General features: G+C 71.1%; 48 protein-coding genes (2 of these 48 cut by a window edge). 17 read left to right on the top strand and 31 right to left on the bottom strand.

Annotated features, from left to right (window positions below):
* Positions 1 to 352, bottom strand: the 5' end (the start) of a protein-coding gene (gene hisD, locus AC07F0_RS14265) for a histidinol dehydrogenase (protein ID WP_478978443.1). It extends 974 nt beyond the left edge of the window; 352 of the gene's 1,326 nt are visible here — the first part of the coding sequence; the start codon lies at positions 350 to 352; its stop codon lies off the left edge, out of view.
* Positions 353 to 530: 178 nt separating this feature from the next.
* On the opposite strand from hisD, the gene AC07F0_RS14260 reads away from it, so the two are divergent.
* From AC07F0_RS14260 to ybaK, 4 genes are all read left to right on the top strand, one after another.
* Entirely contained in the window at positions 531 to 2,108 is a 1,578-nt protein-coding gene (locus AC07F0_RS14260; protein ID WP_436729932.1) for an oxidoreductase, read from the top strand.
* Between the two features lie 121 nt (positions 2,109 to 2,229).
* Positions 2,230 to 3,261 carry a hypothetical protein gene (locus tag AC07F0_RS14255; RefSeq protein WP_478979111.1) on the top strand — a complete coding sequence of 344 codons (1,032 nt, stop codon included), beginning with the start codon at positions 2,230 to 2,232 and terminating at the stop codon, positions 3,259 to 3,261.
* 11 nt (positions 3,262 to 3,272) lie between these two features.
* Positions 3,273 to 4,013: an LON peptidase substrate-binding domain-containing protein gene (locus AC07F0_RS14250; protein ID WP_436729930.1), complete on the top strand. Its 741-nt coding sequence runs from the start codon at positions 3,273 to 3,275 to the stop codon at positions 4,011 to 4,013.
* 11 nt (positions 4,014 to 4,024) lie between these two features.
* A complete protein-coding gene (ybaK, locus tag AC07F0_RS14245; protein WP_436729929.1) occupies positions 4,025 to 4,528 on the top strand; it encodes a Cys-tRNA(Pro) deacylase in 504 nt (167 codons plus the stop codon).
* A gap of 177 nt (positions 4,529 to 4,705) precedes the next feature.
* On the opposite strand, the gene AC07F0_RS14240 is transcribed toward ybaK, so the two are convergent.
* The 4 genes from AC07F0_RS14240 to AC07F0_RS14225 form a co-directional block, all read right to left on the bottom strand.
* Positions 4,706 to 5,428 (bottom strand): AAA family ATPase, encoded by a 723-nt coding sequence (locus AC07F0_RS14240; protein WP_478978440.1) that lies wholly within the window; start codon positions 5,426 to 5,428, stop codon positions 4,706 to 4,708.
* A gap of 56 nt (positions 5,429 to 5,484) precedes the next feature.
* Positions 5,485 to 6,306, bottom strand: coding sequence for an ABC transporter permease (locus tag AC07F0_RS14235; RefSeq protein WP_356923028.1), 822 nt, complete (start codon positions 6,304 to 6,306; stop codon positions 5,485 to 5,487).
* A 121-nt stretch (positions 6,307 to 6,427) separates the two neighbouring features.
* A complete protein-coding gene (locus AC07F0_RS14230) occupies positions 6,428 to 7,402 on the bottom strand; it encodes an ABC transporter ATP-binding protein (RefSeq protein ID WP_478979108.1) in 975 nt (324 codons plus the stop codon).
* A 123-nt stretch (positions 7,403 to 7,525) separates the two neighbouring features.
* A complete protein-coding gene (locus AC07F0_RS14225) occupies positions 7,526 to 8,737 on the bottom strand; it encodes an NYN domain-containing protein (RefSeq protein WP_478978437.1) in 1,212 nt (403 codons plus the stop codon).
* 222 nt (positions 8,738 to 8,959) lie between these two features.
* Here AC07F0_RS14225 and AC07F0_RS14220 point away from each other — a divergent pair, with 222 nt between their 5' ends.
* Complete coding sequence (locus AC07F0_RS14220) at positions 8,960 to 9,124, top strand: hypothetical protein (RefSeq protein ID WP_020277572.1); 165 nt, start codon at positions 8,960 to 8,962, stop codon at positions 9,122 to 9,124.
* Positions 9,125 to 9,228: 104 nt separating this feature from the next.
* On the opposite strand, the gene dnaE is transcribed toward AC07F0_RS14220, so the two are convergent.
* Positions 9,229 to 12,768 (bottom strand): DNA polymerase III subunit alpha, encoded by a 3,540-nt coding sequence (gene dnaE / locus AC07F0_RS14215; protein ID WP_478978434.1) that lies wholly within the window; start codon positions 12,766 to 12,768, stop codon positions 9,229 to 9,231.
* A 216-nt stretch (positions 12,769 to 12,984) separates the two neighbouring features.
* Between dnaE and AC07F0_RS14210 the strand changes: the two genes are divergently transcribed.
* The 4 genes from AC07F0_RS14210 to AC07F0_RS14195 all read left to right on the top strand — a co-directional run bounded on the left by AC07F0_RS14210 (position 12,985) and on the right by AC07F0_RS14195 (position 17,759).
* Complete coding sequence (locus AC07F0_RS14210; protein ID WP_436728060.1) at positions 12,985 to 14,310, top strand: DUF2252 domain-containing protein; 1,326 nt, start codon at positions 12,985 to 12,987, stop codon at positions 14,308 to 14,310.
* A gap of 92 nt (positions 14,311 to 14,402) precedes the next feature.
* On the top strand, positions 14,403 to 15,098 hold the full coding sequence (locus AC07F0_RS14205; protein ID WP_478978431.1) for a hypothetical protein: 696 nt from the start codon (positions 14,403 to 14,405) through the stop codon (positions 15,096 to 15,098).
* Positions 15,099 to 15,176: 78 nt separating this feature from the next.
* Positions 15,177 to 15,995, top strand: a complete 819-nt coding sequence (locus AC07F0_RS14200; protein ID WP_478978428.1) for a DsbA family protein — start codon at positions 15,177 to 15,179, stop codon at positions 15,993 to 15,995.
* 93 nt (positions 15,996 to 16,088) lie between these two features.
* Positions 16,089 to 17,759, top strand: coding sequence for an alkaline phosphatase D family protein (locus tag AC07F0_RS14195; protein ID WP_478978425.1), 1,671 nt, complete (start codon positions 16,089 to 16,091; stop codon positions 17,757 to 17,759).
* Positions 17,760 to 17,777: 18 nt separating this feature from the next.
* On the opposite strand, the gene AC07F0_RS14190 is transcribed toward AC07F0_RS14195, so the two are convergent.
* On the bottom strand, positions 17,778 to 18,347 hold the full coding sequence (locus tag AC07F0_RS14190; protein WP_436728056.1) for a dienelactone hydrolase family protein: 570 nt from the start codon (positions 18,345 to 18,347) through the stop codon (positions 17,778 to 17,780).
* Between the two features lie 107 nt (positions 18,348 to 18,454).
* Here AC07F0_RS14190 and AC07F0_RS14185 point away from each other — a divergent pair, with 107 nt between their 5' ends.
* Complete coding sequence (locus AC07F0_RS14185; RefSeq protein ID WP_478978422.1) at positions 18,455 to 19,579, top strand: mechanosensitive ion channel family protein; 1,125 nt, start codon at positions 18,455 to 18,457, stop codon at positions 19,577 to 19,579.
* Between the two features lie 158 nt (positions 19,580 to 19,737).
* Here AC07F0_RS14185 and AC07F0_RS14180 read toward each other — a convergent pair whose 3' ends face one another.
* The 5 genes from AC07F0_RS14180 to AC07F0_RS14160 form a co-directional block, all read right to left on the bottom strand.
* Entirely contained in the window at positions 19,738 to 21,324 is a 1,587-nt protein-coding gene (locus tag AC07F0_RS14180) for a Na+/H+ antiporter (protein WP_478978419.1), read from the bottom strand.
* Positions 21,325 to 21,440: 116 nt separating this feature from the next.
* A complete protein-coding gene (locus AC07F0_RS14175) occupies positions 21,441 to 21,920 on the bottom strand; it encodes a GNAT family N-acetyltransferase (RefSeq protein WP_478978416.1) in 480 nt (159 codons plus the stop codon).
* Positions 21,917 to 22,861, bottom strand: a complete 945-nt coding sequence (locus AC07F0_RS14170; RefSeq protein WP_478978413.1) for an RluA family pseudouridine synthase — start codon at positions 22,859 to 22,861, stop codon at positions 21,917 to 21,919. Before AC07F0_RS14170 ends, AC07F0_RS14175 begins: the two co-directional genes overlap by 4 nt.
* A 64-nt stretch (positions 22,862 to 22,925) precedes the next feature.
* Positions 22,926 to 23,546 (bottom strand): signal peptidase II, encoded by a 621-nt coding sequence (lspA, locus tag AC07F0_RS14165; protein WP_478978410.1) that lies wholly within the window; start codon positions 23,544 to 23,546, stop codon positions 22,926 to 22,928.
* An 88-nt stretch (positions 23,547 to 23,634) separates the two neighbouring features.
* A complete protein-coding gene (locus AC07F0_RS14160; RefSeq protein ID WP_478978407.1) occupies positions 23,635 to 25,044 on the bottom strand; it encodes a TraR/DksA family transcriptional regulator in 1,410 nt (469 codons plus the stop codon).
* A 624-nt stretch (positions 25,045 to 25,668) separates the two neighbouring features.
* Between AC07F0_RS14160 and ileS the strand changes: the two genes are divergently transcribed.
* Positions 25,669 to 28,821 (top strand): isoleucine--tRNA ligase, encoded by a 3,153-nt coding sequence (gene ileS, locus AC07F0_RS14155; protein ID WP_478978405.1) that lies wholly within the window; start codon positions 25,669 to 25,671, stop codon positions 28,819 to 28,821.
* A 198-nt stretch (positions 28,822 to 29,019) separates the two neighbouring features.
* Here the strand turns inward: ileS and AC07F0_RS14150 are convergent, their stop codons facing one another.
* From AC07F0_RS14150 to rsmH, 16 genes are all read right to left on the bottom strand, one after another.
* Positions 29,020 to 30,144: a DivIVA domain-containing protein gene (locus AC07F0_RS14150; RefSeq protein ID WP_436728048.1), complete on the bottom strand. Its 1,125-nt coding sequence runs from the start codon at positions 30,142 to 30,144 to the stop codon at positions 29,020 to 29,022.
* 53 nt (positions 30,145 to 30,197) lie between these two features.
* Positions 30,198 to 30,482 carry a YggT family protein gene (locus tag AC07F0_RS14145; protein ID WP_037674328.1) on the bottom strand — a complete coding sequence of 95 codons (285 nt, stop codon included), beginning with the start codon at positions 30,480 to 30,482 and terminating at the stop codon, positions 30,198 to 30,200.
* Positions 30,483 to 30,541: 59 nt separating this feature from the next.
* Positions 30,542 to 31,183 carry a cell division protein SepF gene (locus tag AC07F0_RS14140; RefSeq protein WP_436728047.1) on the bottom strand — a complete coding sequence of 214 codons (642 nt, stop codon included), beginning with the start codon at positions 31,181 to 31,183 and terminating at the stop codon, positions 30,542 to 30,544.
* Between the two features lie 129 nt (positions 31,184 to 31,312).
* Positions 31,313 to 32,032, bottom strand: a complete 720-nt coding sequence (locus tag AC07F0_RS14135; RefSeq protein ID WP_397620054.1) for a YggS family pyridoxal phosphate-dependent enzyme — start codon at positions 32,030 to 32,032, stop codon at positions 31,313 to 31,315.
* Positions 32,033 to 32,038: 6 nt separating this feature from the next.
* Complete coding sequence (pgeF, locus tag AC07F0_RS14130; protein WP_478978402.1) at positions 32,039 to 32,770, bottom strand: peptidoglycan editing factor PgeF; 732 nt, start codon at positions 32,768 to 32,770, stop codon at positions 32,039 to 32,041.
* 10 nt (positions 32,771 to 32,780) lie between these two features.
* Complete coding sequence (ftsZ, locus tag AC07F0_RS14125) at positions 32,781 to 33,974, bottom strand: cell division protein FtsZ (protein ID WP_478978399.1); 1,194 nt, start codon at positions 33,972 to 33,974, stop codon at positions 32,781 to 32,783.
* Between the two features lie 288 nt (positions 33,975 to 34,262).
* A complete protein-coding gene (locus tag AC07F0_RS14120; protein ID WP_478978396.1) occupies positions 34,263 to 35,057 on the bottom strand; it encodes a cell division protein FtsQ/DivIB in 795 nt (264 codons plus the stop codon).
* A 26-nt stretch (positions 35,058 to 35,083) separates the two neighbouring features.
* Positions 35,084 to 36,181, bottom strand: a complete 1,098-nt coding sequence (gene murG / locus AC07F0_RS14115) for an undecaprenyldiphospho-muramoylpentapeptide beta-N-acetylglucosaminyltransferase (protein ID WP_436728042.1) — start codon at positions 36,179 to 36,181, stop codon at positions 35,084 to 35,086.
* Positions 36,182 to 36,187: 6 nt separating this feature from the next.
* Complete coding sequence (ftsW, locus tag AC07F0_RS14110) at positions 36,188 to 37,552, bottom strand: putative lipid II flippase FtsW (protein WP_478978393.1); 1,365 nt, start codon at positions 37,550 to 37,552, stop codon at positions 36,188 to 36,190.
* A 135-nt stretch (positions 37,553 to 37,687) separates the two neighbouring features.
* A complete protein-coding gene (gene murD / locus AC07F0_RS14105) occupies positions 37,688 to 39,130 on the bottom strand; it encodes a UDP-N-acetylmuramoyl-L-alanine--D-glutamate ligase (protein WP_478978391.1) in 1,443 nt (480 codons plus the stop codon).
* A complete protein-coding gene (gene mraY, locus AC07F0_RS14100; protein WP_037670865.1) occupies positions 39,112 to 40,203 on the bottom strand; it encodes a phospho-N-acetylmuramoyl-pentapeptide-transferase in 1,092 nt (363 codons plus the stop codon). Before mraY ends, murD begins: the two co-directional genes overlap by 19 nt.
* Positions 40,203 to 41,609, bottom strand: coding sequence for a UDP-N-acetylmuramoyl-tripeptide--D-alanyl-D-alanine ligase (locus tag AC07F0_RS14095; protein WP_478978388.1), 1,407 nt, complete (start codon positions 41,607 to 41,609; stop codon positions 40,203 to 40,205). The genes mraY and AC07F0_RS14095 overlap by 1 nt, the downstream gene beginning before the upstream one ends.
* 28 nt (positions 41,610 to 41,637) lie before the next feature.
* On the bottom strand, positions 41,638 to 43,158 hold the full coding sequence (locus AC07F0_RS14090; protein ID WP_436728038.1) for a UDP-N-acetylmuramoyl-L-alanyl-D-glutamate--2,6-diaminopimelate ligase: 1,521 nt from the start codon (positions 43,156 to 43,158) through the stop codon (positions 41,638 to 41,640).
* Between the two features lie 223 nt (positions 43,159 to 43,381).
* Positions 43,382 to 45,358, bottom strand: a complete 1,977-nt coding sequence (locus AC07F0_RS14085; RefSeq protein WP_478978386.1) for a peptidoglycan D,D-transpeptidase FtsI family protein — start codon at positions 45,356 to 45,358, stop codon at positions 43,382 to 43,384.
* A 5-nt stretch (positions 45,359 to 45,363) separates the two neighbouring features.
* Positions 45,364 to 45,813: a cell division protein FtsL gene (ftsL, locus tag AC07F0_RS14080; protein WP_478978383.1), complete on the bottom strand. Its 450-nt coding sequence runs from the start codon at positions 45,811 to 45,813 to the stop codon at positions 45,364 to 45,366.
* Positions 45,814 to 45,844: 31 nt separating this feature from the next.
* The gene (gene rsmH / locus AC07F0_RS14075; protein WP_478978380.1) at positions 45,845 to 46,801 is read right to left on the bottom strand and encodes a 16S rRNA (cytosine(1402)-N(4))-methyltransferase RsmH; all 957 of its coding nucleotides are present in this window, start codon (positions 46,799 to 46,801) and stop codon (positions 45,845 to 45,847) included.
* A gap of 374 nt (positions 46,802 to 47,175) precedes the next feature.
* Between rsmH and AC07F0_RS14070 the strand changes: the two genes are divergently transcribed.
* From AC07F0_RS14070 to AC07F0_RS14055, 4 genes are all read left to right on the top strand, one after another.
* Positions 47,176 to 47,727, top strand: coding sequence for a beta-class carbonic anhydrase (locus AC07F0_RS14070; protein ID WP_478978377.1), 552 nt, complete (start codon positions 47,176 to 47,178; stop codon positions 47,725 to 47,727).
* Positions 47,728 to 48,005: 278 nt separating this feature from the next.
* Positions 48,006 to 49,046: an AAA family ATPase gene (locus tag AC07F0_RS14065; protein ID WP_356922994.1), complete on the top strand. Its 1,041-nt coding sequence runs from the start codon at positions 48,006 to 48,008 to the stop codon at positions 49,044 to 49,046.
* A complete protein-coding gene (locus tag AC07F0_RS14060; protein WP_478978374.1) occupies positions 49,046 to 50,407 on the top strand; it encodes a DUF58 domain-containing protein in 1,362 nt (453 codons plus the stop codon). The genes AC07F0_RS14065 and AC07F0_RS14060 overlap by 1 nt, the downstream gene beginning before the upstream one ends.
* Positions 50,407 to 52,800, top strand: coding sequence for a transglutaminase TgpA family protein (locus AC07F0_RS14055; protein WP_478978371.1), 2,394 nt, complete (start codon positions 50,407 to 50,409; stop codon positions 52,798 to 52,800). The genes AC07F0_RS14060 and AC07F0_RS14055 overlap by 1 nt, the downstream gene beginning before the upstream one ends.
* A gap of 112 nt (positions 52,801 to 52,912) precedes the next feature.
* On the opposite strand, the gene AC07F0_RS14050 is transcribed toward AC07F0_RS14055, so the two are convergent.
* From AC07F0_RS14050 to AC07F0_RS14040, 3 genes are all read right to left on the bottom strand, one after another.
* Entirely contained in the window at positions 52,913 to 53,314 is a 402-nt protein-coding gene (locus AC07F0_RS14050) for a DUF3040 domain-containing protein (protein ID WP_478978368.1), read from the bottom strand.
* 278 nt (positions 53,315 to 53,592) lie between these two features.
* Complete coding sequence (locus tag AC07F0_RS14045) at positions 53,593 to 54,399, bottom strand: methyltransferase (RefSeq protein WP_478978365.1); 807 nt, start codon at positions 54,397 to 54,399, stop codon at positions 53,593 to 53,595.
* A gap of 221 nt (positions 54,400 to 54,620) precedes the next feature.
* Positions 54,621 to 55,184 carry an SAV_6107 family HEPN domain-containing protein gene (locus AC07F0_RS14040; RefSeq protein WP_436728031.1) on the bottom strand — a complete coding sequence of 188 codons (564 nt, stop codon included), beginning with the start codon at positions 55,182 to 55,184 and terminating at the stop codon, positions 54,621 to 54,623.
* A gap of 190 nt (positions 55,185 to 55,374) precedes the next feature.
* Here AC07F0_RS14040 and AC07F0_RS14035 point away from each other — a divergent pair, with 190 nt between their 5' ends.
* Together AC07F0_RS14035 and AC07F0_RS14030 are read left to right on the top strand one after the other, a co-directional pair.
* On the top strand, positions 55,375 to 56,208 hold the full coding sequence (locus tag AC07F0_RS14035; RefSeq protein ID WP_478979105.1) for an ATP-binding cassette domain-containing protein: 834 nt from the start codon (positions 55,375 to 55,377) through the stop codon (positions 56,206 to 56,208).
* Positions 56,180 to 57,671, top strand: partial view of a YhgE/Pip family protein gene (locus AC07F0_RS14030; RefSeq protein WP_478978362.1) — the 5' portion only. 593 nt of this gene lie beyond the right edge of the window; 1,492 of the gene's 2,085 nt are visible here — the first part of the coding sequence; its start codon is at positions 56,180 to 56,182; the stop codon falls past the right edge of the window. Before AC07F0_RS14035 ends, AC07F0_RS14030 begins: the two co-directional genes overlap by 29 nt.

Below are 57,671 nucleotides of genomic sequence, written 5' to 3'. Positions count from 1 at the left end.
TCACGGAGCCGCCGGGCACCACCTGGGTGGTGTGCGTGCTGCGGCGCTGCTCGCGGTGGACGGTCCGGGCGCGCCGGATGGACTCCTCCAGGGCCGCGCGCACGGCCGGGTCCAGCTCCTGAAGCGCGCGTGTGAGCGCGGCGGCCGGCACCCGCACCTGGTCGAGCCTGACCCCGTCGAACCGCTCGGCGTACTCGATCAGCGCCGCGTCGCCCCGATGATGCACGTCCTCGCAGATCGGACGCACCTTCTCCAGTGCGGCCTGAACGTCGAACTCGGCTCGGGGCAGCAGGTCACGCAGGGCGGGGCCCTCGGGGAGGGCGTCGCCGCGCAGATCGATTCGGGAGATCACGTGCTCAATTCTCTCAGACCCGATTCCCGCGCCGTTCGCTCGTATCAATGGCTGATACAGACCGGCGCCGGACCCCGGAAGATCCCCTTCACGTTTCGCGTTCGGGGCGTCACTCAGCGGGCATGAACAGGTGTACGAAGCATCTGACCCGCGAGTAGCCGGGGAGGAAGGAAGAGACGTGACCGAGGGGGCCGGCGTGCGTGCCGGGGAGCTGCCCGACGACCTGACGGCGGCCGAGGCCGGAATGTGGCAGGCGTTCCGCAACGGCAGCGTGTACGACCTGAGCAGCGGCGACCCCGTGGTGGACGATCCGCACGGCGGCCACCCCTGGGGCGAGGAGCGGACCGTGCGGGCCCGGATCGTCTGCTGGCTGCTCCTGGACGGCCCGCCCGCCCTGGCCGGCCGGGTGTCCTCGCTGAAGCTGGCCGGCGTGCGGATCAGCGGCTCGCTGGACCTCGCGGGCGGCACGGTGGTGCCGTACGTCGAGATGCGCCAGTGCCGGTTCGAGCAGGACGTGCTGTTGCCGGAGGCCCGTTTCACGACCGTGCGGATGGTGGACTGCTCGGTGCCGCGGCTGGAGGCGGCCCGGGTGCAGACGGAGGGCGATCTGCATCTGCCGCGCTGCCGCTTCCACCGCGGTATCCGGCTCACGGACGCGCAGATCGGCACGGATCTGATGCTCAACCAGGCGATCGTGCACCGGGACCGCAGCGGCCGGTCGATCGCCGCGGACGGCCTGACGGTCGGCCAGGACTTACAGGCCGAGCTGCTGGAGTCGCACGGCGAGCTGAGCCTGCGCGCCGCCACCATCGGCGTGTCCCTGAGCCTGCGCGGCGCCCGCCTGGCCAACCCGTACGAGCGGCTCGCCTTCAACGCCCCGCAGCTGACCGTCGAGCGCAGCCTGTATCTGACCCCGGCGGGCGTCGGCGCCCAGGCGATGAGCGGTATGACCCCGGCGCGCGGGACGCGGATCCAGCGGTTCGCGTGCGAGGGCGGGATCCGGCTGGACGACGGGCGGTTCGGCGACGCGGTCGACTTCGAGCAGGCCCGGTTCACCCTCACCGACGACCAGGAGCTGTCATTGCGCCGGGTGCAGACGCCGGAGCTGCGGTTCCTCGGCGAGCGTCCCGCGCGCGGGCGGGTCGTGCTGTCGGGGGCGAAGATCGTCAACCTGATGGACCGGGCGGACGCCTGGCCCGGCCCGGGGCGGCTGCACATGGGCGGCTTCACCTACGAGAACCTGGTGCCGCGCGGGCCGTTCCCGCTGGCCGAGCGGCTGGACTGGGTGGCGGCGGCGACCGCCGAGTACAACCCGGAGCCCTACGAGCGGCTCGCGGCCGTGCTGCGGGCCGGCGGGGAGGACGAGGACGCCCGCGAGGTGCTGCTCGCCAAGCAGCGCCGGCACCGGGAGAGCCTGCCGCCGGCCGCCAAGCTGTGGGGCTACGCGCAGGACTGGACGGTCGCCTACGGGTACCGGCCGGGCCGGGCCGCGGTGTGGATGGCGGTGTTGTGGGCGGCGGGCTCGCTCGCCTTCGCCCAGGCCGGGCATCCGCCCCTCAAGCGCGGTGAGCATCCGGAGTGGAACCCCACGCTGTTCACGCTCGACCTGCTGCTGCCGGTGATCGACCTGGGCCAGGTGGGCTTCTGGCAGTTGCGCGGGGGCTGGCAGTGGCTGGCGACCGCCATGATCCTGCTGGGCTGGGTCCTGGCGACGACGGTGGCGGCGGGGGCGACGCGGTTGCTGCGGCGCAACTGATGATGGTGCTGTGACCAGTGTTGTTGAACTGTCACACCTTTACGTTCTCTTGACCTGGTGGCGTACAACTTTCCGCGAGTTCACCGAACGATCTGGCGCCGTCGTGAGCAGCGGACTTTCAATGGTCGGCACCATGGCCATGCAGCTTCCGTTCATCCGCCCGGGCCGGATGACAAGGACCGCTCCCCGCCCCGTCAGCAGGCCGCGCGCCGACGACGGGGTGGTGCTCGACGCGCCCGACGCCCGGCTCAGTCCGGCACTGGTCGCGGCCGCCCGCGGCGACCACTCAGCGGCCTCCGGGCTGCTCCGCGCGACCCGGGCGGCGGCCGAGTGGGAGCGGCGCGACCGGTACGTGACCCGGCTGGCCGCCTTCGCCCGCTCACGCCCCGACTGGCTGGACGCCTGGCTCGCCACGGCCCCCGAGGACCCGGACGCGCTGCTGCTCGGGGCCCAGCTGGCGGTGGACCGTGCCTGGCAGTCACCGGCCCGGGCCGAGGCGCTGCGCGAGGTGAGCCCGCTGATCACGGCCGCCGCCCGGGCCGACCACGGCGATCCCGTGCCCTGGCGGCTCGCGCTGGACCACGCGCGCGGCGCCCAGGCCGGACACAGCTACTTCGAGGAGCTGTGGGCGGCGGCCGTCCGCCGCGCCCCGCACCACTACGGCTGCCACGAATCGGCCCTGCGCTATCTGGCCGCCTCCTGGCACGGTTCGCACCGGGAGTGCTTCGACTTCGCCGACCGGGCCGCCCAGGACGCGCCCGCCGACGCGCTCGTCCAGGCGCTCCCGTTGCGGGCGGCCTTCGGCTACCTCACCGACGGCTGCGGGCCCGAGCTGCCGCGCGAACGGCTGGACGCCGCCGCCGACCGGGCGATCGCACTGTCGCCGCGACTGCCGGCCGCCGATCCCTGGCCGGCCCGGATGCGGAACCTGCTCGTCTTCGTCCTGGTGCGCCTGGAGCGCTGGCCGGACGCCCGGGAACAGCTGCTCCTCAACGGCCCGTACGCCACCTCGTTCCCCTGGGACCAGGTGTCGGACGACCCGCTCGGCCACTTCCTGCGGATACGCGACGACATACTGTCCGGAGCAGCCGGCCGGCCTGCCGGACATCCACGGAGTGAACGGGGCGGACGAGTCCGCTCCGGCGACCATTAGGCTTTTGCGTCGTGACCACCGTCCGGCTCCCCCTCTTCCCCCTGAACTCGGTGCTGTTCCCGGGGCTCGTGCTCCCGCTCAACGTCTTCGAGGAGCGGTATCGCGCCATGATGCGCGAACTGCTGAAGACGCCGGAGGACGAGCCGCGCCGTTTCGCCGTCGTGGCGATCCGCGACGGCCACGAGGTGGCCCCGAGCGCGCCCGGCATGCCCGACCCCACGTCGCTGCCCGAGCGGGGGCCCGCCGCCGGCTTCGGCACGGACCCGGCCAAGGCGTTCCACAAGGTGGGCTGCATCGCGGACGCGGCGACGATCCGGGAGCGGACCGACGGCTCCTTCGAGGTGCTGGCGACCGGCACGACACGGGTACGGCTGCTGTCGGTGGAGGCGTCGGGTCCGTTCCTGACGGCCGAGCTGGAGACATTGCCGGAGGAACCCGGCGACGAGGCGGCGCCGTTGGCCGAGGGGGTGCTGCGTTCCTTCCGCCAGTACCAGAAGCGGCTGGCGGGCGCGCGGGAACGGTCCCTGACGACCGGCGCCGACCTGCCCGACGAGCCGGGCGTGGTGTCGTACCTGGTGGCCGCGGCGATGATGCTGGACACCCCCACCAAGCAACGCCTGCTCCAGGCCCCCGACACGGCTTCCCGCCTGCGGGACGAGCTGAAACTCCTTCGCTCCGAGACGGCCATCATCCGTAATCTGCCGTCGTTGCCGGCGTCGGACCTGACGCGCGGCCCGACGAGTCTCAACTGAAGCGGACGTCAATGGCGAAGAAGTCGAAGAAGCAGCACCAGCCGGGCGGCACCCCCGCGACGGTCGCCCTCACGACGGCGGGCGTGGAGTTCACGGTCCACTCCTACGACCACGACCCCGCCCACCCCTCCTACGGCGAGGAGGCGGCCGAGGCGATGGGCGTCTCCCCGGACCGCGTCTTCAAGACCCTGGTGGCCGACATCGACGGCGCCCTGACGGTCGCGGTGGTCCCGGTGGCGGGCCAACTGGACCTGAAGGCCCTGGCAGCGGCGGTGGGCGGCAAACGCGCGACGATGGCCGACCCGGCCCTGGCGGAACGCACGACGGGCTACGTCCGGGGCGGCATCTCTCCCCTGGGCCAGCGCAAGAAGCTCCCGACGGTGCTGGACGCGTCGGCATCCGCGCACCCGACCATCTGCGTCTCGGCGGGCAGGAGGGGCCTTGAGGTGGAACTGTCCGCGGAGGACTTGGCGAAGCTGACGGAGGCGGTACTGGCTCCGATCGGACGCCCTTAGCCGCTTGGCTGCGGGCATTCGTACCTCCCCCAGTGCCTCAAGGGCCTGGAAGGTACCCCAGGGCGGCACGGGTGGGCGATGGGGGTACCCCCTGCTCGAGCGGAGCCGAGAGCTTGGGGGAGGCACCCCGCTCCGCCGGGCTGCGCACCCACCCGCCCTCAGCACCAACGCCGAGCACTACCCAACCGGCGGTGTCTGATACGGCCCGTCCGGAAACTCCGGCTCCGGATCCCGAGGCCCGAACAACGCCGTCAGCCCGAGGTGCAACACCAGCGCGGCAAGCGGCCAGGCCAGCAACGCCCCCTTCGCCCCCAACTTCAACGGCGCGGAGAACGTCACTCCCCGCCCCACGTCCCGCGCACGCGCGACCACATCCTCCGCGGGCCCGAGCCACACCCCGACCCGCCAGGCCAGCAACGACCCGAGCAGCCCCCCGACGGCGAGCCCCACCACCAGCGGCACACCCCCACGCCGCCGCAGCAGGAACACGACCAGGGCGCTGACGACCCCGAAGGCCAGCCCGAGCAACGAGAACGTGCCGTCGACCCCGACGGCCTGCTCCCCCTCGGTGTCCTTCAGGTAGACGATCCACTTCCCCTCGACCACGTCCCCGATCAGCGGCACGTGCGGCGCGAGCCACCACCACAGCACACCCAGCAGCACCCCGCCGAGCGCCACCGCCACGGCGACCGCGCCGGCCTCCCGCACTTCCGTCTTCATGCCGGGCCCGTCCTGCCCGTACCAGCCGTGCCCGGAGTACGCGGCGTGCTCGGCGTATTCGGCGTGCTGAGACCCGGGCGCCCGGGATCCGTGCCCCCCGGAGCCGGCGCCCGGCGGCGGCCACGCATCCTGTGCGGAACGTTCATGCGGCGGCGGTGGCGGATTCAGTGGTGCGGTCACCCTGCCATCGTGCCAGGCCCGCCTGTGCCCCGCGTCACCGGACGATCCCTCCCCGCTCACCGGACGGCCGCCCGGCGGTACGCCCAGGTCGCCACGGCCAGCGAGACGACGCCCACGAGCCCGCACACGGCGAGGTCGCCCAGGACGAAGGCCCAGTCGGGATGCGGCCCGAACGTCCGCGCGAAGGCCTCCACGCCGTACGTCGACGGCAGCAGGTCGCGCGTGAACCGCACGGCCTGAGGCATCCGCTCGGCCGGCAGCACGCCCAGCAGCAGCGCCGCCGACATGCCCAGCTGCCCGAGCAGCGTGGCCAGCTCCGGCCGGGGCGCGAGCAGCCCGAGCGCCGCCCCCAGCCCGGCGAGCGCGGCGCCCGCCAGCGGGATCACGGCCACCAGGACCCACAGATGGGCCAGCGGCAGCCCGAACAGCACACAGCCGAACACGGCCGTCACGACGGTCCCGGGCACGGTGAACGACGCGTACGCGCCCGCCGCGCCCAGCACCACCGCCGCCGGCGGCACCGGCAGCGTCGCGTAGTGGTCCAGCCCGCCGCTGGCCCGCAGCTGCCCGAAGTACTGCGCGAGCAGGTTCAGTGCGACGAAGGCCACCACCAGGACGGACGACCCGGCGACGACGGCCTGCGCCTCCGCCCCGTCGTCCACGACGCCGCGCATCAGGATCATGATCCCGATCGACTGGAACGTCGCCACGAACAGCAGCGGGATCCGCGCGACCCGCGCCCGGGACAGCTGCGCCCGGTACACGGCCGCCAGCGACGGCCACAGCCGCGCCCGGGGCCCGAGCTCGGCCGCGCACACGGCGGGCTCGTCCACGGCCAGGGCGCTGCCCGGCAGGACATCGGCGGGTACGACACTCACGTCGCGCTGCTCCCCTTCGTCGGGTCCACTGCGGCAGTCGCCCTGTTCGGTACGTATACGGCGGCCCACGCACTCAAGGCCGGCGTGTTGCGGGCCGTCATGTTCCGGGCACCGGTGTTCCTCACGCCTTCACCAGCCCCTGCTGCGCGGCACCGCCCAGGGCCAGGTACACGTCCTCCAGGCTCGGCGTGGCCAGCGTGAAGTCGTCCAGGGCGGCGAAGGCGGCCCCTCCGGTGACGGTGGCGACGACCGCCCGGGCCTCCTCGGGCCCGAGCCGGAGCGTCCACAGGCGGCCCGACTCCACGGCGCGGTTCCGCAGCGCGGCCACCTCGGGGACGTGCACCGGCGCCGTGTCGCGCCACACCAGGTCGACCCGCACCTCGCCGGCGACCTGCTCCTTGAGCCCGGAGGGGGTGTCGCAGGCGATCACACGCCCCCGGTCGAGGACGGCCACCCGGTCCAGCACGGTCTCGGCCTCGATGACGTTGTGGGTGACCAGCAGCACGGTCGTCCCGCGGTCGGCCCGCCGCCGGTCGACGGCGGACCACACGGCCCGTCGCGCCACCGGGTCCATGCCGGTGGTCGGCTCGTCGAGCACGAGCAGCGGCCGCTCCCCCACCAGCGCCGCGGCGAAGCACGCCAGGCGCCGCTGGCCCCCGGAGAGCTTCTTCAGCGGCCGCCCGGCGAGCGGCGCGAGCCCCAGCTCGTCGAGTACGTCGTCCCGCTCGGCCCGCGCCCGCCGTACGTGCAGGCCGCGCAGCCGCCCGGTGGTCTCGGCGGCGAGCGACACGGTCAGCTCGTCGAGGGCGGTGGACTCCTGACCGAGGTAGGCGAGGATCCGCGCGGCCCGTTCCGGGTGGCGCACGATGTCGTGCCCGAGGATCTCCACGCTGCCGCGGTCGGGCCGCATCAGCCCGGTGAGCTGCCGTACGAGGGTGGACTTGCCGGCGCCGTTCGGCCCGAGCAGGCCGAAGATCTCGCCGCGCCGGATGTCCAGCGTCACGTCGTCCGTGGCGCGGACCTCGGGTGTTCCGGGAGCGCCGCGCCGGCCGCGGACGGCCGGGTAGGTCTTGGTCAGCCCGCGCACCGCGCACACGACGTCACCATCGTGCCGAAATGCCTGTGCCGCGCGCTTACTCACAAGCAACGAGACTACGGGGTCGACTGCCCCGGCCCGCTCTCGGGTCGGTCCACAACGGGAAATCCGTCGGCAAAGTCCTCATTCGCCGACGGGCGCGTGCTCCACCCCCGTGCGCACGCCGATCTCCTTCCAGAAACCGGCCCGGATGGCGTACCGGTCCCGCTCGTCGATCTGGTCGTCCTTGTGGGCGAGCAGGCCGAAGCGGGCGGCGTAGCGCAGCAGCTCCCCATCGACGCGGTGCGGGATGCGCGGGTACATCCCGGACAGTTTCTGCAGGTGGCTCTGGTCGCCGAGGCGCTCGACCCAGCGCCGGGCGAAGACCTGCCCCACCTCGTAGGGGTCTCCGCCGACGGTGGTGATGTCCTCCTCGCGGTCGGCCCACCGCTGCTCGGCCGTGGTCAGCTGGGCGAGCGTCGGCATCGAGGCGGCCTCGGGGGGCTCGGCCGGGGGCCGGTCGACCCAGCCCTTGTCGGAGGACCAGCGGAGGGTGGCGGAGGCGGGCTGCTGGGCGGGCTGGGGGCCGGGGGCGCGCAGGGCGGCGAGGTCTTTGGGCGTGGGGACGCCTTTGGCGGCGGGCGCCCGTTCCTCCGCGCCGTTCTGCCCGGCGCCGGCCGCGGGGTGCTGCGGCTGCGGGGCCGGGCGCTCGGCCGCGGCGGCGAGCGCGGACTCGGGCAGCGGGGCGGAGAGGATCGCGGCGATCTCGGGCCGGGTCGCGGGCTGCGGGGCGCACACGCCGGTGTGCTCCTTGGCGCGGACGGCCTTGGTGATCCAGGCCCGGTCCAGGACGCGCCGCTCGTCGGCCTCGGCGACCAGGTCCTCGGACTGGTTGTAGTCGCCGTCGGCGGCCTGCACGGCCCACAGGTGGACGGCGACGCCGTGCTCCTTGGCGGCCATCATGCCGGGCAGCAGATCGCCGTCGCCGGTGACGAGGACGACGTCTGAGCAGGCGCGGTTGCGGGCCAGCTCGGTGAGCTCGGCGTGCATCGCGGCGTCCACGCCCTTCTGCGCCCAGCGGCCGTCGCTGCGGGTCAGCGCGCCCAGCCGGACGGTGACCCGGGGCATCACGCGCAGCCTGCGGTGCTCGGGCTGCGGGACGCGGTCGGGCGCGCCGTCGAACCAGTAGATCCGCAGCAGCGGCTGCTGCGTGTCCGACTCGGCGCGTTCACGCAGCCCCTGGATGAGGGCGGTGTGGTCGACGGTGATCCGGGATCGTGAGGGTTCCCCGGCGAGGAGACTCGCCGCCGCCCCCAGCAGATACCCCGCGTCCACCAGGACGATGCAGCGGTCCACACGACTCACCCTCTTCCCGGGAGGTTTGCTTCGGGCTTGCTTCGAGTCTGCCCGACGGCGCGGAGGTTAACGGCCGGAACTCGATCTTCGGCGTGGCGTTTCGCTCCGGCCCGCTCCGACTGCCCCTGTCACGCAGGGTAATTGTCCGACATGCGATCGTTGTCGGCCTGTGTGAATCTGGTCCCGGCCCTGGCCCCTAGATCCCCCACAGGAGGCATCACCATGGCCAAGAACAAGAACCGTGACCGTAAGCAGCAGCGTCCGACCGAGCGCGGGCAGCGGGCGGACCGCAGCCCCGCGGCCGAGGCTGAGCCTCAGCCCGAGGTCGAGCTGACCCCCGGCGACGTGGCGTCCCGCAAGCGGAAGCGCAGCTTCGGCCACAACTGACATCTGCGTAACGGGTTGTTGAGACCCACCCACCTGCGCGAGGGGCGTACCAGGTACCGGGTACGCCCCTCACGCGCGTCAAGAGCCCGCTCCCGAGCCCGGCGTCAGCCCGCCAGGCAGGACGGCCCGAGCAGCACCTTCAGATCGCCGAAGAGCGCCGGGTCCGGCTTCACCCGGTGCCGGTCCAGGCGCAGCACGGTCGTCTTGGTCGGCCCCTGGAGCTTGATCCGGACCTCGCTGTCGCCCTTGTGGTGGCTGAGGACCTCGCCGAGGCGGCTGACCAGCGGCGGGGTGACCCGCGTGGCCGGGATGGTCAGGACGACGGGCGCGTTGGTGCCCGCGTTCGACAGGTCGGGGACCTGCAGCTCCATCGCGACCAGCCGCGGCACGTCCTCGCGCTTGTCGAGGCGGCCCTTGACGAACACCACCGCGTCCTCGACGAGTTGGGTCGAGACGAGCTGGTACGTCGCCGGGAAGAACATGCACTCGATCGAGCCGGCGAGGTCCTCGACGGTGGCGATGGCCCAGGCGTTGCCCTGCTTGGTCATCTTGCGCTGGAGGCCGGAGATGATGCCGCCGATGGTGACGACCGCGCCGTCCGCGTGCTCCCCGCCGGTCAGCTGGGAGATGCCCGCGTCGGCCTTGTCGGACAGGATGTGCTCCAGGCCGAACAGCGGGTGGTCGGAGACGTACAGACCGAGCATCTCCCGCTCCTGGGCGAGCAGATAGGTCTTGTCCCACTCCTCGGTGGTGAACTCCACGTCGAGCCCGAAGCCCGGCTCGCTGCTGTCGGCCTCGCCCATGCCGCCGAAGAGGTCGAACTGCCCCTCGGCCTCCTTGCGCTTGACCGCGACCACGTTGTCGATCATCGGTTCGTACTGCGCGGTGAGGCCCTTGCGGGTGTGGCCCATGGCGTCGAAGGCGCCGGCCTTGATCAGCGACTCGGTGGTGCGCTTGTTGCAGACCACCGCGTCCACCTTGTCGAGGTAGTCCGGGAACGAGGTGTACTTCCCCTTGGCCTTGCGGCACCTGATGATCGACTCGACGACGTTCGTACCGACGTTGCGGACGGCGGAGAGGCCGAAGAGGATCACGTCGTCGCCCTGGGCGGCGAAGTTGGACATCGACTCGTTGACGTCCGGCGGGAGCACCTTGATGCCCATGCGGCGGCACTCGTTGAGGTAGACGGCCGACTTGTCCTTGTCGTCCTTCACGGACGTGAGGAGCGCGGCCATGTACTCGGCGGGGTGGTTCGCCTTGAGGTACGCCGTCCAGTAGGAGACGAGTCCGTACGCGGCGGAGTGCGCCTTGTTGAACGCGTAGCCGGCGAAGGGGACCAGCACGTCCCAGAGCGCCTGGATGGCCTCGTCGCTGTAGCCCTTCTTGCGGGCGCCCTCCTGGAACAGCACGAAGTTCTTCGCCAGTTCCTCGGGCTTCTTCTTGCCCATCACGCGGCGGAGGATGTCGGCCTCGCCGAGCGAGTAGCCGGCGATGATCTGGGCGGCCTTCTGCACCTGCTCCTGGTAGACGATCAGGCCGTAGGTGACGTCCAGGACCTCCCGGAGCGGCTCCTCCAGCTCGGGGTGGATCGGCGTGATCTCCTGCTGGCCGTTCTTGCGCAGCGCGTAGTTCGTGTGGGAGTTCATGCCCATCGGGCCCGGGCGGTACAGGGCCGACACGGCGGAGATGTCTTCGAAGTTGTCCGGCTTCATCAGCCGGAGCAGGGAGCGCATGGGGCCGCCGTCGAACTGGAAGACGCCGAGGGTGTCGCCGCGCTGGAGCAGTTCGAAGGTCGTGGGGTCGTCGAGCGGGAGGCTCAGGAGATCGATGTCGATCCCCTTGTTGGACTTCACCATCTTGACGGCGTCGTCCATGATCGTCAGGTTGCGCAGGCCCAGGAAGTCCATCTTCAGCAGGCCGAGCGACTCACAGCTCGGGTAGTCCCACTGCGTGATGGTCACGCCGTCGGTGTGCCTGACCCAGACCGGGACGTGGTCGGTGATGGTCTCGCTGGACATGATCACGCCGGCGGCGTGCACGCCCATCTGCCGGACCAGGCCCTCGACGCCCTTGGCGGTGTCGATGACCTTCTTCACGTCCGGCTCGTTCTCGTACATCGCCCGGATCTCGCCCGCCTCCGAGTAGCGGGGGTGCTCGGGGTTGGTGATGCCGTCGAGGTTGATGCCCTTGCCGAGGACGTCGGCGGGCATGGCCTTGGTGAGGCGGTCGCCCATCGCGTACGGGTAGCCCAGCACGCGCGCGGAGTCCTTGATCGCGTTCTTGGCCTTGATGGTGCCGTACGTGCCGATCATGGCGACCTTGTCGGCGCCGTACTTCTCCGTCACGTACCGGATCACCTCGACGCGCCGGCGCTCGTCGAAGTCGATGTCGACATCGGGCATGGAGATGCGCTCGGGGTTGAGGAACCGCTCGAAGATCAGGCCGTGCGGGATGGGGTCGAGGTCGGTGATGCCGAGGGCGTAGGCGACGATCGAGCCGGCCGCGGAACCTCGGCCGGGGCCGACCGCGATGCCCTGCTTCTTGGCCCACATGATGAAGTCGGCGACCACGAGGAAGTAGCCCGGGAAGCCCATCGAGATGATGGTGTCCATCTCGTACTCGACCTGCTTCATGCGGTCGTCGGGGATGCCGTCCGGGAAGCGGCGGTGCATGCCGCGCATGGTTTCCTCGCGGAACCAGCTGACCTCCGTGTACCCCTCCGGGATGTCGAACTTGGGCATCAGGTCGCGCTTTTCGAACATGCCCGTGGTGTCGACCATCTCGGCGATCAGCCGGGTGTTGGCGCAGCCCTCCTGCCAGGCGTCCGAGGAGTCGATGGCGTACATCTCGTCCGTGGACTTCAGGTAGTAGCCGGTGCCGTCGAACCTGAAACGGTCCGGGTCGGAGAGGTTCTTGCCGGTCTGGATGCACAGCAGGGCGTCGTGGGCGGACGCCTCGTGCGCATAGGTGTAGTGCGAGTCGTTGGTGACCAGCGGGGGGATGCCGAGCTTCTTGGCGATGTCCAGCAGGCCGTCGCGGACCCGGTGCTCGATCTCGATGCCGTGGTCCATCAGCTCCAGGAAGTAGCGGTCCTTGCCGAAGATGTCCTGGTAGTCGGCGGCGGCCTTGAGGGCCTCGTCGAAGTGGCCGAGACGCAGCCGGGTCTGGACCTCGCCGGAGGGGCAGCCGGTGGAGGCGACGATGCCCTCGGACCACTTGGCGATGGTCTCCTTGTCCATCCGGGGCCACTTCTGCAGCCAGCCCTCGGCGTACGCGTCCGAGGAGAGCCGGAAGAGGTTGTGCAGGCCGGTCTTGTTCACCGCCCACATCGTCTTGTGGGTGTAACCACCGGAACCGGAGACGTCGTCCCGTTTCTGGTGCGGCTGGCCCCACTGGATCTTGCGCTTGTTGCGGCGGGACTCGGGCGCGACGTACGCCTCGATGCCGATGATCGGCGTGACCCCGGCCTTCTGCGCGGAGTGGAAGAAGTCGTACGCCCCGTGGAGGTTGCCGTGGTCGGACATGGCGATGTGCGACATGCCCATCTCGTTGCACGCGTTGAACATGTCCTTCAGCCGCGCGGCACCGTCCAGCAGCGAGTACTGGGTGTGGACGTGCAGGTGCGTGAACGGCGGCTTTGACACGGCTGCGGCCTCCAGGGAAAACATACGTCGAATGGGGCCCGACAGGCTGCGGACAGTCTGGGGGACAGCGTCGAAGTCTATGCCTCGCCAGTGACACTCGGGGGCCTGACCCGCGTACCTTCGTGCGGGGCTCGCGGGCACTCCCGCGGACCGCCGCACGTTAGGCGGAGGACGGACCCGCCGTCCTCGCACGTACGCACCAGGAGGCACCCAGCGATGTCGTTCCCGCAGCTCGACGACGAGCACCGCGGTGAGGAGATTCTCGCCGTCTTCGACACCGCCTTCGGCGAGCTCCTGGCCGCCGACCCGGCCGCGTTCCGCGTGAAGTTCCGGAAGATGGCGGCCTCGGCCTTCGCGTTCTACCGGGGCACGGCAGCGCTCTTCTACCACGACCTGGACGAGGAGAAGCAGGGCGGCCCGTACCTGGACGAGCGCACCTCGCGCGTGTGGATCCACGGCGACCTGCACGCGGAGAACTTCGGCACGTACATGGACGCCAACGGCCGCCTGATCTTCAACGTCAACGACTTCGACGAGGCCTACGTCGGCCCCTTCACGTGGGACCTGAAGCGCTTCGCCGCCTCCATCGCCCTCATCGGGTACGCGAAGGCGCTCAGCGACGAGCAGATCTCCGAGCTGGTGACGATCTACGCGGTCGCGTACCGCGAGCGGATCCACGCCCTGGCCACCGGCGCCAAGAGCGACGAGGTGCCCCCGTTCACGCTGGACACGGCACAGGGCCCGCTGCTGGACGCGCTGCGCGACGCCCGGTCGCTGACCCGCTTCGGGCTGCTGGAGTCGATGACGGAGATCCGCGACTTCGAGCGCCGCTTCGCGTCCGGGGGCGGCTCCGTCGAGCTGGACGCGGCCACGCGCTACAAGGTCCTCGCCGCCTTCGACGGCTACCTGGAGACGCTCCCGGACAGCTCGCTGGCCCGCCCGGACTCCTACCGCGTGAAGGACGTCGTCGGCCGGCGCGGCATCGGCATCGGCTCGGCGGGGCTGCCGTCGTACAACATCCTGCTGGAGGGCCACAGCGACGCCCTGGAGAACGATGTGGTGATCTACATCAAGCAGGCCCAGACCCCGGCCGTCTCCCGGCACATCACGGACCAGGCGATCCGTGACTACTTCCAGCACGAGGGGCACCGCACGGTCATCTCCCAGCGCGCCCTCCAGGCGCACGCCGACCCGTGGCTGGGCTGGACGGAGCTGGACGGCGCGGGCCAGCTGGTCGCCGAGGTCTCGCCGTACGCGGTGGATCTCGACTGGGGCGACATCGACGACGCGGAGGAGATCGCCCAGGTGGTGGCCGACCTCGGCCGGGCCACGGCCACGATGCACTCGGCGGCGGACGACCAGTCCGGCGAGTCCCTGGTGCCGTTCTCCACGGAACGGGCCATCGACGCGGCGATCGCGGCGGACGAGGAGGGCTTCGCGCCGCTGCTGATCGACTTCGCACACGGCTACGGCGCACGCGCGCGTGCCGACCACCAGACCTTCGTGGACCTGTTCCGCAACGGCCGGATCCCGGGTCTGTAAGGACCCCTGAGCCGGGGCTTTGGCCGTCCGCTCTCTCACAGGCATCCTTTAGGGGTCCCTTACCGGCCCCCGTGACAGACTCTCCTCTCGCTATGGACATATCCGGGATCCCGCTCAGAGCCGTACGCGCGGCGCTGTTCACGGCAGTGGTCGTGACGCTCAGCACCGCGTCGCACGTGCTGCTGTCCCAGGTCCCGCTCCCGACGGGCACGGTGGCCGCGGTCGCCGCCACCGTGTTCGTGATCGCGTACGCCCTGGCGGGGCGAGAGCGCTCCTTCGGACGGATCGCGGCCCTGCTGATCCCGCTGGAACTGGCCGCCGACACGGTGTTCACCACGGGACAGCACGCCTGTTACGGCCGGTCGGGCGGCCCGGTCGCCGGACCGCTGCGGTCGGTCGGCCTGGACGTGCTGTGCGGGGGCGGCGAGATCGGCACACCGCTGGCACGGATGGCCGGGGCCACCGGCACCGACCGGCTCGCCGCCGCCGTCGTGCACGCCGACCCGGCCACCGCCTGGCTGCTGCTCGGCGCGCACATCGGCGTGGGGCTTGCCGCCGCGGTCTGGCTGCGCCGGGGCGAGCGGGCCCTGGCCCAGCTGCTGCGCGCCGTGGGGGCGACCACCTTCCGTCCGCTGCTGCTCGCGGTCGCCGCGGTGACGGTGAGGCGGGCCCCGGCCGGGCGCCGGCTGCCGTCGCGGGCCCCCGACCGCACGCCCACCGCCCGCGAGAGGATCCTCGCCCACTGTCTGGGACGACGTGGACCGCCGTGCTCGCCCGCCTTCGCGTGAGGCGCCTTTCGAGCACCGGCAGTCCCCCTTACGTATTGCGCACACGACCTGTGCGCGTCCCCGACGGAGAACATCACCATGAGCAAGCGGAACACCCAGGCGGCGAAGACGGCGGCCCGTGAGCGGCTGCGCATCGAGCGCGAGCGCGAGGCCAAGCGGGCGAAGGCGAAGCGGCAGATCATCGTCGCCGCCTCCATCGTCGGCGTCCTCGCGATAGCCGGCGGCATCGGCTACGCGGTCGTCCAGGCCAACAAGCCCACCCACTGGGAGGCCCAGAAGGACGCCAAGGTCGTCGCCCCGGCCCACACCACGGGAGCCAAGGGCACCACGGTCGTCATCGGCAAGGACTCGGCCAAGAAGACCCTGAAGGTCTACGAGGACCCGCGCTGCCCCGTATGCGCCCAGTTCGAGCAGACCGTCGGTCCGACCGTGAAGAAGGACATCGACGACGGCAAGTTCAAGATGCAGTTCATCGGCGCCACCTTCATCGACAACAAGGACAACGGCGAGGGCTCCAAGAACGCGCTGAGCGCCCTGGGCGCCGCGCTGAACGTCAGCCCCGAGGCGTTCCTCGACTACAAGGCCGCCCTGTACTCGGCGAAGTACCACCCCGAGGAGACGACCGACAAGTTCAAGGACGACAGCTACCTCATCAAGGTCGCGAACACCGTCCCGGAGCTGAAGGGCAACAAGAAGTTCCAGGACGCGGTCGAGAAGGGCACCTACGACGCCTGGGCGATGGCCATGTCGAAGACCTTCGACGACAACAAGGACGGTGTCACGGGCACCCCGGGCTTCGTCATGGACGGCAAGCAGCTCACCGCCGACAACCAGGGCACGCCGCTGATGACGGTGGCCGACTTCAACAGGGTGGTGGGCGAGGCCCTCAAGAAGTGACGGCAGGTCGGGGACCGGCCGGCATGTGAAGAGCGGGCGAACTTCCTTCAGTTCGCCCGCTCCGTTGCATACCGACCAGTAACCTGATCGCTCGTGACCAGTCGATACAGATCATCGAACACGTCCGAGGGCCTCAACTCCCTCATCCCGCGCCGCCGTACGGTCGTCAAGGCCGCGGCGGCGACCGCTGTCCTGGCCGGGCCGCTGGCAGGGACCCTGCCCGCGCGCGCCGTCGAACAGGCTCCCGCCTTCCTGCACGGCGTCGCCTCCGGTGACCCCCTGCCGGACGGCATCCTGCTGTGGACCCGTGTGACGCCCGTCCCGGAGGCGATACCCGGCTCCGGGCTCGGGCCGGACACCGAGGTGAGCTGGGTCGTCGCCAAGGACAAGGCGTTCACGACCGTCGTCGCCAAGGGCTCCACCACCGCGACGGCCGCCTCCGACCACACCGTGAAGGCCGACATCCGCGGCCTGGAACCGGCCACCGACTACTGGTTCCGCTTCTCCGCCGGGGGCACCGACTCCCCCGCCGCCCGCACCCGCACCGCCCCGGCGGCCGACGCGGCCGTCACGGGCCTCCGCTTCGGCGTGGTCTCCTGCGCCAACTGGGAAGCCGGCTACTTCGCCCCGTACCGCCACCTCGCCGCCCGCGGCGACCTGGACGCCTGGCTGCACCTCGGCGACTACATCTACGAGTACGGCACCGGCGAGTACGGCACCCGCGGCACGGTCGTCCGCCCGCACGCCCCGACCCACGAGATCGTCACTCTCGCCGACTACCGCGTCCGGCACGGGCGTTACAAGACGGACCCCGACCTCCAGGCCCTGCACGCGGCGGCCCCGGTCGTGGCGATCTGGGACGACCACGAGTTCGCCAACGACGCCTGGTCGGGCGGCGCCGAGAACCACACCGAGGGCGCCGAGGGCACCTGGTCCGCCCGCCAGGCCGCCGCCAAGCAGGCCTACTTCGAGTGGATGCCGGTGCGCCCGGCGATCGCGGGCACCACCTACCGGCGGCTGCGCTTCGGCAAGCTGGCCGACCTCTCGCTGCTGGACCTGCGCTCCTTCCGCTCGCAGCAGGTCAAGGTCGGCAACGGCGAGGTCGACGACCCGGACCGCACGCTCACCGGCCGCGCCCAGCTCGACTGGCTCAAGGCGGGCCTGAAGGCGTCCGACACCACCTGGCGGCTGGTCGGCAACTCGGTGATGGTCGCGCCGTTCGCCATCGGCTCGCTCTCCGCCGATCTGCTGAAGCCGCTGGCCAAGCTGCTGGGCCTGCCGCAGGAGGGCCTCGCCCTCAACACCGACCAGTGGGACGGCTACACCGACGACCGGCGTGAACTCCTCGCCCATCTGCGCGCGAACGCGATCCGCAACACCGTCTTCCTCACCGGCGACATCCACATGGCCTGGGCCAACGACGTGCCGGTGGACGCCGGTACGTACCCGCTGTCCCCGTCGGCCGCCACGGAGTTCGTCGTCACCTCGGTCACCTCCGACAACCTCGACGACATGGTCAAGGTCCCTCAGGGGACGGTCTCCGCGGTCGCCGCACCCGTGATCCGCGCCGCCAACCGGCACGTCCAGTGGGTCGACACCGACCGCCACGGCTTCGGCGTCCTGGACATCACGGCCGAGCGCGCGCAGATGGACTACTACGTGATCTCCGACCGCGGGCGGCGCGACGCGACCGCCACGTGGTCCCGCTCGTACCGCACGCGCAGCGGCACGCAGAGGATCGAGCGCGTCTACGACGCCGTGTGAGCCCCGGGTAACCGCCGGCTACAGGCTGTCGAGGAAGCCGAGCGCCACCCGCCAGGTGGCCTCGGCGGCCTCCTCGTCGTAGTCCGGCAGATCGGGGTCGGTGTAGAGGTGACCCGCGCCCGCGTACCGGTACACCTCGACGTCCGCGCCGGTGCGGCCCATCTGGAGGTACCAGGCGCTGAGCCAGTCGTCCGTCTCGAACGGGTCGGGCTCCGCCACGTGCAGCTGGACCGGCAGCTCGTCCACCGTGACGCCCGGCGCGATGTCCGACGTGCCGTGCAGGAGCAGCAGCCCGCGCGCCTTGTCGTCGCCGAGGGCGAGGGTCTGGGCGATGGAGGCGCCGAGCGAGAACCCGGCGTACACCAGCCCGCGCTCCGAGTAGGGCGCGGCGGCCAGCACGGCCCGCTTCAGCAACTCGTCCTTGCCGATCTTCTCGTTGTGCTCCATGCCCTCCTCGACCGAGTCGAACGTGCGTCCCTCGAAGAGGTCGGGCGTCCACACCTCGTGTCCGGCCGCGCGCAGCCGGTCGGCGGCCTGGAGCACCGCGGGCCGCAGCCCATGGGTCGAGTGAAAGAGCATGATGTTCATGAGCCCATGGTGCCAGCCGGGTGTGACAGGCCGGGATCACGGCACTACCCAGGACGCCGCCGAAGTCACATGTTCATGAGCCCCGCGAGCCGGTTAGGTTCGGGGGCATGGAAAACCTGCTACGACCGCTGATCGTGGTCGGTGGCTCGGTCGTGCTCACGCTGGTGATCGGCTGGGCCACCGACTTCCTGCTGCGCAAGGCCGACGAACGGCACCACGAGACCCCGCTGTGGGGGCTGCTCCGCCGCGGCCGCATCCCCTACCAGCTCGTGCTCCTCGCGGCCCTGCTGAGAGGGGCGTACGACGAGGCACAGCTGCTGGAGAGCCGCAGGGAGGGCATCGGCCAGGCGCTGACCCTGGTGCTGATCGGGTCGACCGCCTGGCTGGTGATCCGTATCGCGTCGGCGATCGTCGAGACGTCGTACAGCCGGTACGCCCATTCCCGGGCCCAGCGGGACCCGGCCAGGGTCCGCCGGGTGCGCACCCAGGTGACGCTGATCATGCGGGTGGTGTCGGCGATCGTCGGCGTGGTGGCCGCGGCGAGCATGCTGCTGACGTTCCCGGCGTTCCGCGCGGCGGGTGCCTCGCTGCTGGCGTCGGCCGGCATCCTCGGCATCGTCGCCGGCGTCGCCGCGCAGTCCACGCTGAGCAACATGTTCGCGGGGTTCCAGATCGCCTTCGGCGACATGGTGCGCATCGGGGACACCGTCGTCGTGGACGGCGAGTGGGGCACGGTCGAGGAGATCACCCTGACGTTCCTGACCGTGCGCACCTGGGACGAGCGGCGGATCACCATGCCGGTGTCGTACTTCACGTCCAAGCCGTTCGAGAACTGGTCGCGCGGCACGCCGCAGATGACCGGCACCGTCTTCTGGCACGTCGACCACACGGCCCCCGTGGAGGCGATGCGCGAGAAGCTCCGCGACATCCTGCGCGAGTGCCCGGCCTGGGACGGCCGCGCCTACGACCTGTCCGTCACGGACACCACCCCGAACACCCTGCAGGTGCGGGCCCTGGTGACCGCCAAGGACGCGGACGACATCTGGACGGCACGGGTCACGGTCCGCGAGCAGATGGTCCGCTGGCTGACCGAAGAGCATCCCTACGCCCTGCCCCGGGTCAACACGGCGGACGCGACCGCGCCCCCGTCCCGCAACGGCCACCGCCCGTCCCAGGACGGCGTCCCGCACCAGCAACGCCGCTACCACGGCTCTGCGAGGCCGGAGCGCTGAGAGTGTGAGGGAAAGGGGGTCCTGAAAGCCCGTCAGCCGCCAACGGCGAATGTCCCCCACGGGAAACCAGGACCCCTCGACCCACGGCTACGGGCGCCGCGCGGGCGGGGACCAAACCACACAACAGCCCCCACCCGGCGAAAGCCGAAAAGTCAACGTCACCGCATGGACCGCACATCAAGATGCCGCAGCACCCGGTCCACCACCTCGGGATCCGCCCCCGGCTCACTCCGCGCCGCCAGCACCTCATGCCGCGCAGCGCTCAGCATCTCCTGCTGGATCCGCCGCACCCGCTTCAGCCGCCGGGCCCGCTCCTGATAGGCCTCCCGCCGCTCGTCCTCGGCCACCGCGGGACTGATCCGCACCGCGATGTCGAACGCCCGCCGCACCATCTGCTCGGACAGCTCCTCCGGCAGCTCCTCGACCTCCTCGATCTCCCGGAGCCTGCGTTTGGCCGCCTGGGACGCCCGGATCGCCAGTGCCTTCGCGAACTCCTTCTCGACGTCCGTGTCGGCCCGCACCCCCAGCCGCCGCACCAGCCACGGCAGCGTCAGCCCCTGCACCACCAGCGTCACCACGATCACCCCGAACGCGATGAAGATGATCTCGTCCCGGCTGGGGAACGGCGCCCCCGCGTCGGTCTCCAGCGGAATGGCCAGCACCAGCGCGACCGAGGCCACCCCCCGCATCCCCGACCACCACATCACCACGGTCTCGCGCCAGCTCACCGGGATGTCCTCGTCGTAGTCCCGCCGCGCGTGCAGCCGTTTCGTCAGCCAGGTCGCCGGCATCAGCCACAACAGCCGTACGAACACGACCACGCAGACGACCACCGCCGCCCAGCCGAGCAGCTCGCCCCACCGGCCGGACGCCGTGTGGATGGCGTTGTGCAGCTCCAGCCCGACCAGCCCGAACGCCACGCCGGTGACGAGCGTGTCGACGATGTTCCAGAACGTGTGCCCGGCCAGCCGCGTCATGACGTCGTCGGCGTCGGAGCCGTACTCCGCGAGGAACAGCGCGGTGGTGAGCACGGCGAGCACTCCGGACCCGTGCATCTCCTCGGCCAGGACGTACGAGGCGTACGGCACCAGCAGGGTCAGCCCGATCTGGAGGGTCGCGTCCCCGAGCAGTTCCATCAGCTTGTTCGCGCCCCAGCCCAGCGCGAGGCCCACGGCCACCGCCACCACGGCCGACAGCACGAGATCGAGCCCGGCCTTCCAGGGCGAGAAGGTCCCGCTGACGGCGGCGGCGATCGCCACGTGGTAGAGGACGATGGCCGTCACGTCGTTGAACAGCCCCTCGCCCTCCAGGATCGACACGAGCCGGCGCGGCAGCCCCAGTTGCCCGGCGACGGCGGTGGCGGCGACCGGGTCCGGCGGCGCGACCAGCGCGCCGAGCGCGAACGCCGCCGCCAGCGGCAGCCCCGGCACGATCGCGTTGGCCGCGGCGGCCACACAGGCCATGGTGACGAAGACCAGCGCCACGGCCAGCAGGAAGATCGGCCTCTTGTTCGCCGCGAACTGCCGCCAGGACGTGCGCCGCACCGCGGCGTACAGCAGCGGCGGCAACAGCAGCGGCAGGATCAGGTCGGGCGGGATCTCGACGTTCGGCACGAAGTCGAGCAGTGCGAGGACTATGCCCAGCAACGTCATCAGCACCGGCGCGGGCACGCTGAACCGGTCCCCGACCGGGACGCTGATCACGGCCCCGAGCAGCAGCACGAACAGCAGGGCCAACTGATCCACGGTCAGCGCTCCGGAAGGTCAAACGTTCACACGACTGACCTCAAGCCTGCCACGCAACTCCCGGGACAAACCGTTTCGGCACCCTGCATGGCGGGCTGAAGCGAACGCGGCATCCCCTAGAGCGAACGGCGCATTCCCTGGTGCGGAATGCCCGCCTCCAAGTACTCCGGCCCGTACGCCTCGTAGCCGAGCCGCTCGTAGAAGCCCAGCGCGTGTGTCTGCGCGTGCAGGTCCACGGCCGTGAGACCACGTGCGCGTGCCGCGTCCTCGATGGCCCGTACGAGGGCGACGCCGACACCGAGTCCGCGGGCGTGGGCGGCCACGGCGAGCCGGCCGAGGGAGCCCACGGACGGGTCGGCTCCGGTCTGCGCGACGGCCGCCTCACCGAGCAGCAGCCGCCCCGTCCCGAGCGGCACGCCGTCCTCCCGGACCGCCAGCACATGGACGGCCCCCGGGTCGTACGCGTCGTACTCGATGTCCTCCGGCACGCCCTGCTCGCCGACGAACACCTCCTTGCGCACCGCGAAACACGCCTCACGGTCGGCCGGGTCCTCGGCTACCCGCACCACGTACGACGGGGCCGGCCTCCCGCTCATGCGTACGTCTCCTCCCGGACCTGGTCCAGGGCCTTCTGCAGGTCCTCCGGGTAGTCGCAGGAGAACTCCACCCACTGCCCGTCCCCGGGGTGCTCGAAGCCGAGCCGCACCGCGTGCAGCCACTGGCGGGTCAGATGGAGCCGCTTGGCGAGCGTCGGGTCGGCCCCGTAGGTCAGGTCGCCCACGCAGGGGTGCCGGTGGGCGGCCATGTGGACGCGGATCTGGTGTGTACGGCCGGTCTCCAGCTTCACGTCGAGCAGGGACGCCGCGCGGAATGCCTCGATCAGGTCGTAGTGCGTGACGGACGGCTTGCCCTCGGCGGTGACCGCCCACTTGTAGTCGTGCTGCGGGTGGCGGCCGATGGGCGCGTCGATGGTGCCGCTGGTCGGGTCGGGGTGTCCCTGGACGAGCGTGTGGTACCGCTTGTCGACCGTGCGCTCCTTGAACTGGCGCTTGAGCGACGTGTACGCGTACTCCGACTTGGCGACCACCATCAGCCCGGACGTGCCGACGTCGAGCCGGTGCACGATGCCCTGGCGCTCGGCGGCCCCCGAGGTCGAGATGCGGTACCCGGCGGCGGCCAGGCCGCCGATGACGGTAGGGCCGGTCCAGCCCGGCGACGGGTGCGCGGCCACGCCCACCGGCTTGACGATCACGACCACGTCATCGTCGTCGTGCACGATCTCCATGCCCTCGACCGGCTCGGCCACCACCTGCACCGGCGCGGGCGCCTGCGGCATCTCGACCTCCAGCCAGGCGCCGCCGTGCACGCGCTCCGACTTGCCGACCACCGATCCGTCGACCGTGACCTTCCCCGCGGCGGCGAGCTCGGCCGCCTTGGTCCGGGAGAAGCCGAACATGCGGGAGATGGCGGCGTCGACGCGCTCGCCCTCCAGGCCGTCGGGCACGGGCAGGGTACGGATCTCGGGAATCGTGCTCACCCGTCGAGTATGCCGGACGGGTCCGACAGCCCCGTACCGAGCCTGTGGACAACCCCTCGCGGGCTCAGTCCTTGTGGACGGTCCCGTCGGGGTCGAGTCCACGGAACGACAGCAGCACGATCAGGATGCCGCCGCACACGATCGCCGAGTCGGCCAGGTTGAAGACGGCGAAGTGCTTGGGCGCGATGAAGTCCACGACCGCGCCCTCGAAGACGCCCGGCGCCCGGAAGATCCGGTCGGTGAGGTTGCCCAGCGCACCGCCGAGCAGCAGGCCGAGCGCGATCGCCCAGGGCAGGCTGTAGAGCTTGCGGGCGAGCCGGGCGATCACCACGATCACCGCCGCCGCGATCATGGTGAAGATCACTGTGAAGGCCTCGCCGAAGCCGAAGGCCGCGCCCGCGTTGCGGATCGCCTCGAACTTCAGCCAGTCACCGATGATCTCGATGGGCGGGTGGTGCTCCAGCTTGGCCACCACGATCATCTTGCTGATCAGGTCGAGGGCGTACGCGAACGTGGCGACCGCGAACAGGACCGCGATCCGGCGCTTGCCCCGGGGCCGCCCGGCGGCCGCCGGCTCATCCGTACCGGACGCCCCGGCGGCCGCCGCCCCGTCGGGGCGCTCCCGCCCGCTACCGGCCGCGTCCGGTGTGTCCGGCGTACCGATGATGCGCTCCGCCTCTGCCACGTGAGTCCCTCAACCTAGGTTCCTGACTGAGGACGAGGGTACGTCACACCCCGGGCGTCCCACGTGCTCAGGAGGCATTCGGCGGCAGTCAGTATCGGCGCTCCTGCTTCTGCTTGCACTCCACGCACAGGGTGGCCCGCGGGAAGGCCTGCATGCGGGCCTTGCCGATGGGGTTGCCGCAGTTCTCGCACAGGCCGTAGGTACCGGCGTCGAGGCGTTCCAGGGCGCGCTCGGTCTGGACGAGCATCTCGCGCGCGTTGGCGGCCAGCGCCAGCTCGTGCTCGCGCGTGATGTTCTTGCTGCCGGTGTCCGCCTCGTCGTGGCCGGCGCCGTCCCCGGAGTCCCGCATCAGACCGGCGAGCGACCGCTCCGACGACTCGAGCTCCTCACGCAGCCGGGTCTCCTCGGACGTCAGCTCGGCACGCGCCTCCTCGACCTCCGCCTCCGTCCAGGGGTCCTCGCCCGGGCGAACCGCGAGCTCACCGGGTTCCGCCGCTGCCGCCCGTGCCTTCGGAACAGCGGTCTTGGCCGCCGTCGCCGTGCCAGGAGTCTTCTTCGCACCCACGGTCGTCGCTCCCGTCTGCTGCGCGGCCTCGGCCGCACCCGCCTTCTTGGCCGTGCTGCTCCCGGCCGTGTCCTGTGTGACCGCGCCGGTCCGGGCAGAGCCCTTCCCGGCAGCGCCCTTCGTGGTGGTGCTCTCGCCTCCGGCGCGAACGCCCTCGGCCTCGACGCCCTTCTTCGCGGCACCGGCCTTGGCGGTCTTCGCCCTCTTCACAGCGGCCTTCTTCACCGCCGCCTCCTCGCCCGCCGCCTTCTTGACCGGGGCCTTCTTCCCCACCGCCTCCTCGGCCACCGCCTTCTTGACCGGGGCCTTCCTGACCGGGGCCTTCTTCACCGCCGTCTCCTCGGCCACCGCCTTCTTGGCCGGGGCCTTCTTCACCGCCGTCTCCTCGGCCACCGCCTTCTTGGCCGGGGCCTTTTTGGCCGCGCCCTTGGCCGCGGTCTCCTTGGCAGCCGCTTTCCCGGCCGGGGCCTTCTCAGCCGCGGCCATGGCTGCCGTCTTCTCAGCCACCGCCTCCTTGCCAGCCGTCCCCTTGGCCGAGCCTCTCCCGGCCGCGGCCTTGCCTGCCGCCTTCTTGCCTGCCGTCTTCCCGGCCACCGCCTCCTTGGCAGCCGCCTTCCTCGCCGGAGCCTTCTCAGCCGTCACTTGCTCAGCCGGAGGCCTCGTCGCGGACTTCCTGGTCACGGCCTTCCCGGCCTTGGCCACCGCTTCCTCGGCCACGGTCTTCTTGGCCGTCACCTTCCTGACGGCCGACTTCGTCTTCTCGACAGCCGCCTTCGTCCCCCCGGTCGCCTTCCCTGCCGCCCCCTTCGCCGCCCGCCCCGCCGGGCCCCGCTGCGTGGTCTTCTTCCCTCCCACGTCCTTGGCCGCGCCGCCGGAGGCCTCCGCGGACCTGCCGGACGCCGGCTGCTGTACGGCGGTCTTCTTCGCCACCATGGCCGCGGCCCCTTCACATATTGTGATCTTGCTCGCGAATCGTTCTGGGACGATAAATCGACTTGAGTCCCGCGGCAACGGGGCACACCGCCCGATTCGCCCGCCTCGCGCACGCCGCGCGGCGAACCTGCATCCGTTGTGCCCAGCTCCCCGCCGGGTAATCCGCCGAGCCGGACGTCCCAGGATCCGAACACCCATACCACTCCATTCAGGTCATCAAACCCATACGTCACCCACAACGGCGCCCCTCGCGGCCCTCTGTCCCCGAGCGCCCCGAAAAGCGGTCGGCCGCTGTCCGCACGGCGCCGTACACTGGGCGGAGCGAAAAGCGTGGATGGGGACGAGTAGCGGCGTACGCAGCCCAGAGCGACCCGGGGACGGTGGAAGCCCGGGGGCGAGCGCGACGTGAAGATCACCCCGGAGCCGCCGGAAGAAAACCGCCGCCGAGGGCAGCGGCCAGTAGAACCGGCATCGCGACCCCAATGAGGGGGCTCACCGACGCACACCCCGCGCCGGAGGGCCAAGGAGGGTGGTACCGCGGGAGCGCGCCGAAGGCGGCGCAGGCAGACGTAGCTCTCGTCCCTCCGGACGGAAGGCAGCAAGTCCGCCGGAGGAAGCCCGCTGATGACATCGCCGACGTACCGCCAGGTACCCGCCCAGGTCGACCTGCCCGCCCTCGAGCACGCGGTGCTCGACTTCTGGCGTGAGCAGAAGATCTTCGCCAAGAGCCTGGAGCAGTCCGAGGGCCGCCCCGAGTGGGTGTTCTACGAGGGTCCGCCCACCGCCAACGGCATGCCCGGTGCCCACCACATCGAGGCCCGCGTCTTCAAGGACGTCTTCCCCCGCTTCCGCACCATGCGCGGCTACCACGTGGCCCGCAAGGCCGGCTGGGACTGCCACGGCCTCCCGGTGGAGCTCGCCGTCGAGAAGGAGCTCGGCTTCTCCGGCAAGCAGGACATCGAGGCGTACGGCATCGCGGAGTTCAACGCGAAGTGCCGCGAGTCGGTGACCCGGCACACGGACGCCTTCGAAGAGCTCACGACCCGCATGGGCTACTGGACCGACCTCACCGAGCCCTACCGCACGATGGACCCGGAGTACATCGAGTCGGTCTGGTGGTCGCTCAAGGAGATCTTCAACAAGGGCCTGCTGGCCCAGGACCACCGCGTCGCCCCCTGGTGCCCCCGCTGCGGCACGGGCCTGTCGGACCACGAGCTGGCGCAGGGCTACGAGACGGTCGTCGACCCGTCGGTCTTCGTCCGCTTCCCGCTCACCTCCGGCCCGCTGGCCGGCGAGGCCGCGCTCCTGGTGTGGACGACCACGCCCTGGACGCTGGTCTCCAACACCGCGGTCGCCGCGCACCCCGAGGTCACCTACGTCGTCGCGACGAACGGCGAGGAGAAGCTGGTCGTCGCCGAGCCGCTCCTCGCGAAGGCCCTCGGCGAGGGCTGGGAGACCACCGGCCGGACGTTCACGGGCGCCGAGATGGAGCGCTGGACCTACCAGCGCCCGTTCGAGCTCGTCGAGTTCCCGGAGACCGAGGGCGGCACGCACTTCGTGGTGAACGCCAAGTACGTCACGACCGAGGACGGTACGGGCCTGGTCCACCAGTCCCCCGCCTTCGGTGAGGACGACCTCAAGGTCTGCCGCGCGTACGGCCTGCCGGTCGTGAACCCGGTCCGCCCGGACGGCACCTTCGAGGAGGACGTCCCGCTCGTCGGCGGCGTCTTCTTCAAGAAGGCGGACGAAAAGCTCACCGAGGACCTCCAGCAGCGCGGCCTGCTCTTCAAGCACATCCCGTACGAGCACAGCTACCCGCACTGCTGGCGCTGCCACACCGCGCTGCTCTACTACGCGCAGCCCTCCTGGTACATCCGCACCACCGAGGTCAAGGACCGCCTCCTGGCGGAGAACGAGAACACCAACTGGTTCCCGGACACGGTCAAGAACGGCCGGTACGGCGACTGGCTGAACAACAACATCGACTGGGCCCTGTCCCGCAACCGCTACTGGGGCACCCCGCTGCCGATCTGGCGCTGCGAGGACGACCACCTCACCTGCGTCGGCTCCCTCACCGAGCTGACCGAGCTGACCGGCACCGACCAGTCGGGCCTGGACCCGCACCGCCCGTTCATCGACGAGGTCACCTTCTCCTGCCCGCAGGACGGCTGCGGCAAGACGGCCACGCGCGTGCCCGAGGTCATCGACGCCTGGTACGACTCGGGTTCGATGCCGTTCGCGCAGTGGGGCTACCCGTACAAGAACAAGGAGTTGTTCGAGGCCCGTTACCCGGCGCAGTTCATCTGCGAGGCCATCGACCAGACTCGCGGCTGGTTCTACACGCTGATGGCGGTCGGCACGCTGGTCTTCGACAAGTCGTCGTACGAGAACGTGGTCTGCCTCGGCCACATCCTCGCCGAGGACGGCCGCAAGATGTCCAAGCACCTGGGCAACACCCTGGAGCCGATCCCGCTCATGGACCGGCACGGCGCGGACGCGGTCCGCTGGTTCATGGCCGCCGGCGGCTCCCCCTGGGCAGCCCGGCGCGTGGGCCACGGCACGATCCAGGAGGTCGTCCGCAAGACGCTCCTGACGTACTGGAACACGGTCGCCTTCCAGGCCCTGTACGCCCGCACATCGGGCTGGGCCCCGTCCGAGGCCGACCCGGCCCCGGCCGACCGCCCGGTCCTGGACCGCTGGCTGCTGTCCGAACTGCACGCCCTCACCGACCAGGTCACCCAGGCCCTCGACACCTACGACACCCAGCGCGCCGGCAGGCTGCTGTCCGCGTTCGTCGACGACCTGTCGAACTGGTACGTGCGTCGCTCCCGCCGCCGCTTCTGGCAGGGCGACAAAGCCGCGCTGCGCACGCTGCACGAGGTCGTCGAGACGGTGACGCAGCTGATGGCCCCTCTGACCCCGTTCATCACCGAGCGGGTGTGGCAGGACCTGATCGTTCCGGTCACCCCGGGTGCCCCGGAGTCGGTCCACCTGTCGTCGTGGCCCGAGGCGGACCTCACCGCCATCGACCCGGAGCTGTCGAAGCAGATGGTGCTGGTGCGCCGGCTCGTGGAGCTGGGCCGTGCCACGCGCGCGGAGTCGGGCGTCAAGACCCGGCAGCCGCTGTCCCGCGCCCTGATCGCGGCGACGGGCTTCGAGGCGCTGGACTCCGAACTGCGCACGCAGATCACGGAGGAGCTGAACGTCGAGTCCCTGGCGACGCTGAGCGAGGTCGGCGGCTCCCTGGTGGACACCACGGCGAAGGCCAACTTCCGCGCCCTGGGCAAGCGGTTCGGCAAGCGCGTCCAGGACGTGGCCAAGGCCGTCGCCAGCGCGGACGCGGCCGCGCTGTCCCTGGCCCTGCGCGAGGGCACGGCGTCGGTGGAGGTCGATGGTGAGACCATCACGCTGGCTCCCGACGAGGTGATCATCACGGAGACGCCGCGCGAGGGCTGGTCCGTGGCGTCCGACGCGGGCGCGACGGTCGCCCTGGACCTGGAGATCACGGAGGAGCTCCGCCGTGCGGGGCTGGCCCGTGACGCGATCCGCCTGATCCAGGAGGCCCGCAAGAACAGCGGCCTCGACGTGGCCGACCGCATCGCACTGCGCTGGACCGCCACGGACCCGGCGACGGTCGCGGCCCTCACCGACCACGCCGGCCTGATCGCCGACGAGGTCCTTGCGACGGACTTCGCCGAGGGCGACGCGGACGACGGCTACGGGAGCCCGTTCACGGACGAGGGACTGACGCTGACGTTCCGCCTGCGCAAGGCGTAACCCACAGGGGGTAGCCCCGGCCCGAAGGCCCGGTCCCGCCAAAGATCTTGGCGGGACCGGGCCTTCGGCGTTGTGTGCGCACGAACGCGTGTGGCAAAGGGGCGGCGTGTACGACAAAGGGCGGGGCCCCGGGTTCAATCCCGGGGCCCCGCCCTGAACGCTGCCGACGTCTATGCCGTACTACTGGCCATCAGGCCGTCAGTTGTCGTCCTCGTCGATCAGGAAGCCCCGCATGGGCGAGGGCGCCTGACCCATCGGCGACGGGCCCTGCGGACGCACCGGCGCCATCGGCTGGGTCATCGCCGGGGACATCTGCTGCTGACCGCCGTAGGACGGACCGGACTGCGAGGGACCGCCGCCCATCGTCTGGTTGCCACCGCCGTACGACGGGGCGCTCGCGCCGGCCGGTGCCATGGAAGGCGCCGGGGACGGCGGGAGAGACGCGGTCGCCGGAGTACGCGGCGGGGCCAGCGAGTCGTCGGCCTGGGTCTCCAGCTGGCGCAGCTGCGACTCCAGGTACGACTTCAGGCGCGTGCGGTACTCGCGCTCGAAGCCGCGCAGGTCCTCGACCTTGCGCTCCAGCGTGGCGCGGGCGGACTCCAGGGAGCCCATCGCGACGCGGTGCTTCTCCTGCGCGTCCCGCTCCAGGGCATCCGCCTTGGCACGGGCGTCACGCTCCAGACCCTCGGCACGCGAACGCGCCTCGCCGACGATCTTGTTGGCTTCGGAACGGGCCTCGGCGATCGCCTGGTCGGCGGTCTGCTGGGCCAGCGAGAGGACACGGGCGGCGCTGTCGCCACCAGGGCCTCCTTGACCGGGGCCGCCCATCGGGCCGCCCATGGGGCCGCCCATCGGACCACCCATCTGCTGCTGCATGGGGGGCTGGCCCATCGGGCCGGGACCGCCCGGACCCTGGCCCATCGGGCCGGGACCCTGCGGGCCACCCTGACCGCCGGGACCGGCGGGCAGCTGCGGGGCACCGCTCGGCAGCTGGGGCGGACCACCCATGGGGCCACCCATCTGCTGCTGCGGCGGGCCCGATATGCCGGCGGGAACAGGACCACCAGGACCGCGCATGCCCTGCTGCTGTTGCTGCTGCTGATCCTGCTGCTCCGGAGGCTTGCGCATGTTCTGCTGGTTCTGGGCAGCAGCGCGCGTGGCCGCGGCCAGCTTGGCGCGCAGGTCCTCGTTCTCGCGGAGCAGGCGGGTCAGTTCGGCTTCGACCTCGTCGAGGAAGGCATCGACCTCGTCCTCGTCATAGCCTTCTCGGAGGCGGACGGTCGTGAACTGCTTGTTCCGCACGTCCTCGGGGGTCAACGGCATCTCTTCACCTCAACGTAGTCGTCGGCATTCGGCAAGACCGTAGTTCACATCGCTCACAGCCGGCTCACGATCGAGATCAGGATGTAGACGATGATCATCAGCACGAAGAAGGACAGGTCGAGCGCCACGCCCCCGAGACGCAGCGGCGGAATGAACCGCCGCAGAAGCTTGAGCGGTGGATCCGTGACAGTGTAGGTGGCCTCAAGAACGACCACCATCGCCTTGCCTGGTTGCCATGAGCGGGCGAACTGGAAGACGTAGTCCATGACCAACCGGAAGATGAGCACGATGAGGAAGCACATCAGCGCGATGTAGGCGACATCCAAAACCACGCTCATGACCTGTTGCTTCCCTCTCCCCTGTGCCCTGCTGTCACTGCTGCTTCCGGTGTTACGTCTCAGCTCTGGTTGAAGAACCCGCCCTCTGCGATGCGGGCCTTGTCCTCCGCCGTGACATCGACGTTAGCAGGCGACAACAGGAACACCTTCTGCGTCACCCGCTCGATACTGCCGTGAAGACCAAACACCAAACCGGCCGCAAAGTCGACAAGTCGCTTCGCGTCTGTGTCATCCATCTCAGTCAGATTCATGATCACCGGAGTGCCTTCACGGAAGTGTTCCCCGATGGTACGGGCCTCGTTGTAGGTCCGCGGGTGGAGCGTGGTGATCCGGTAAGGCTCTCGTTCGGACACGACCTTGGGCATGATCACCGGTGCGTTCTTCTCCAGATTTGCGCGTTCTTGTGTGATGGATGCCACGGGCGCGATGCGCGCCGGGCGGCCGGATTCCGCGGGTAGCGAAGCGGAACGGGCGGCCGGCTCACGAGGTGCGGACGGTTGTACGACTCGTACCTCTTCGTCCCTTTGGGGCTGATGTGAGCCGTGCGGCTGGTGGGACGGCTCGTGCCGTCGGTGGTCCCGTTCGGGCTCCGGGTCCAGTTCGGGTTCGAAGTCGTCGTCGGGGTCGAATCCGCGGCCGTCGTACCCATCGTCCTCCACGAGGCCGAGGTAGACCGCCATCTTGCGCATCGCGCCGGCCATGCTCTGAGTCCTCCGCTCTGTGGTGGATCGGCTGACGACTGCCAAGTGCCCGCGATCCACGAGGTCCTTGAATCCGCCTTTCGGCGGCAATGACCATATTTTCTGCTGTGGTCCGACTTCTTGGCGACGTTACCCGAGCCTGGGGCGGACTCCGAGTACCGCGCTGCCGACGCGCACATGTGTCGCTCCGGCCGCCACGGCCTGCTCGAGGTCCGCACTCATCCCTGCCGACACCATGGTGGCAGCCGGATGACTCCGGCGCAGGTCAGTCGACAAATCCATCAACCGCCCGAACGCCGCCTGTTCGCGTCCCGCGTACTCCCCGGTGAGCGGTGCGACGGTCATCAGCCCACCGAGCCGCAGCCCCGGCGACCGCGCGACGAGGTCGGCCAGCTCTTCGATTCCCGCGGGAGCGACGCCTCCCCGCTCACCCCGCGCGCTCTCGCCGGCGTCGAGTGCGACCTGGATGAGACACCCCAGCTCCCGTCCGGCGCGGACGGCTTCCTTCGACAGAGCTGTGACGAGCTTGGAACGATCAACGGACTGCACGAAGTCCGCGTATCCGACCACGGACCGCACCTTGTTGGTCTGGAGTTGACCGACAAAATGCCAAGTAAGGGGCAGATCCATACACGCGGCGGCCTTCGGCGCCGCGTCCTGGTCGCGGTTCTCGGCGACGTGCCGCACGCCGAGTTCCGAGAGGATCCGCACATCGGTCGCGGGGTAGGTCTTGGTGACCACGATCAGGGTCACCTCGTCGCGCCCCCGCCCCGCGGCCGCGCACGCGTCGGCGATGCGCCGCTCCACTTTCGCCAGGTTCGCGGCGAGTTCGTCCTTACGGTCCGTCATGCCCTATCAGTCCAGCCACACGTAGCCCGCGAGGCGACCGGTGGTGCGGTCGCGGCGGTAGGAGAAGTGATCGTCCGACTCCAGCGTGCACACCGGTGATTGCGCCCGGTCGCGCACTCCGAGCCGGTCCAGCTGTGCGTGCACTCCGGCGCTGACGTCGACCGCCGGTGTGCCCCAGCTCGTCTCGGCGTACGCCGCCGGCTCGATGGCGGACACCTCGGCGCGCATCGCCTCGGGCACTTCGTAACACCGGCCGCAGACGGTGGGCCCGGTGCGGGCGACGATGCGGGAGGGCTCGGCACCCAGCTCCGTCATCGCGCGTAGCGCGGCCGGGACGACTCCGGCGATCATGCCGGGCCGGCCCGCGTGGGCCGCGGCGGCGATCCCGGCGACCGGGTCGGCGAGCAGTACCGGCACGCAGTCGGCGGTGAGCACGGCGAGGGCGAGCCCCCGCCGCGTCGTGACGATCGCGTCAACCGACGGGATCCCGGGCGAAGAGCCCCACGGCCCGTCCACCACCGCCACGTCGGCCCCGTGCACCTGGTTCATCCAGACCACCCGGTCCGGCTCGACGCCCAGGGACTTGGCGGCCAGTTCGCGGTTGGTGCGTACGGCGTCCGGGTCGTCACCGACCGCTCCGCCGAGATTGAGCTCCTCATACGGAGCGGCGCTCACCCCTCCCCACCGGTCGGTGAAGGCGAAGTGGGCGCCGCTCACGCTTTCGCGCTGTCCTATCACGTCAGAAGGATCACTTGAGGAAGTCCGGTACGTCCAGTTCCTCGGCCGCGCTGTCCGAGTAGGTCCGCGGCGCCGGCGGGACCGGCGGGGCGACCGGGATGTCCTCGACCGGCTTCGGAGCGGGCTCCTGGTCCTCCTTCGGAGTCACGCTGCCGAGCGAACCGAAGGACGGGCGGCTCTCGGTCTGCCGTGCCGGGGCCGGCTCCTCGCGCTTGGCCGAGGCCGAGCCGATCACGTTCTCCCGGCGGGTCGGGGGCTGGCCGCCGTCGAAGCCGGCCGCGATCACGGTGACCCGGACCTCGTCGCCGAGGGCGTCGTCGATCACCGCGCCGAAGATGATGTTGGCCTCGGGGTGGGCGGCCTCGCTCACCAGCTGGGCGGCCTCGTTGATCTCGAACAGGCCGAGGTCCGAGCCACCGGAGATGGAGAGCAGCACACCGCGGGCGCCGTCGATGGACGCCTCCAGCAGCGGCGAGGAGATCGCCATCTCGGCGGCGGCCACCGCGCGGTCGTCGCCGCGGGCGGAGCCGATGCCCATCAGGGCCGAGCCGGCCTCGGACATGACCGACTTGACGTCGGCGAAGTCGAGGTTGATCAGGCCCGGGGTGGTGATGAGGTCGGTGATGCCCTGGACACCGGAGAGCAGGACCTGGTCGGCCGACTTGAAGGCGTCCAGCACCGAGACCTGGCGGTCCGAGATGGACAGCAGCCGGTCGTTCGGGATGACGATGAGGGTGTCGACCTCTTCGCGGAGCTCGGCGATGCCGTCCTCGGCCTGGTTCGCGCGGCGCCGTCCCTCGAAGGTGAACGGGCGCGTGACCACACCGATGGTGAGGGCACCGAGCGAGCGGGCGATGTTGGCCACGACGGGCGCGCCGCCGGTGCCGGTGCCGCCGCCTTCACCGGCTGTCACGAAGACCATGTCGGCCCCCTTGAGGACCTCCTCGATCTCCTCGCGGTGGTCCTCGGCGGCCTTGCGGCCGACGGCCGGGTTGGCTCCGGCGCCGAGTCCGCGGGTGAGTTCACGGCCGACGTCCAGCTTGACGTCGGCGTCGCTCATCAACAGAGCTTGCGCGTCGGTGTTGATGGCGATGAACTCGACGCCCTTGAGACCGACCTCGATCATCCGGTTGATGGCATTGACACCACCGCCGCCGACACCGATGACTTTGATGACTGCGAGGTAGTTCTGCGGTGCTGCCACGTCGAAGGCCTCTCGCCTCGAGTTACGTGTCGCCGAATCACCGTGGCGCGCTGCGCCCCGCGACCCGACGACTGATGCCGAATGGGACGGTCCGTATCGCCGACCCGAACCCTAACCCTGAAGTTTAGGGTTACCAGTGTGTCTGTTCCTTGGAGTCTTCTGAACAGGACACTAAGTCGACAAGTGGCGCTCCTTCAACGAACACGCCGAACCTCCCGTTTTTCTTTTCACCCTATGTGATCAGCCGTAGCACTGCCCAACCAGGGTGCTGGCCTGCGCGGATGTGCGTCAACTCCCTGATGACGCGGGCGCGGTGGGGACACTCACGTCGAAGTGCCGCGCATCGGGCGAGGCTTTCATCAGAGCCGTGAGCGTACGGGCCTTCGCGGCGCCCTTCTCGCTGCTCCCCCAGGCGACCGTGCGGCCGTCCCGCAACTCCAGCGAGATGTCGTCGTAGGAACGGACCTTGACGGTCCGTGTGTCGCGCGCGACGGCGGCCGGAACGGCACGGGCGACGCCCACCGCCTCGCGCACCAGCCGGGCCTCGCCGAAGCGGCGCAGGCTCGCGGCGGCCGAGCTGGACCGGGAGAGCGTCAATTCCAGTGCGGGTACGCCTTTCGGTGCCTCGGAAACCGTGGCGAAACGGACACCTTCCTCGTCCACTTCGACGAACTTTCCGGCCTTTTGGGCAATCAGAACCGGAGTGCGCTCGACCACTTTCAGGTCGATTCCATGGGGCCAGGAACGGACCACGTCAACCGAGTCAATTCGGGGCAATTTTTGCCGCAGTCGCGTCTCGATCGCCTCGGTGTCGACGGAAATCAGCGGCTTCCCGAGGGGGACGTCGGCTGCCGCCTCGACCTGATCCACAGTCAGGACCCGTGTTCCCGACACGGAGACATGCTCGGCGCGCAGCCAGTCGGAGCCGTAGAACAGCCAGACCGTCGGGATGCCCAGGAAGACCAGGGCGAGGCCCAGGATGACGATCACACGAAGGTGACGTCGCCTCAGACGCCTGACGGGCGGCGGGCCGGACGACTCCCGCTGGCGTTCACCGCGCTCGGCGGTGGTCGATCCGGCCACGCTCCCCTGCCTTCCGTCATACAGTCCTAGCGGTGTGCACGACTGGCGGCGATCGCCTCGTACACCATGCCGACGAGCAGGTCGTCGGCGTCCCGGCGGCCGAACTCGGCGGCGGCGCGGGACATCTGGTACAGCCGGTGCGGGTCGGCGAGCACGGGCAGGACGTTCTGCTGGACCCACTCGGGGGTCAGCTCCGCGTCGTCGACCAGCAGGCCGCCGCCGGCCTTGACCACAGGCTGGGCGTTGAGCCGCTGTTCGCCGTTGCCGATGGGCAGCGGGACGTAGGCGGCGGGGAGCCCGACGGCGGAGAGCTCGGCGACGGTCATCGCGCCCGCGCGGCACAGCATCATGTCGGCCGCGGCGTACGCGAGGTCCATCCGGTCCAGGTAACTTACCGGGATGTACGGGGGCATTCCCGGCATCTGCTGGACGTGCGGCAGTTCGTTCTTCGGGCCGACCGCGTGCAGGATCTGGATTCCGGCCTGCTGGAGCCAGGGCGCGACCGTCTGCACGACCTCGTTGAGGCGGCGGGCACCCTGGGAGCCGCCGGAGACCAGCAGCGTGGGCAGGTTGGGGTCGAGCCCGAACGCGGCGCGGGCCTCGGGGCGCACGGCGGCCCGGTCCAGGGTGGCGATGGAGCGGCGCAGCGGGATGCCGATGTAGCGGGAGTTGCGCAGCTTGCTGTCCGGGGTGGAGACGGCGACCTGGCTGGCGTACCGCGAGCCGATCTTGTTGGCCAGACCCGGGCGGGCGTTGGCCTCGTGGATGACGATCGGCACGCCGAGGCGCTTGGCGGCGAGGTAGCCGGGCAGGGCGACATAGCCGCCGAATCCGACGACGCAGTCCGCCTTCGTGCGCTCCAGGATCTGCTCGGTCGCCTTGATCGTCCCGCGCAGCCGGCCAGGGACGGTGATCAGCTCGGGGGTGGGCTTGCGTGGCAGCGGTACGGCGGGGATCAGCGCGAGTTCGTACCCGCGCTCGGGTACGAGACGGGTCTCCAGGCCCCGCTCCGTGCCCAGGGCCGTGATGCCCACGGTCGGATCCTGCCTGCGCAGGGCGTCCGCGAGGGCGAGCGCGGGCTCGATGTGGCCCGCGGTTCCTCCGCCGGCGAGTACGACATGCACCGAAATTCACCGCTCTCCGGACGAACGCGCCGCCGAGGCGCGCCGTCGCATCGTGTTCCATCTCCGGGGACTCCGGCCGGAACCGGTTCCCCCAGCCCCCCGCTTTCTACCAAAGCGGGGTTGCCGCATCGCAAGCGCCGCCCGCGCAGCGGGCTCGTCGCGCGCGAAGGCGATCAGCAGCCCGATGGCGAACATGGTCGGCAGCAGGGCGGATCCCCCGTAGGAGAACAGCGGGAGGGGGACGCCGGCGATCGGCAGCAGACCGAGCACCGCACCGATGTTGATCACGGCCTGGGCCGTGATCCAGGTGGTCACGCCTCCCGCGGCATACCTCACGAAGGGGTCCTCCGTGCGTCCGGCCACGCGGATACCCGCATAGCCTAGAGCCGCGAAGAGGGCGAGTACCGACAGCGTCCCCGCCAGGCCCAGTTCCTCACCGGTGACGGCGAAGATGAAGTCGGTATGGGCTTCGGGTAGTTGGCCCCATTTCTCCACACTCGCACCCAACCCGGAGCCGAAGATTCCGCCGGAGGCGAGGGCGTAGATACCGTGCACGGCCTGCCAGCAGTCGACCGGCCCTGACTGGGGTTCGGTGGCGCCGAGGCACTGCAGACGCGCCATGCGGTTCGCGCTGGTCTTGATGAGGATCAGGCCGAGTACGGCGGCGATCGACAGCACTCCGGCGAACAGGCGCGTGGGCGCGCCGGCCAGCCAGAGCAGGCCGAACAGGATGGCCGTGAGGATGATCGCGGTGCCCATGTCGCCGCCGATCATGATCAGCCCGAGCAGCATGAAGGCGGCCGGGACCAGCGGCACCAGCATGTGCTTCCACTGGGTGAGCAGCCTCTTGTCCTGCTTGCGGGCGAGCAGGTCCGCGCCCCAGAGCACGAGCGCGAGCTTGCCGAACTCGCTGGGCTGGATCTGGAAGGAGCCGCCGACCGCGATCCAGTTCTGGTTGCCGTTGACCGACACTCCTATCCCGGGGATCTGCACCAGGGCCATGAGGAAGACGGCGCCGGCGAGGATCGGGTAGGCGAGTGCCCGGTGCAGCTTCACGGGCATCCGGGAGGCGACGAACAGCAGTCCGGCGCCGATCACGGCGGCCAGTAGCTGCTTGCGGAAGAAGTACGAGCCCGGCAGCGACATCTGGAGCGCGGTGATCTGGGAGGCCGAGTAGACCATCACCAGGCCCAGCACGGTGATCAGCAGACTGCCGCCGAAGATGAGGTAGTAGGCGGTCAGCGGCCGGTCCCAGCCCCGGCGCGCACGCGTGTAGAAGGCCAGGACGCGGTTCTCGCGGGCGAGCCGGGGCGCGGCGGGGCGCTTGGGAGCGCGGGAGACCGCAGGCCGTCCGGTGCGGCTGGTGGGCATCGCCGCTCACCCCGCCTTGCCGGAGGGGAATGGTCCGTACCGAACGCTCCCCGGCTGCTCGGGCACCAGCCGCATCCGTGTCACGTGTCCCTCCCAGATACGCCCGGCGCCGCCGCCGGGCGAGGCGGACCCGGGTCAGCCGTCGGCGGAACCGAGTTCGCGAACGGCGTCCGCGAAAGCGTCCCCGCGCTTGTTGTAGTTGGCGAACATGTCCATGGAGGCGCAGGCCGGAGCCAGCAGCACCGTGTCACCTGCCTGGGCGAGCCGCCGCGCCTCCTGGACCGCCGCGCGCATCGCCCCAGTGTCGGTCCGGTCGAGGTCGACGACGGGTACTTCGGGGGCGTGTCGCGCCAGGGCTTCGCGGATCAGCGCGCGATCCGCGCCGATCAGCACGGCCCCGCGCAGCCGGGGTGCCGACTTGGTGACGAGCTCGTCGAAGGTGGCGCCCTTCGCGAGTCCGCCCGCGATCCAGACGATCGACTCGTAGGCCGCCAACGAGGCTTCCGCGGCGTGCGTGTTGGTGGCCTTGGAGTCGTCGACGTACGCGACACCGTCCACGTCGGCCACGTGCGCGATGCGGTGGGCGTCCGGGGTGAACGCCCGCAGGCCGTCCCGTACGGCCTTGGCGGGCACGCCGTAGGCCCGTGCGAGGGCCGCCGCCGCGAGGGCGTTGGCGATGTTGTGCGGGGCCGGCGGGCTGACGTCGGCGACCTCGGCGAGCTCCTGGGCGTTCTTCTGCCGGTTCTCGACGAAGGCACGGTCGACCAGGATGCCCTCGACGACGCCGAGTTGGGAGGGCGCGGGCGTGCCGAGCGTGAAGCCGATGGCTCGGCACCCCTCCTCGACGTCGGCCTCGCGGACCAGGTCCTCGGTGGCCTTGTCGGCCGCGTTGTAGACGCAGGCGACGCGATTGCCCTCGTAGATACGGCCCTTGTCGGCGGTGTACGCCTCCATGGAGCCGTGCCAGTCGAGGTGGTCGGGGGCGAGGTTGAGCACGGCGGCCGAGTGGGCCCGCAGCGAGGGCGCCCAGTGGAGCTGGTAGCTGGACAGCTCCACGGCCAGTACGTCGTACTGCTCCTCGCCGAGCACCGCGTCCAGCAGGGAGACGCCGATGTTGCCGACGGCGGCCGTGCGCAGGCCCGCCGCCTTCAGGATCGAGGCGAGCATCTGGACGGTGGTGGTCTTGCCGTTGGTGCCCGTGACGGCGAGCCACGGGGCCGCGTCGGGGCCGCGCAGGCGCCAGGCCAGCTCGACGTCGCCCCAGACGGGGACGCCCGCCCGCTCGGCCGCCGCGAACAGCGGCTTGTCGGGCTTCCAGCCGGGCGCGGTGACGATGAGCTCGGTGCCCTCGGGCAGGGTGTCGCCGTCACCGAGGCGCACCGTGATGCCCAGCGCCTCCAGCTCGGCGGCCTGCGCCCGCGCGCGCTCGTCGGCGCCGTCGTTGACGGCCGTGACGATCGCGCCGAGGCCGTGCAGCGCCTTGGCCGCCGGGACGCCGGAGACGCCGAGCCCGGCGACGGTGACGTGCTTGCCCTGGAAGTCGAAGGGCTCCGGTGAGGTCACTTGTCCGCTGCCCATCCTGCATAGAAGAGGCCCAGTCCGACAATCACACAAATGCCCTGAATGATCCAGAAGCGGACCACGACGAGCACTTCGGACCAGCCCTTGAGTTCGAAGTGGTGCTGGAGTGGCGCCATCCGGAAGACGCGCTTCCCGGTGAGGCGGAAGGATCCGACCTGGATCACCACGGACATGGTGATCAGGACGAACAGGCCGCCGAGGATGGCCATCAGCAGCTCGGTGCGCGAGCAGATCGCGAGGCCGGCGAGCACACCGCCGAGCGCGAGCGAGCCGGTGTCACCCATGAAGATCTTGGCCGGCGAGGTGTTCCACCACAGGAAGCCCAGGCAGGCACCCATCAGCGCGGAGGCGACGACCGCGAGGTCGAGGGGGTCGCGCACCTCGTAGCACGCGCCCGGGTTGGTCAGCGTCTGCGCGTTGGCGCAGGACTCCTGGAACTGCCAGACGCCGATGAAGGTGTAGGCGCCGAAGACCAGCACGGAGGCACCGGTGGCCAGACCGTCCAGACCGTCGGTCAGGTTCACGCCGTTCGACATGGCGAGGATCATGAACAGCGCCCAGACCACGAACAGCACGGGTCCGATCGTCCAGCCGAAGTCCGTGATGAACGACAGCTTCGTGGACGCGGGGGTGTTGCCGCGGTTGTCCGCGAACTGGAGCGAGAGCACCGCGAAGCCGATGCCGACGATCAGCTGGCCGGCCATCTTCGCCTTGGCCCGCAGACCCAGCGAACGCCGCTTGACGATCTTGATGTAGTCGTCGAGGAAGCCGACCAGGCCCATGCCGACCATCAGGCCGAGCACCAGCAGACCGGAGAAGGTCGGCGCCGCGTCGACGTCCGGGTCGAGATAACCCGTGATCACCTTGGCCAGGAAGTACGCGGCGACCGTCGCCAGGATGAACGCGATACCGCCCATGGTCGGCGTCCCGCGCTTGCTGGCGTGCTCGCGCGGACCGTCGTCGCGGATGTACTGGCCGTAGCCCTTGCGCGCGAGGAGCTTGATCAGCAGCGGGGTGCCGACCAGCGTCAGGAAGAGGCCAATGACTCCTGCGAACAGGATCTGCTTCATCATCGGGCGGAAACCTCACCCTCGGCACCGGTCTCGAGCAGCGCCTGGGCAACGCGCTCGAGCCCGACCGAACGGGACGCCTTCACGAGTACGACGTCCCCCGGGCGCAACTCGCTGCGCAACAGGTCGATCGCCGCCTGTGCGTCGGACACGTGCACCGACTCCTCACCCCACGAACCCTCGTTATATGCGCCCAGTTGCAGCCAGGCGGCTTCCCTGCCACCGACCGCGACGAGCTTGCTGACGTTGAGCCGGACGGCGAGCCGTCCGACCGCGTCGTGCTCGGCGAGAGCCTCGTCCCCGAGCTCGGCCATCTGGCCGAGCACCGCCCACGTACGGCGCCCCTTGCCGATGGCCACCAGCGCGCGCAGCGCGGCCTTCATGGACTCGGGGTTCGCGTTGTAGGCGTCGTTGACGACCGTCACGCCGTCCGGGCGCTCGGTGACCTCCATCCGCCAGCGGGAGAGGGAGCCCGCCTCGGAGAGCGCGACGGCGATCTCGTCTGCGGACATGCCCAACACGTGGGCGACGGCGGCCGCGGCGAGCGCGTTCGACACGTGGTGCTCACCGTACAGGCGCATGGTCACATCGCTTGCACCGGAGGGTGTGTGAAGCCTGAACGCGGGCTGTCCGGTGTCCGTGAGTCGCACGTTCTCGGCACGAACGTCCGCTTCGCCGGACTCTCCGAAAAGGATCACCTTCGCCTTCGTACGGGTGGCCATGGCCCGTACGTAGGGGTCGTCCGCGTTGAGGACGGCCGTACCGTCCTCCGGGAGGGACTCGACGAGTTCGCCCTTGGCCTGCGCGATCTGCTCCCGGCCGCCGAACTCGCCGATGTGGGCGCTGCCGACGTTCAGGACGAGGCCGATCTTCGGAGGCGTCAGATCCGTGAGGTAGGAGATGTGCCCGATGCCGCGGGCCCCCATCTCCAGGACCAGGAACCGGGTCTCCTCGGTGGCGCTGAGCGCGGTGAGCGGCAGTCCGATCTCGTTGTTGAGCGAGCCGGGCGTGAACACCGTCGGCGCCTTGCGCTGGAGCACCTGTGCGATGAGGTCCTTGGTGCTGGTCTTGCCCGCCGAGCCGGTGAGGGCGACGAGCGTGGCACCGAGGCGCTGTACGACGTGACGGGCGAGCGCGCCGAGGGCGGCCTGGACGTCGTCCACGACGATCGCGGGCACGCCGACGGGGCGGGTGCCGAGCACGGCCACCGCTCCCGCCTCGACGACCGCCGCCGCGAAGTCGTGGCCGTCCACACGCTCACCGGCGAAGGCCACGAACAGGCTGCCCGGTCCCGCCTCGCGGGAGTCCCGGACGACCGGGCCGGTGACCTGGACGGCCGGATCCGGTATGTCGTACGTCTGCCCGCCGACGACTTCTGCGATCTCGGCGAGGGAGAGGGCGATCACAAGTTCATCCCCTGGATCATGCGGGAATTCATCCCTGGGTCTTCTGAATGGCTTCGCGAAGCACCTGGCGGTCGTCGAAGGGACGGACCACCCCGGCGATGTCCTGGCCCTGCTCGTGGCCCTTGCCCGCGACCAGCACGGTGTCGCCCGGCTCGGCGCGGGCGACGGCGGCGGCGATCGCGGCGGCCCGGTCCTCGAAGACCTGCACCTCGCCGCGCTCGTGCGCCGGCACGGAAGCCGCGCCCTGGAGCATCGTGGCGAGGATCGCGAGGGGGTCCTCGCCACGGGGATTGTCGGAGGTCAGTACGGCGGTGTCGGCGAGCCGGGCCGCGGCGGCGCCCATGGGCTCGCGCTTGGTCTTGTCCCGGTCGCCGCCGCAGCCGAGGACGATGTGCAGCTTGCCCTCGGTGACCTTGCGCAGGGCGCGCAGCACGGACTCGACGGCGTCGGTCTTGTGGGCGTAGTCGACGACCGCGAGGTACGGCTGTCCGGCGTCCACGCGCTCCAGGCGGCCCGGCACGCCGGGGACGGCGGCGACACCGTCGGCGGCGGCCTGCGGGTCGAGGCCGGCGACGGCGAGGGCGACGATCGCGGCGAGGGTGTTGGCCACGTTGAAGGGGCCGGGCAGCGGCGACTTGGCCCTGATCCGCTCGCCCTTGGGCCCGACCACGGTGAACGTCGAGTCGAGACGGCCGACCTCGACGTCCTCGGCGCGCCAGTCGGCGTCGGGGTGGCCCTCGGCGGAGTAGGTGACGACCGGGACGGTGGCCTCGTTCGCCAGCCTGCGGCCGTACTCGTCGTCGACGTTGACCACGCCGAGTTTGCCGCGCTGCGGCGTGAACAGCTGCGCCTTGGCCCGGAAGTAGTCCTCCATGTCGGAGTGGAACTCCATGTGTTCCGGGCTGAGGTTGGTGAAGACGCCGATGTCGAAGACGCAGCCGTCGACGCGGCCGAGGACCAGGGCGTGGCTGGAGACCTCCATGGCGACCGCCTCGACGCCGCGTTCGCGCATGACGGCGAACAGGGCCTGGAGGTCGGTGGCTTCGGGCGTGGTGCGCTCGGACTTGATGCGCTCGTCGCCGACGCGCATCTCGACCGTGCCGATCAGGCCGGTGGACCTGACCGTCTTCAGGCCGCCCTCGACGAGGTAGGCGGTGGTGGTCTTGCCGGAGGTGCCGGTGATGCCGATCTGGAGCAGGTCCCGGCCGGGGTGGCCGTAGATCGTGGCGGCCAGTTCGCCCATCCGCGCGCGGGGCTTGTCGACGACCAGGACCGGCAGCCCGGAGGCGGCGGCGCGCTCGGCGCCGGTGGGGTCGGTCAGCACGGCGGCCGCGCCGAGGCTCGCGGCCTGCTCGACGAAGTCGGCACCGTGCACGCGGGCGCCCGGGAGGGCGGCGTACAGGTCGCCTGGGCGCACGGCGCGTGAGTCGTGGGTGATGCCCGTGACCTCGGCGGCGCCCTCCGGCGCGGGGGCACCCAGTTGGTCGGCCAGTTCCGCGAGGGGTGTGGCGGAGACCTGCGCCGGCCTGGGCGGCCCGGGGTATGTCACGGGATGGCCCTTCTGGGTGGTTTGGGACTGATCAGCGTGTGGCACGGCGGTGAGCGTACCGGGCGTACCCGCCTCCGGGCGAAGTGAGGGGCGGGGGACGCTCTGGTTCCCGGGATCGGGGGTGATCGTTGTCACGGGGGCGGGTCCTGGTGGCTCGGTGGTACTCGGTGCTGATCAGGGGCTTGACGGTGCGGGATCGGTCGGTTCGGTTCTCGGGGCCGGTTCAGTTCTTGAACGTGACGGGCAGTCTCGCGGGCTTGGCCCCGGTCGGCGGGACCTGGAGGGACTTCAGTGCGAACTCCATGACCTGCTTGTACACGGGGCCGCAGATCTGGCCGCCGAAGTAGTTGCCCTTGGTGGCGTTCTGGATGGCGCAGTAGACGGTGATGCGCGGCTTGTCGGCAGGCGCGAATCCGGCGAACGACGACGTGTAGCCCTTGTACTTGCCGGTGGCCGGATCCACGCGGTTGGCGGTGCCCGTCTTGCCCGCGACGCGGTAGCCGGGGATGCGCGCCTTGGTGCCCGTGCCCTCCTCGTCGTCCACGACCGACTCCAGCATCCGGGCGAGGGTCTTCGCCGTCTTGGCGCTGACGACCCGGGTCTTCTCGGGCTTGGGGGCCGGGGTGAAGCGGCCGTCGGGGCCCTTGGTGCCGCGCACGAGCGTGGGTTCGACGCGGACGCCGCCGTTGGCGATGGTCGAGTACACCGACGCCGCCTGCATGGCGTTGATGGAGACGCCCTGGCCGAAAGGGATCGTGTACTGCTGCGAGGTCGACCACTTGTCGGGCGGGGCGAGGATGCCCTTGGTCTCGCCGGGGAAGCCGAGTCCGGTGTAGCTGCCGAGGCCGAACTTGCGCAGGTAGTCGAAGAGGACCTTGTTGGACTGGGCCTGCGTCCTGCCGAGCTGCCCGGTGGCGAGGATGGTGCCGATGTTGCTGGACTTGGCGAGGACGCCGTTGAGCGTCAGGTGCCAGGTGGGGTGGTCGATGTCGTCCTTGAAGAGCCGGTCGCCGCGGTGCAGCCGGTTGGGCACGACGACGTGGGTCATCGGCGTGGCGGCGCCCTCCTGGAGGACAGCCGCCATCGACATGACCTTGGCCGTGGAGCCGGGCTCGAAGGCATCCTGGAGGGCCGCGTTGCCGAGGGCTGCGGGGTCGGCGTCGGACAGGTCGTTCGGGTCGAAGCCGGGCGAGTTCGCCATGGCCAGGATCTGGCCGGTGCGGGTGTCCTGGACGATGACGTAGCCGCGGTCGGCCGCGGACTCCTTCACCTGGTCGCTGATGGCCTTCTGGGCGGCCCACTGGATGTCGCGGTCGATGGTGAGCTCGACGTCGCTGCCGGGCACGGCGGGGGTCTCGGTGGAACCCGCGGTGGGGACGAGCCGGCCGCCGGACTGGGCGTAGCGGATCTTGCCGTCCTTGCCGGCCAGCTGCTTGTTCAGCTGGAGTTCGATGCCGCCGCCGGGCTTGCCCTCGCCGTTGACCCAGCCCAGTATCCCGGCGGCGAGGTCGCCGCCCGGGTACACGCGCTTGCTGGTGGCGACGGAAAAGACGCCCCCCAGGACGTTGTGCGCGGACTTGTCGGTCTGCTCCTTCTTGGCGAGCGCGGACTTCAGGTCCTTGATCTGCTTCCAGACCTGCGGGGTCTGGCGCGAGGCGAGCTTGACGTACCGCAGCGCCTTGTTCTTCGGCCGAAGCTTCTGGACCAGGGTCTCCTGCTCCTGGCCCAGGATCGGCGCGAGCAGGGCGGCCGCCTGCTCGGGGCCGTCCCCGATCTTCAACTGGTCGGGGGCGAACATCGTGGGGTCGGCCGTGATGTCGTAGGCGTCCTCACTGGTCGCCAGAGCCACACCGGACCGGTCGGTGATCTCGCCCCGGTCGGCGGCCAGGACCTGCCCGACGTAGCGGTTCTGTTCGGCCTTGGCGGCGTACGTGCTCGCGTCGACGGCCTGCACCTGGAACAGCCGTACGACGAAGGCGATCAGCACCAGCGTCAGCGCGAGCCCGACCAGACGCAGCCGGGGGCGGGGGCTGCCCAGCCGGAGAGGCTTGGGCGCCGCCTGACGGGGCGGGGCCGGGCGGCGGGCCGGGCCCGGGCGGCGGGCCGGACGGGCACCGGGTGCGGGACGGCGCCGGGCGTCGGGGCGAGCGGGCCTGGCGGGGCCGGGCACGCGGCGGCGCGGGGGTTCCCTGTCGGTCACTTCCGTCACCTGCCGGGGGTCGAGGTGGAGCCGTTGGGCATGGCCTCGGGGGCCAGGACCAGGGGGAGGTGGGCCGAGCCCTGCCGGACGCCCGGGGCGGGGCTGGGGACGCCTTTGACGGTGCCGTCGGGGGCGAGGAAGGCGGGGTCGCCGCCGGGGACCATGCCGAGCTCGCGGGCGCGGCGCTGGAGCGCCTCGGGAGCGGAGTAGGCGTCGATGTCCCGCTGGAGGGCCTGTTCCTCGTCGGTGAGGCTCTTGGTCTCACGCTGGAGGTCGTCGAGCTTGAACGCACCTTCGCTGAGGGCCGAGTTCAGCACCAGGAGGCCGATGAGACCACCGCCGAGGAGGAGGACCACGAGGAGGACGAAGGGGGTGCGGGCCGCCTGCCCGGGGCCGGTCGGGAAGAGCTGCGCGAGACGGGCCGCCCTCCCCTTCAGTTCGGGTTTGCTGCTCATGCGCGCTCCCTCGGTCCGGCCTGCAAACGCCTCACTCCACGTCCTCCCTGATGCGCTGGGCGCCGCGCAGCCGCGCCGGTGCCGCCCGCCGGTTCTCGGCGATCTCCTCCTCGGTGGGGAGTTCGGCACCACGCGTGAGCAGCTTGAGCCGCGGCTGGTAGCGCTCGGGCACGACGGGCAGCCCGGGCGGCGCCGTGTTCGCGGCACCCGCCGCGAACACCTGCTTGACCAGCCGGTCCTCCAGCGAGTGGTACGACAGCACGGCGATCCGCCCGCCCACGTCCAGCGCCTTCACGGCCGCCGGGATCGCCCGCTCCAGGACGGCGAGTTCGCCGTTGACCTCGATGCGCAGGGCCTGGAAGGTGCGTTTGGCCGGATTGCCGCCGGTGCGCTTGGCGGCCTGCGGCAGCGCGTCCCGGATCAGCTCGACGAGCCGCGCGCTGGTGCTGAACGGCTCCTTCTCGCGCTCGCGCACGATCGCGGACACGATCCGCTTGGCCTGCTTCTCCTCGCCGTACGCCCGGAGGATGCGCACCAGCTCGCCCGGCGGGTACGTGTTGAGGACCTCGGCGGCGCTGACTGAGGACGTCTGGTCCATGCGCATGTCGAGCGGGGCGTCCTGGGCGTAGGCGAAGCCGCGGTCGGCCTCGTCGAGTTGCATCGAGGAGACACCGAGGTCGAACAGCACGCCCTGCACGCGCGCGATGCCCAGCTTGTGCAGCACCTCGGGGAGCTCGTCGTACACCGCGTGGACGAGGGTGGCGCGCTCCCCGTACGGCGCGAGGCGCTCGCCGGACAGGCGCAGGGCCTCCTTGTCGCGGTCGAGGGCGACGAGACGGACTCCGGGGAACCTCTCCAGGAGCGCCTCGCTGTGGCCGCCGAGGCCGAGGGTGCAGTCGACGACAACGGCGTCCGGGCCCTCCAGGGCGGGTGCCAGCAGATCCAGGCACCGCTGGAGCATCACCGGGACGTGTCGACTCTGGCTCAAGGGGCCCTCTCAGATCCGGCGCGGCCCCTACGCACCGCCGGGTTCCCGCCCGCTCGTGAAGGGGAGGCCTGCCGGCGCCGGAAGCGTCAGCCGACCGGGAGCGGGAGGAGGCCGAGCCGTACGTACGCGCCGCGCACGTGGGGAGATCTCCGGTCGTCGCCGGGGTCTCCGGGGAAAACAGTCCAGCGGGGAGGGTCTCGCCTCCCGCTTCGCGTCACTTTAGTCCACCCTGTCTTCCGGTCAATCAACCGGCCTGCGCGTCGCGACCGCCGGCGCTTCACCCTTGTGGGCTACCTCACATCACAGCCTGGCTGGCATTCTTTGTCCACTCTCACAAGAGGCTCGGACGGGGTGTGACCAGTAACGTCATGGATATGACGACTTCTGCATCGGTTCCCACGACCTCGGAGAACGCCCCAGCCGACGGTGGCACGGTCACCGACCGCCTCGTCGACGCCAACGCCCGGTACGCCGCCGAGTTCACCGACCCGGGGATGGACGCCCGGCCCGTGCTGCACGTCGCCGTCGTGGCCTGCATGGACGCTCGGCTCGACCTGCACGCGGCGCTCGGTCTCGAACTGGGTGACTGCCACACGATCCGCAACGCCGGCGGCGTGGTCACCGACGACGTGATCCGCTCCCTCACCATCAGCCAGCGCAAGCTGGGGACGCGCAGCATCGTCCTCATCCACCACACGGGCTGCGGCCTGGAGAGCCTCACCGAGGACTTCCGCAACGAACTGGAGGCTGAGGTCGGCCAGCGCCCGGCGTGGGCGGTGGAGTCCTTCCGGGACGTCGACCAGGACGTACGGCAGTCGATGCAGCGTGTGCGCACCTCGCCGTTCCTGCCGCACACGGACGACGTGCGGGGGTTCGTCTTCGACGTGAAGACCGGCCGGCTGCGGGAGGTCGACCCCGCCGCCTGACCTGGTCGCCCGCCCCGGACACAACCCGTTGCAGCTGTCGAAACCCTGTCAGTCACACGTTCGAATGGCCGCAAGGCGGACATATCGCGGCCAGTTATCCCCAGTCGAGTGACACGAATCGGTAACGGCAGCAAGAATGCGGGGGTGGCGTCACGCGGAGCGTTTCACGCGTGGTGTCCGTGGTTCGGGGTGGGCCGGCCCGCGTCCAGGGGCGTCGGCTCGGGAAAATGGGGTATCCCGTGCTTCCTGAGAGCAAGGGAAAGGCCGAGGAGGGCCGGGTGACGACCTATGACGATCGAGCGAGCCTCACTGATCTGACCGCCGTGGTGGAACGCGTGCGGGAGTCGGTGGAAGGCGTGATCGAGGGCAAGCCCGAGGTCGTACGGCTCTCGCTGACCGTGCTGCTCGCCGAGGGACATCTGCTGATCGAGGACGTTCCGGGCGTCGGCAAGACGATGCTCGCCAAGGCACTGGCGCGGTCCATCGACTGCTCGGTGCGGCGTATCCAGTTCACGCCCGACCTGCTGCCCTCGGACATCACCGGTGTGTCCATCTGGGACCAGCAGCGCCGCGACTTCGAGTTCAAGCCGGGCGCGATCTTCGCGCAGGTGGTGATCGGCGACGAGATCAACCGCGCCTCGCCCAAGACGCAGTCCGCGCTTCTGGAGTCCATGGAGGAGCGCCAGGTCACCATCGACGGCCAGACCTACGAACTGCCCAGCCCCTTCATGGTGGTGGCGACGCAGAACCCGGTCGAGATGGAGGGCACCTACCCGCTGCCGGAAGCCCAGCGCGACCGCTTCATGGCCCGGGTCTCGGTCGGCTACCCGAGCGCCGAGGCCGAGCTCCAGATGCTGGACGTACATGGCGGCGTCTCGCCGCTGGAGGACCTCCAGCCGGTGGCCCACGCGCACGAGATCCTGAAGCTGATCGAGGCGGTGCGCGGTGTGCACGTCGCGGAGCCGGTCCGGCGCTACGCGGTCGAACTGGTCGGCGCCACGCGCACGCACCCCGATCTAAGACTGGGCGCCTCCCCGCGCGCGACGCTGCACCTGCTGCGCGCGGCGAAGGCGTCCGCGGCCCTGAGCGGCCGGGAGTACGCGCTGCCGGACGACGTGCAGGCACTCGCCGTCGCCGTCCTGGCCCACCGTCTGCTGCCCACCGCCCAGGCCCAGCTCAACCGACGCACGGCCGAGCAGGTCGTCGAGGAGATCCTCCAGCGCACTCCGGTGCCGGCCGCGCCCCAGCAGCAGAGCGGGTTCGGCGGCCTCGGCCGGGGCGTTCCGGCGTATCCCCAGCAGCCGCCGCGGAGGCTGTGATGAGCACCGCGGGGACGGGGCAGGCGGAGGCCGACCGGGGGGAGCAGGGCGGCATCCGCACCGCCCTGGCCGGTCTGACCACCCGCGGACGCTCCTTCCTGGCCGCCGGCGTCGCGGCCGCCGTCTGTGCGTATGTGCTCGGGCAGAGCGATCTGCTGCGTGTGGGCCTGCTGCTGACGGTGCTGCCGCTGGTGTGCGCGACGGTCCTGTACCGCACGCGCTACCGGGTCGCCGGCAGCCGCCGCCTCTCCCCCGCGCGCGTGCCGGCCGGCAGCGAGGCTCGGGTCCACCTGCGGATGGACAACGTCTCGCGGCTGCCCACGGGTCTGCTGATGCTCCAGGACCGGGTGCCGTACGTGCTCGGCCCCCGGCCCCGTTTCGTGCTCGACCGGGTGGAGGCGGGCGGCCGGCGCGAGGTGTCCTACCGGGTGCGCTCCGACCTGCGCGGCCGCTACCCGCTGGGCCCGCTCCAGCTGCGCCTGACCGACCCGTTCGGCATGTGCGAGCTGACCCGGTCCTTCTCGGCGTACGACACCCTGACGGTGATCCCGCGCGTGGAGACGCTGGCGCCGGTGCGCCTCAGCGGCGAGGCGAAGGGGTACGGCGACGGGCGGCAGCGCTCGCTCGCGCTGGCCGGCGAGGACGACGTGATCCCACGCGGATACCGCTACGGCGACGACCTGCGCCGGGTGCACTGGCGCTCCACCGCCCGCTACGGCGAGCTGATGGTGCGCCGCGAGGAGCAGCCGCAGCGCGCCCGCTGCACGGTGCTGCTCGACACCCGGGGCATCGCCTACCAGGGCGCGGGACCGGACTCGGCCTTCGAGTGGGCCGTGTCGGGCGCCGCGTCGGTGCTGGTGCACATGCTCGAACGGGGCTATTCGGTACGGCTGCTGACGGACACCGGCAACGCGGTGCCCGGCGACGGCGGCGACGGCTTCGCGGGCGCGAGCCAGGAGTCGGCGGACGCGGCCGGGCTGATGATGGACACCCTCGCGGTGATCGACCACTCCGACGGCGCGGGCCTGTCCCGGGCCTACGACGTGCTGCGCGGCGGGAACGAGGGGCTGCTGGTCGCCTTCCTCGGCGACCTGGACGAGGAGCAGGCGGCCGTGCTGGGCCGGATGCGCCAACGCAGCCCGGGCGCCGTCGCGTTCGTGCTGGACAGCGATACCTGGGTGCGGGAACCGAGCGACGTACCCGGTCCGTTGGACCGGAGCGGGGAGCGGCTGCGCATGCTGCGTGAGGCGGGCTGGACGGCCCTCGGCGTGCCGCGGGGCGCCTCCGTGGACGACCTGTGGCGGCAGGCCGACCGGGAGCGCCGGGGGCTGGCCGCCGCGGGTGGCGGGGAGGGGCCGTGATGAGCGGGCGGATACGACTGACGCTGGGCGCCTGGGCGGCCACACTGATGGCCGCGTGCGCCCTGCTGCCCCTCGTCAAACCGGCGTCGTGGATCGTGCAGGCGGCCTTCCTGCTGGCCGTGCAGGCGGGCGTGGGTGCCGCGACCCGCAGGGTGCCGCTGGCGCGGCCGCTCACGGTGGCGGCCCAGGCCGTGGTCACGGGGGTGCTGCTGACGTTCCTGTTCGCCCGTGAACAGGCCCTCGCCGGGCTGGTGCCCGGGCCGGAGGCCCTCGACCGCTTCGCGCTGCTGCTCCGGCAGGGCGGGGACGACATCGCGCGGTACGCGATCCCGGCTCCCTTGGAGTCCGACGGCATCCGGCTGATGCTCATCGGCGGTGTGCTGATCATCGGGCTGCTGGTGGACACCCTCGCGGTGACCTTCCGCAGCGCCGCCCCGGCCGGTCTGCCGCTGCTCGCGCTGTACTCGGTGGCCGCGGGGCTGTCCGACGGGGGCACGGACTGGCTGTGGTTCCTGGTCGCGGCGGCGGGCTATCTGATGCTGCTCCTGGCCGAGGGCCGGGACCGGCTCTCCCAGTGGGGCCGGGTCTTCGGCGGGGCCCCACGCACGGCCGGAGGGGAACCGGACGGAGCCCTCGCCCCGGTCCGGACCGGCCGGCGCATCGGTGTGGTCGCTCTGGGCATCGCCCTGGTGGTGCCGCTCGGCCTGCCCGCGATGAACAGCGGCCTGCTGGACTCCGTGGGCGCGGGCGCGGGCGGCGGCACGGGCGGCGGCGGCACGATCTCCGCCGTGAACCCGCTGGTGTCGCTGCGCGACAATCTGAACGTGGACGAGGACCGGCAGGTCCTGTCCGTGAAGACGAAGATGGCCGACGTCTCGGACCTCTATCTGCGGATCGTGTCCCTGGACGACTTCGACGGCACCACCTGGAAGCCGTCCCGGCGCTCCATCACCGCCGTCCCCGACGGCACCTTCCCGACGCCGATCGGCCTCGGCTCCGACGTCAAGCGCACGGAGGTCGCCAGCACGATCACGGCGGCCGGCTGGTACGCCCAGGACTGGCTGCCCATGCCGTACCCGCCGAGCGGCGTCAGCATCCGGGGCAACTGGCGTTACGAGCCCCTGGGCATGACGCTCGTCGGTGACCACGGCCAGAACACACGAGGGCTGACGTACCAGGTCAAGAGCCTGGACGTGCAGCCGACGGCGGAGCAGCTGGCTTCGGCGCCGCCTCCGCCGGGGGCCATCGAGCGCGACTTCACCAAGCTGCCCGACTCGCTGCCGGCGGTGGTGGGCCGCACCGCCCGCCAGGTCACCGCGGGCGCCGCCAACCCCTACGACCAGGCGGTCAAGCTCCAGGACTGGTTCGCCGTGACCGGCGGTTTCGAGTACGACACCCAGGTGCAGGTCGGCAGCGGCTCGGAGGGCATCGCCCGCTTCCTGAAGGACAAGCAGGGCTTCTGCGTGCACTTCTCCTTCGCGATGGCGGCGATGGCCCGCTCCCTGGGGATACCCGCCCGGGTCGCGGTGGGCTTCGCGCCCGGTTCCCCGCAGGCGGACGGCTCGGTGTCGGTGGGGCTGCGCGACGCGCACGCCTGGCCGGAGCTGTATTTCGAGGGCGTGGGCTGGACCCGCTTCGAGCCGACTCCGAACCGCGGCTCGATGCCGCAGTACACCCTGCCGGACGACCCCGGCAGTTCGGTGCCGGACGCGGCGCGCCCGTCGCAGACGTCGTCCGCGGCGCCGTCCCCGACGCCCTCGACGAGCGACAGCTGCACGCCGGAGCAGAAGAAGCTGGACGGCGGATGCGCGAGCGAGTCCCCGCAGGCGGTGCTGCCCACCGGCGACGACGGCCCGAAGTGGTACGCGCTCCTGGCCTGGGCCCTGGGCGGCCTCGCCGTCCTGGCGCTCCCGCTGGCACCGATGCTGTGGCGCCGGCGGGCTCGCGCGGTCCGGCTGGGGGCGCACGGCCGCGGCGAGGCGGACGCGCTGCCGCACACGCTGGCCGTGTGGCAGGAGCTGACCGACACGGCCTGGGACTTCGGCATCGCGCCGGACGAGTCGCAGACGCCGCGCAAGGCTGCCGCCCGTATCGTCCGGCTGGGCTCCCTCGACGGGGCGGCCGCGGCCTCGGTGCACCGGGTGGCGAACGCGGTGGAGCAGGTCCTGTACGCACCGCACCCCCGCCCGACGGCGGGCCTCACGGACGACGTCCGGCGTGCGGCAGCGGGTCTGAGCGCCGGGGTCGGCCGGGGTGCCAGGCTCCGGGCGCTCCTGGTCCCCCGCTCCACCGTGCGCGTGGTGTGGGCGGTGTCGGCCTGGTGGTCGGGTGTGCGGACACGTGCCCTGGCGCTGCGGCCGACGTGGCGAAGGGCATCGGGTCAGCAGGGCTGACGGGCGCACCCGGCAGGCAGTCGCGCCGCTACACATGCGTCAGGGGTGACCACCCGGTAGGTGGTCACCCCTGACGCATGTCTACGTATGTCCCGGAGAGCTGCGCTCCGGGCTAATGGCCGCCCTGCTCGTCGCGGCGCTTCTGCCAGCGCTGCTCGATGCGGTCCATCATGGAGCGCCTTTGCCGGCCCTGTCGGCGGGCGGCCTGCTGTCCGCCGGTCCCGGCCGCCTGTTCCCCCGGCTTCGGGGCCTTGCGCCAGCCGGTCACGGCGAGCACCGCACACCCCAGCATGACGAGGAAGCCCACGACGCTGAGCCAGACCTGCTTGGCGACCATACCGGCCATGAGGAGCGCAATACCTACGAGGAAGCCCGCGACCGCCTGGTAGACCCGCCGCCGGGTGTACGTACGCAGCCCGCTTCCCTCGAGCGCCGACGCGAACTTGGGATCTTCGGCGTACAGCGCTCGCTCCATCTGCTCGAGCATGCGCTGCTCGTGCTCCGAGAGCGGCACGGAGTCCTCCTCATCGTGCAGTCGCCGGGGCGACCCGGGGGTCTCTTCAGGATAGGCAGGGAATCGCCCCCGTGAAACCCGCCCCTCTGCGCCAATTGGCCAACCGGAATCCGCCATGGACATCCCGGCTCGCTGAGGCTTCCATTCCCCGGCAGCCGACCCGTCATGCCGGAACGGTCTCCCTCGATCATACGGCGCCAAGCCGCCGTTCGGGTGGCCTGTGGCGTACTCCATGCACAGCCAAGGCGCTGATCAGCGGCGGTACCTCACCAGGGGACTCAGGCCTCGGTAGACCCACCAGCCTCGTTTGCCTCGCCAGTCACACTGGTCTCATTGGTTTCACCCAGCACATGAAGCTGCGTGGCCACCGAGTGGAAGGCGGGAAGCTCGGCGGCTGCCTCCTCCAGCTTCAGCAGCGCCTCCAGGGCACCGGGCTCGGTGTCGACGAGGACGCCGGGCACGAGGTCGGCGAAGACCCGCACGCCGTGCACGGCGCCGACACGCAGGCCCGCGCCCTCGACCAGTCCGGTGAGCTGTTCGGCGGTGAAACGGCGCGGGACGGGGTCACCCGTGCCCCATCGACCGTTCGGGTCGTCGAGCGCCTGCCGGGCCTCCTTGAAGTGGCCGGCGAGGGCGCGGGCCAGCACGGCACCCCCGAGACCGGCGGCGAGCAGGCTGAGGACGCCCTCCGGCCGCAGGGCGGCCACCGCGTTGCGGACGCCCTCGGCCGGGTCGTCCACGTACTCCAGGACGCCGTGGCACAGCACCACGTCGTAGCCACCGCGCTCGGCCACGTCGAAGAGGCCGTGGGCGTCGCCCTGCACGCCCTTCACCCGGTCGGCGACTCCCGCCTCGGCGGCGCGGCGCTCCAGGGCGAACAGCGCGTTGGGGCTGGGGTCGACGACGGTGACCCGGTGGCCGAGACGGGCGACGGGCACCGCGAAGTTGCCGCTGCCGCCCCCGGTGTCGAGGACGTCCAGCGACTCCCGACCCGTGGCCTTGACCCGGCGGTCGAGGGCGTCCTGGAGGACCTCCCAGACCACGGCGGTACGGAGTGAGGCGCGGGGGCGCATCGGGTCCGACACGTCAGTTGACTCCTCGGCGCGGCACCGCCTCTTGCACGGCGGAGCGAACGGGGCGTCTCCCCCGGCCCCGGCGAGGGGAAGGGAAGACTTCAGGCGTCCCCCACCCTATTGCCTCCGGCAGGCCGGACCCTATTGCCTCCGGCAGGCCTGCCGAGCGGCGGCCGGTGCTCAGCCGGACACGCCTGGGCACGACCGGGCGGACCCGCGCCGCCGGTGCCCGCTCAGCCCGCGTCCGGCATGTCCCGCCCCTCCCCCGGCCGCTCCGGCTGGTCCCGGTCCGGGCGGGGCTGCGGGAGGACCGGCTGGAGGACCAGCATGCGCTCGACGAGGCGGAGAAACATCGCCACGTCCCGTATCAGGTCGTCGGCGTCCCGGCTGCTGGCCGCGTCCCGGATGCCCGCCTCGGCCCGGGCGCGGCGCCGGGCGCCGGAGGCGAACAGCGCGCTCCACTCGGACAGCTCCGGCGCGATCTCGGGGAGCACTTCCCAGGCGCTCCTGATCTTGGCCCGGGCCCGGGGCGAGGTCTCCGGCCGGCCCCGGGCGGCGAGCACGGCGGCGGCGGTGCGGAGGGCGGCGAGGTGGGCCGTCGCGTAGCGCTCGTTCGGTGTCTCCAGGACGGTGGCCTCGTCGAGGGCGGCGTGGGCCTGGGTGAGCAGGTCGAGGGCGGCGGGCGGGGCCGTGGCCCGGCGCAGCACGGGGTGCACGTCGCTCGCCGGTCCGGTCAGTGAGGGGGCAGGGCCGGTGGCACGGCGCCGGCGGGCGGCTGCTGCGTGGTAGCTGGCCATGACGAACCTCCTGTCGTCTGTGTGACGGCACGTCCGGTGAGGAGTGCCGTATGTGACCCATCGTGAGGTATGGCACTGACAATCCGTTCCGACCTGCGGTTTTGCCTCGATCGTAGGTTCGGAGTAGTTTTTGCACTGACCAGTCAGTTCAATTTCTCCGACAGATCGAGGGAGACTCGTGGGGGAACGAGTGGGAGGGGCGCGGATCGCCGCCGCGGGCCTTGGGGTCAAAGGGCCGCGCGGGTGGGCGTTCCGCGGGATCTCCGTCGACGCCGAGCCGGGATCGCTCGTCGCGGTCGAGGGCCCGTCCGGGTCCGGCCGCACATGCCTGCTGCTTGCGCTGACGGGGCGCATGAAGATCGCGGAGGGCACGGCCACGGTCGGCGAGGCCAGGCTGCCCAAGCAGCTGTCGGCGGTGCGCCGGGTCAGCGCCCTGGCCCATGTGCCCGGGGTCAGCGAGCTCGACCCGGCCCTGACCGTCGGCGAGCACCTGCGGGAACGGGCGCTGCTCCAGCGGCGGTTCGGCGACTCCCTGAGCGGGCTGTTGCGTCCCCGCGGCGAGCGGGCGGCCGAGGCCGGGCAGCGCGTCGACGCGGCACTGGCCGCCACCGGCCTCGACCTGGAGGCGCTGCCCAAGGGGCCCCGTACCGCCGTACGCGATCTGGAGCGCCTTGAGGCACTGCGGCTGTCCATCGCCCTCGCGCTCGTCGGCCGGCCCCGGCTGCTCGGGGTCGACGACACCGACCTCAAGCTCTCCGACGGCGAGCGGGACGAGGTCTGGTCCCTGCTCAGGTCCCTCGCCGACGCCGGGACGACGGTCGTGGCGGTGTGCCGTGAGGCTCCCGAGGGCGCCGTCAGGGTGTCCACCGAGGAGAACCAGGACGCCCGGAAGAACCAGGACGCCCGGAACCAGGCCGGCCAGGAGAACCAGGAAGACAGCGACGATCACCGGGCCGCCGAGGGCGAAAAGGCCGGTCAGGGAGAGGAGAAGGCCGATGCGCTCGCCGAAACTCGCCGCGCTTGAGCTCCGCCGCTTCGGCCGGGGCAAGCTGCCGCGCGCCGCGCTGGTCGCGCTGCTGGTGCTGCCGTTGCTGTACGGCGCGCTGTACCTGTGGTCGTTCTGGGACCCGTACGGCCGTCTGGACCGTGTCCCCGTGGCGCTCGTCAACGACGACAAGGGGGCGACCGCCGACGGGAAGAAGATCACGGCGGGCGACGACATCGCGAAGGGCCTGCACGACAGCAAGACCTTCGACTGGCAGGAGGTGAGCGCCGCCGAGGCCCGCAGGGGTGTCGAGGACGGCACCTACTACCTGTCGCTCACCATGCCCGCCGACTTCAGCGAGCGGATCGCCTCCAGCTCCGGGAACTCCCCGGCGACCGGCGCCCTGCAGGTGCGCACCAACGACGCGAACAACTACATCGTCGGGCAGATCTCCCGGACGGTGTTCAGCGAGGTGCGCCAGGCCGCCTCCACGAAGACGTCGCGGTCCTTCCTGGACAAGATCTTCGTCTCGTTCTCCGACATCCACGGCAAGACCGTGAAGGCGGCGAAGGGCGCCGACCAGCTCAAGGGCGGCATCGGCAAGGCCGAGAAGGGCTCCAAGGACCTCGCCGACGGCCTGAAGACCGCCAAGGACGGCAGCGGCAAGCTGTCCACGGGCCTGAAGAAGCTCCACACGGGCGCGGGCGACCTGGCACACGGCTCGAAGCAGGTCGCGGACGGCACGCAGAAGCTCGCCGACAAGATCAACGGCCCCGCCGACAAGGTCCGCCCCTTCCTGAAGGGCAACGAGAAGACCATCGGCGACACGGCCCGGCTCGTCGCCGACTCCTCCCGCGTGACCCGCAAGCACCTGGACACCCTGGCGAAGAGGGCCCCGGCCGCCGCCAAGGGCGCCCGTACGGCGTCGGACACGCTGAACGGCGTCTACGCCAGGCGCTGTGACGACCCCGTCCTGCCCGATGCCGCCTGTGCCGACCTGAAGAAGGCCAAGGAGGCGGCGGCCGACGTGGCCCTCATCGCCAGTGACGTCAACACGCTGATCGCCGATCACCACGGCGATCTGGCGAAGCTGGACAAGAGCCTCGCCACCCTCCAGAAGCAGTCCGAGGCCCTCGCCGACCGCGCGCCGCACCTCTCCGAGGACCTCGACGACGCCGTCAAGAAGATCAACAAGCTGAACGACGGGGCGGCCGAGGTCGCCGCGGGCGCGAAGAAGCTGCACAAGGGGCTCGCCACGGCCAAGACCGGTGCCGTCGACCTGAACAAGGGCGTCGGCAAGCTGAAGACGGGCGCGGACGACCTCAGCGGCGGCATGTTCAAGCTCGTCGACGGCTCCGGCAAGCTCGCCGGCGGGCTGCACGACGGGGCGGAGCGCATCCCCGACTACGACAAGCAGGACCGCGACCGGCGCACCGAGGTCATGGCCGACCCCGTGCGGCTCGCCTCCCAGGACCTGCACAAGGCGCCCAACTACGGCACCG

The organism is Streptomyces sp. NPDC045955 (assembly GCF_056430805.1).
This window is presented reverse-complemented; position numbering and strand designations above follow the sequence as displayed.

Bases quoted from the DNA above. Each gene is read 5' to 3' on its own strand.
- AC07F0_RS14220 (WP_020277572.1), top strand. From the start codon at position 8,960: ATGGCCAAGAACAAGAACCGTGACCGTAAGCAGCAGCGTCCGACCGAG.
- ileS (WP_478978405.1), top strand. From the start codon at position 25,669: ATGACATCGCCGACGTACCGCCAGGTACCCGCCCAGGTCGACCTGCCC.
- AC07F0_RS14135 (WP_397620054.1), bottom strand. From the start codon at position 32,032: ATGACGGACCGTAAGGACGAACTCGCCGCGAACCTGGCGAAAGTGGAG.
- murD (WP_478978391.1), bottom strand. From the start codon at position 39,130: ATGGGCAGCGGACAAGTGACCTCACCGGAGCCCTTCGACTTCCAGGGC.
- AC07F0_RS14145 (WP_037674328.1), bottom strand. From the start codon at position 30,482: ATGAGCGTGGTTTTGGATGTCGCCTACATCGCGCTGATGTGCTTCCTC.
- AC07F0_RS14060 (WP_478978374.1), top strand. From the start codon at position 49,046: ATGAGCACCGCGGGGACGGGGCAGGCGGAGGCCGACCGGGGGGAGCAG.
- AC07F0_RS14200 (WP_478978428.1), top strand. From the start codon at position 15,177: ATGAGCAAGCGGAACACCCAGGCGGCGAAGACGGCGGCCCGTGAGCGG.
- AC07F0_RS14255 (WP_478979111.1), top strand. From the start codon at position 2,230: ATGGTCGGCACCATGGCCATGCAGCTTCCGTTCATCCGCCCGGGCCGG.
- ftsL (WP_478978383.1), bottom strand. From the start codon at position 45,813: ATGAGCAGCAAACCCGAACTGAAGGGGAGGGCGGCCCGTCTCGCGCAG.
- AC07F0_RS14160 (WP_478978407.1), bottom strand. From the start codon at position 25,044: ATGGTGGCGAAGAAGACCGCCGTACAGCAGCCGGCGTCCGGCAGGTCC.
- AC07F0_RS14190 (WP_436728056.1), bottom strand. From the start codon at position 18,347: ATGAACATCATGCTCTTTCACTCGACCCATGGGCTGCGGCCCGCGGTG.
- AC07F0_RS14055 (WP_478978371.1), top strand. From the start codon at position 50,407: ATGAGCGGGCGGATACGACTGACGCTGGGCGCCTGGGCGGCCACACTG.
- AC07F0_RS14070 (WP_478978377.1), top strand. From the start codon at position 47,176: ATGACGACTTCTGCATCGGTTCCCACGACCTCGGAGAACGCCCCAGCC.
- AC07F0_RS14210 (WP_436728060.1), top strand. From the start codon at position 12,985: ATGTCGTTCCCGCAGCTCGACGACGAGCACCGCGGTGAGGAGATTCTC.
- AC07F0_RS14040 (WP_436728031.1), bottom strand. From the start codon at position 55,184: ATGGCCAGCTACCACGCAGCAGCCGCCCGCCGGCGCCGTGCCACCGGC.
- AC07F0_RS14185 (WP_478978422.1), top strand. From the start codon at position 18,455: ATGGAAAACCTGCTACGACCGCTGATCGTGGTCGGTGGCTCGGTCGTG.
- mraY (WP_037670865.1), bottom strand. From the start codon at position 40,203: ATGAAGCAGATCCTGTTCGCAGGAGTCATTGGCCTCTTCCTGACGCTG.
- ftsW (WP_478978393.1), bottom strand. From the start codon at position 37,552: ATGCCCACCAGCCGCACCGGACGGCCTGCGGTCTCCCGCGCTCCCAAG.
- AC07F0_RS14140 (WP_436728047.1), bottom strand. From the start codon at position 31,183: ATGGCCGGCGCGATGCGCAAGATGGCGGTCTACCTCGGCCTCGTGGAG.
- AC07F0_RS14175 (WP_478978416.1), bottom strand. From the start codon at position 21,920: ATGAGCGGGAGGCCGGCCCCGTCGTACGTGGTGCGGGTAGCCGAGGAC.
- AC07F0_RS14205 (WP_478978431.1), top strand. From the start codon at position 14,403: ATGGACATATCCGGGATCCCGCTCAGAGCCGTACGCGCGGCGCTGTTC.
- AC07F0_RS14150 (WP_436728048.1), bottom strand. From the start codon at position 30,144: ATGCCGTTGACCCCCGAGGACGTGCGGAACAAGCAGTTCACGACCGTC.
- ybaK (WP_436729929.1), top strand. From the start codon at position 4,025: ATGGCGAAGAAGTCGAAGAAGCAGCACCAGCCGGGCGGCACCCCCGCG.